This is a genomic window from Enterobacter sp. MGH 16 (assembly GCF_000493175.1).
Lineage (GTDB): Bacteria > Pseudomonadota > Gammaproteobacteria > Enterobacterales > Enterobacteriaceae > Enterobacter > Enterobacter roggenkampii.
Map to the genome: position 1 here is coordinate 3,747,682 of NZ_KI535695.1, position 57,671 is coordinate 3,805,352.

General features: G+C 56.8%; 51 protein-coding genes and 1 riboswitch (1 of these 52 running past the window's edge). Of the genes, 24 read left to right on the forward strand and 27 right to left on the reverse strand.

Going from position 1 to position 57,671, the window contains the following annotated elements; genetic code table 11:
- Positions 1 to 334 precede the first annotated feature (334 nt).
- Positions 335 to 1,186, reverse strand: a complete 852-nt coding sequence (murI, locus tag L362_RS05270; RefSeq protein ID WP_023293583.1) for a glutamate racemase — start codon at positions 1,184 to 1,186, stop codon at positions 335 to 337.
- Complete coding sequence (gene btuB / locus L362_RS05265) at positions 1,131 to 2,978, reverse strand: TonB-dependent vitamin B12 receptor BtuB (RefSeq protein ID WP_023326300.1); 1,848 nt, start codon at positions 2,976 to 2,978, stop codon at positions 1,131 to 1,133. The genes murI and btuB overlap by 56 nt, the downstream gene beginning before the upstream one ends.
- 65 nt (positions 2,979 to 3,043) lie before the next feature.
- Positions 3,044 to 3,220: riboswitch (cobalamin riboswitch) on the reverse strand.
- A 104-nt stretch (positions 3,221 to 3,324) separates the two neighbouring features.
- On the opposite strand from btuB, the gene trmA reads away from it, so the two are divergent.
- Positions 3,325 to 4,425, forward strand: a complete 1,101-nt coding sequence (gene trmA / locus L362_RS05260) for a tRNA (uridine(54)-C5)-methyltransferase TrmA (protein ID WP_023345103.1) — start codon at positions 3,325 to 3,327, stop codon at positions 4,423 to 4,425.
- A gap of 86 nt (positions 4,426 to 4,511) precedes the next feature.
- Here trmA and L362_RS05255 read toward each other — a convergent pair whose 3' ends face one another.
- Together L362_RS05255 and fabR are read right to left on the reverse strand one after the other, a co-directional pair.
- Entirely contained in the window at positions 4,512 to 4,871 is a 360-nt protein-coding gene (locus L362_RS05255; RefSeq protein WP_008501783.1) for a YijD family membrane protein, read from the reverse strand.
- 9 nt (positions 4,872 to 4,880) lie between these two features.
- The gene (fabR, locus tag L362_RS05250; RefSeq protein WP_008501784.1) at positions 4,881 to 5,519 is read right to left on the reverse strand and encodes an HTH-type transcriptional repressor FabR; all 639 of its coding nucleotides are present in this window, start codon (positions 5,517 to 5,519) and stop codon (positions 4,881 to 4,883) included.
- A gap of 196 nt (positions 5,520 to 5,715) precedes the next feature.
- On the opposite strand from fabR, the gene sthA reads away from it, so the two are divergent.
- Positions 5,716 to 7,116: a Si-specific NAD(P)(+) transhydrogenase gene (sthA, locus tag L362_RS05245; protein WP_008501785.1), complete on the forward strand. Its 1,401-nt coding sequence runs from the start codon at positions 5,716 to 5,718 to the stop codon at positions 7,114 to 7,116.
- On the opposite strand, the gene oxyR is transcribed toward sthA, so the two are convergent.
- The 4 genes from oxyR to argC all read right to left on the reverse strand — a co-directional run bounded on the left by oxyR (position 7,099) and on the right by argC (position 11,572).
- Entirely contained in the window at positions 7,099 to 8,016 is a 918-nt protein-coding gene (oxyR, locus tag L362_RS05240) for a DNA-binding transcriptional regulator OxyR (protein WP_008501786.1), read from the reverse strand. The two genes, sthA and oxyR, sit on opposite strands and share 18 nt — an antisense overlap.
- A 289-nt stretch (positions 8,017 to 8,305) precedes the next feature.
- The gene (gene argH, locus L362_RS05235) at positions 8,306 to 9,679 is read right to left on the reverse strand and encodes an argininosuccinate lyase (RefSeq protein ID WP_023345104.1); all 1,374 of its coding nucleotides are present in this window, start codon (positions 9,677 to 9,679) and stop codon (positions 8,306 to 8,308) included.
- A gap of 105 nt (positions 9,680 to 9,784) precedes the next feature.
- Positions 9,785 to 10,561: an acetylglutamate kinase gene (argB, locus tag L362_RS05230; protein ID WP_086538377.1), complete on the reverse strand. Its 777-nt coding sequence runs from the start codon at positions 10,559 to 10,561 to the stop codon at positions 9,785 to 9,787.
- A 6-nt stretch (positions 10,562 to 10,567) separates the two neighbouring features.
- Positions 10,568 to 11,572 carry an N-acetyl-gamma-glutamyl-phosphate reductase gene (argC, locus tag L362_RS05225; protein WP_023345105.1) on the reverse strand — a complete coding sequence of 335 codons (1,005 nt, stop codon included), beginning with the start codon at positions 11,570 to 11,572 and terminating at the stop codon, positions 10,568 to 10,570.
- Positions 11,573 to 11,660: 88 nt separating this feature from the next.
- Here argC and argE point away from each other — a divergent pair, with 88 nt between their 5' ends.
- From argE to L362_RS05200, 5 genes are all read left to right on the forward strand, one after another.
- Positions 11,661 to 12,812: an acetylornithine deacetylase gene (gene argE, locus L362_RS05220; RefSeq protein WP_008501790.1), complete on the forward strand. Its 1,152-nt coding sequence runs from the start codon at positions 11,661 to 11,663 to the stop codon at positions 12,810 to 12,812.
- A 246-nt stretch (positions 12,813 to 13,058) separates the two neighbouring features.
- On the forward strand, positions 13,059 to 15,710 hold the full coding sequence (gene ppc, locus L362_RS05215; protein ID WP_023345106.1) for a phosphoenolpyruvate carboxylase: 2,652 nt from the start codon (positions 13,059 to 13,061) through the stop codon (positions 15,708 to 15,710).
- A 94-nt stretch (positions 15,711 to 15,804) separates the two neighbouring features.
- Complete coding sequence (locus L362_RS05210; protein ID WP_023293590.1) at positions 15,805 to 16,569, forward strand: helix-turn-helix transcriptional regulator; 765 nt, start codon at positions 15,805 to 15,807, stop codon at positions 16,567 to 16,569.
- Between the two features lie 128 nt (positions 16,570 to 16,697).
- Entirely contained in the window at positions 16,698 to 17,360 is a 663-nt protein-coding gene (gene fsa / locus L362_RS05205; protein ID WP_021242818.1) for a fructose-6-phosphate aldolase, read from the forward strand.
- Between the two features lie 12 nt (positions 17,361 to 17,372).
- On the forward strand, positions 17,373 to 18,476 hold the full coding sequence (locus L362_RS05200; protein WP_008501794.1) for a bifunctional L-1,2-propanediol dehydrogenase/glycerol dehydrogenase: 1,104 nt from the start codon (positions 17,373 to 17,375) through the stop codon (positions 18,474 to 18,476).
- A gap of 91 nt (positions 18,477 to 18,567) precedes the next feature.
- On the opposite strand, the gene katG is transcribed toward L362_RS05200, so the two are convergent.
- The 4 genes from katG to metB all read right to left on the reverse strand — a co-directional run bounded on the left by katG (position 18,568) and on the right by metB (position 25,605).
- A complete protein-coding gene (gene katG / locus L362_RS05195; protein WP_023345107.1) occupies positions 18,568 to 20,748 on the reverse strand; it encodes a catalase/peroxidase HPI in 2,181 nt (726 codons plus the stop codon).
- A gap of 147 nt (positions 20,749 to 20,895) precedes the next feature.
- Entirely contained in the window at positions 20,896 to 21,783 is an 888-nt protein-coding gene (gene metF, locus L362_RS05190; protein ID WP_008501796.1) for a methylenetetrahydrofolate reductase, read from the reverse strand.
- Positions 21,784 to 22,009: 226 nt separating this feature from the next.
- Entirely contained in the window at positions 22,010 to 24,442 is a 2,433-nt protein-coding gene (locus L362_RS05185; RefSeq protein ID WP_023293594.1) for a bifunctional aspartate kinase/homoserine dehydrogenase II, read from the reverse strand.
- A gap of 2 nt (positions 24,443 to 24,444) precedes the next feature.
- Positions 24,445 to 25,605, reverse strand: a complete 1,161-nt coding sequence (gene metB, locus L362_RS05180) for a cystathionine gamma-synthase (RefSeq protein ID WP_021242813.1) — start codon at positions 25,603 to 25,605, stop codon at positions 24,445 to 24,447.
- A 276-nt stretch (positions 25,606 to 25,881) separates the two neighbouring features.
- On the opposite strand from metB, the gene metJ reads away from it, so the two are divergent.
- Positions 25,882 to 26,199 carry a met regulon transcriptional regulator MetJ gene (gene metJ / locus L362_RS05175; RefSeq protein ID WP_003862042.1) on the forward strand — a complete coding sequence of 106 codons (318 nt, stop codon included), beginning with the start codon at positions 25,882 to 25,884 and terminating at the stop codon, positions 26,197 to 26,199.
- 48 nt (positions 26,200 to 26,247) lie between these two features.
- On the opposite strand, the gene rpmE is transcribed toward metJ, so the two are convergent.
- Positions 26,248 to 26,460, reverse strand: a complete 213-nt coding sequence (gene rpmE / locus L362_RS05170; RefSeq protein ID WP_003862040.1) for a 50S ribosomal protein L31 — start codon at positions 26,458 to 26,460, stop codon at positions 26,248 to 26,250.
- Positions 26,461 to 26,660: 200 nt separating this feature from the next.
- Here rpmE and priA point away from each other — a divergent pair, with 200 nt between their 5' ends.
- The 7 genes from priA to rraA all read left to right on the forward strand — a co-directional run bounded on the left by priA (position 26,661) and on the right by rraA (position 34,620).
- Positions 26,661 to 28,856 carry a primosomal protein N' gene (gene priA / locus L362_RS05165; protein WP_023345108.1) on the forward strand — a complete coding sequence of 732 codons (2,196 nt, stop codon included), beginning with the start codon at positions 26,661 to 26,663 and terminating at the stop codon, positions 28,854 to 28,856.
- Positions 28,857 to 28,975: 119 nt separating this feature from the next.
- Positions 28,976 to 30,001: a DNA-binding transcriptional regulator CytR gene (gene cytR, locus L362_RS05160; protein WP_023293597.1), complete on the forward strand. Its 1,026-nt coding sequence runs from the start codon at positions 28,976 to 28,978 to the stop codon at positions 29,999 to 30,001.
- A gap of 93 nt (positions 30,002 to 30,094) precedes the next feature.
- Positions 30,095 to 31,084: a cell division protein FtsN gene (ftsN, locus tag L362_RS05155; protein WP_032635441.1), complete on the forward strand. Its 990-nt coding sequence runs from the start codon at positions 30,095 to 30,097 to the stop codon at positions 31,082 to 31,084.
- A gap of 94 nt (positions 31,085 to 31,178) precedes the next feature.
- Positions 31,179 to 31,709, forward strand: a complete 531-nt coding sequence (hslV, locus tag L362_RS05150; RefSeq protein WP_008501802.1) for an ATP-dependent protease subunit HslV — start codon at positions 31,179 to 31,181, stop codon at positions 31,707 to 31,709.
- Positions 31,710 to 31,718: 9 nt separating this feature from the next.
- Positions 31,719 to 33,053 (forward strand): HslU--HslV peptidase ATPase subunit, encoded by a 1,335-nt coding sequence (gene hslU / locus L362_RS05145; RefSeq protein ID WP_008501803.1) that lies wholly within the window; start codon positions 31,719 to 31,721, stop codon positions 33,051 to 33,053.
- Between the two features lie 68 nt (positions 33,054 to 33,121).
- Positions 33,122 to 34,042, forward strand: coding sequence for a 1,4-dihydroxy-2-naphthoate polyprenyltransferase (gene menA, locus L362_RS05140; protein WP_008501804.1), 921 nt, complete (start codon positions 33,122 to 33,124; stop codon positions 34,040 to 34,042).
- Between the two features lie 92 nt (positions 34,043 to 34,134).
- Positions 34,135 to 34,620 (forward strand): ribonuclease E activity regulator RraA, encoded by a 486-nt coding sequence (gene rraA, locus L362_RS05135; RefSeq protein ID WP_008501805.1) that lies wholly within the window; start codon positions 34,135 to 34,137, stop codon positions 34,618 to 34,620.
- 583 nt (positions 34,621 to 35,203) lie between these two features.
- Here the strand turns inward: rraA and zapB are convergent.
- The gene (gene zapB, locus L362_RS05130; protein ID WP_008501806.1) at positions 35,204 to 35,443 is read right to left on the reverse strand and encodes a septal ring assembly protein ZapB; all 240 of its coding nucleotides are present in this window, start codon (positions 35,441 to 35,443) and stop codon (positions 35,204 to 35,206) included.
- Positions 35,444 to 35,852: 409 nt separating this feature from the next.
- On the opposite strand from zapB, the gene L362_RS05125 reads away from it, so the two are divergent.
- From L362_RS05125 to fpr, 4 genes are all read left to right on the forward strand, one after another.
- The gene (locus L362_RS05125) at positions 35,853 to 36,698 is read left to right on the forward strand and encodes an MIP/aquaporin family protein (RefSeq protein WP_023345109.1); all 846 of its coding nucleotides are present in this window, start codon (positions 35,853 to 35,855) and stop codon (positions 36,696 to 36,698) included.
- Positions 36,699 to 36,719: 21 nt separating this feature from the next.
- Positions 36,720 to 38,228: a glycerol kinase GlpK gene (gene glpK, locus L362_RS05120; protein ID WP_008501808.1), complete on the forward strand. Its 1,509-nt coding sequence runs from the start codon at positions 36,720 to 36,722 to the stop codon at positions 38,226 to 38,228.
- A gap of 123 nt (positions 38,229 to 38,351) precedes the next feature.
- Entirely contained in the window at positions 38,352 to 39,362 is a 1,011-nt protein-coding gene (glpX, locus tag L362_RS05115) for a class II fructose-bisphosphatase (protein WP_023345110.1), read from the forward strand.
- A gap of 96 nt (positions 39,363 to 39,458) precedes the next feature.
- Positions 39,459 to 40,205 (forward strand): ferredoxin--NADP(+) reductase, encoded by a 747-nt coding sequence (gene fpr / locus L362_RS05110; protein ID WP_008501810.1) that lies wholly within the window; start codon positions 39,459 to 39,461, stop codon positions 40,203 to 40,205.
- Here the strand turns inward: fpr and L362_RS05105 are convergent, their stop codons facing one another.
- Positions 40,206 to 40,625 carry a DUF805 domain-containing protein gene (locus L362_RS05105; protein ID WP_008501811.1) on the reverse strand — a complete coding sequence of 140 codons (420 nt, stop codon included), beginning with the start codon at positions 40,623 to 40,625 and terminating at the stop codon, positions 40,206 to 40,208.
- 112 nt (positions 40,626 to 40,737) lie between these two features.
- Between L362_RS05105 and L362_RS05100 the strand changes: the two genes are divergently transcribed.
- Both L362_RS05100 and tpiA read left to right on the forward strand, forming a co-directional pair.
- A complete protein-coding gene (locus L362_RS05100; RefSeq protein ID WP_021242806.1) occupies positions 40,738 to 41,334 on the forward strand; it encodes a DUF1454 family protein in 597 nt (198 codons plus the stop codon).
- 111 nt (positions 41,335 to 41,445) lie between these two features.
- Positions 41,446 to 42,213, forward strand: a complete 768-nt coding sequence (tpiA, locus tag L362_RS05095) for a triose-phosphate isomerase (protein ID WP_003862019.1) — start codon at positions 41,446 to 41,448, stop codon at positions 42,211 to 42,213.
- Positions 42,214 to 42,294: 81 nt separating this feature from the next.
- Here tpiA and L362_RS05090 read toward each other — a convergent pair whose 3' ends face one another.
- The 6 genes from L362_RS05090 to cpxP form a co-directional block, all read right to left on the reverse strand.
- On the reverse strand, positions 42,295 to 43,599 hold the full coding sequence (locus L362_RS05090; protein WP_023345111.1) for an SLC13 family permease: 1,305 nt from the start codon (positions 43,597 to 43,599) through the stop codon (positions 42,295 to 42,297).
- Positions 43,600 to 43,672: 73 nt separating this feature from the next.
- Complete coding sequence (locus L362_RS05085) at positions 43,673 to 44,416, reverse strand: CDP-diacylglycerol diphosphatase (RefSeq protein ID WP_023345112.1); 744 nt, start codon at positions 44,414 to 44,416, stop codon at positions 43,673 to 43,675.
- A gap of 107 nt (positions 44,417 to 44,523) precedes the next feature.
- On the reverse strand, positions 44,524 to 45,513 hold the full coding sequence (locus L362_RS05080; RefSeq protein ID WP_021242803.1) for a sulfate ABC transporter substrate-binding protein: 990 nt from the start codon (positions 45,511 to 45,513) through the stop codon (positions 44,524 to 44,526).
- A 218-nt stretch (positions 45,514 to 45,731) separates the two neighbouring features.
- Positions 45,732 to 46,694, reverse strand: coding sequence for a 6-phosphofructokinase (gene pfkA / locus L362_RS05075; RefSeq protein ID WP_008501816.1), 963 nt, complete (start codon positions 46,692 to 46,694; stop codon positions 45,732 to 45,734).
- 174 nt (positions 46,695 to 46,868) lie between these two features.
- Complete coding sequence (gene fieF / locus L362_RS05070; protein WP_023345113.1) at positions 46,869 to 47,762, reverse strand: CDF family cation-efflux transporter FieF; 894 nt, start codon at positions 47,760 to 47,762, stop codon at positions 46,869 to 46,871.
- Positions 47,763 to 47,915: 153 nt separating this feature from the next.
- Positions 47,916 to 48,422, reverse strand: coding sequence for a cell-envelope stress modulator CpxP (cpxP, locus tag L362_RS05065; RefSeq protein ID WP_023345115.1), 507 nt, complete (start codon positions 48,420 to 48,422; stop codon positions 47,916 to 47,918).
- Between the two features lie 150 nt (positions 48,423 to 48,572).
- Here cpxP and cpxR point away from each other — a divergent pair, with 150 nt between their 5' ends.
- A complete protein-coding gene (gene cpxR, locus L362_RS05060; protein WP_006179159.1) occupies positions 48,573 to 49,271 on the forward strand; it encodes an envelope stress response regulator transcription factor CpxR in 699 nt (232 codons plus the stop codon).
- Positions 49,268 to 50,641: an envelope stress sensor histidine kinase CpxA gene (cpxA, locus tag L362_RS05055; protein ID WP_003862003.1), complete on the forward strand. Its 1,374-nt coding sequence runs from the start codon at positions 49,268 to 49,270 to the stop codon at positions 50,639 to 50,641. Before cpxR ends, cpxA begins: the two co-directional genes overlap by 4 nt.
- Positions 50,642 to 50,698: 57 nt before the next feature.
- Here the strand turns inward: cpxA and yiiM are convergent, their stop codons facing one another.
- From yiiM to L362_RS05025, 6 genes are all read right to left on the reverse strand, one after another.
- Entirely contained in the window at positions 50,699 to 51,370 is a 672-nt protein-coding gene (gene yiiM / locus L362_RS05050; RefSeq protein WP_023345116.1) for a 6-hydroxyaminopurine reductase, read from the reverse strand.
- Positions 51,371 to 51,441: 71 nt separating this feature from the next.
- Positions 51,442 to 52,062, reverse strand: a complete 621-nt coding sequence (sodA, locus tag L362_RS05045; protein ID WP_003861999.1) for a superoxide dismutase [Mn] — start codon at positions 52,060 to 52,062, stop codon at positions 51,442 to 51,444.
- Positions 52,063 to 52,224: 162 nt separating this feature from the next.
- Positions 52,225 to 53,490, reverse strand: coding sequence for an MFS transporter (locus L362_RS05040; RefSeq protein ID WP_023326324.1), 1,266 nt, complete (start codon positions 53,488 to 53,490; stop codon positions 52,225 to 52,227).
- 44 nt (positions 53,491 to 53,534) lie between these two features.
- Positions 53,535 to 55,658: an alpha-galactosidase gene (locus L362_RS05035; RefSeq protein ID WP_023345117.1), complete on the reverse strand. Its 2,124-nt coding sequence runs from the start codon at positions 55,656 to 55,658 to the stop codon at positions 53,535 to 53,537.
- Between the two features lie 103 nt (positions 55,659 to 55,761).
- Entirely contained in the window at positions 55,762 to 56,757 is a 996-nt protein-coding gene (locus L362_RS05030; RefSeq protein WP_023345118.1) for a LacI family DNA-binding transcriptional regulator, read from the reverse strand.
- Positions 56,758 to 56,774: 17 nt separating this feature from the next.
- Positions 56,775 to 57,323 (reverse strand): helix-turn-helix domain-containing protein, encoded by a 549-nt coding sequence (locus L362_RS05025; RefSeq protein ID WP_021242797.1) that lies wholly within the window; start codon positions 57,321 to 57,323, stop codon positions 56,775 to 56,777.
- Positions 57,324 to 57,425: 102 nt separating this feature from the next.
- On the opposite strand from L362_RS05025, the gene L362_RS05020 reads away from it, so the two are divergent.
- Positions 57,426 to 57,671: the 5' portion of an AzlC family ABC transporter permease gene (locus L362_RS05020; RefSeq protein WP_023293608.1), read on the forward strand. It continues 414 nt past the right edge of the window; only the first 246 of its 660 coding nucleotides appear in the window; the start codon lies at positions 57,426 to 57,428; its stop codon lies beyond the right edge, outside the window.

Genomic DNA, 57,671 nt, shown 5'->3' on the forward strand with positions numbered 1-57,671 from the left:
ACTCAGAGACTTGGTATTCATTTATTGTCCGAAGACATTAAGAATCCATGTCACTTTGAGTGCCCACACAGATTGTCTGATAAATTGTTAAAGAGCAGTGCAACGCGGCTTTCGCTCACCGTTGCGAGGTCCCGTATATTACGATTTCCTCATTCAGAGTCAAGTGATTATTTTCGCTTTTCTCTGTTAGCGTTCATCTCTGAACCCCGCTAACCCGGCGGCCTGTAAGCCGTTGTTCCGTGTCAGTGGAGGCGCATTATAGGGAGTTCTCAGACGTTGACAACCCCTCTTTTAAAAAAAACTTTCAACCGTCTCTTTTTTGCTCAAAACCGTGCTATAGCGCCAGTTTTTCGAGCGTTTCAAAGCCATAACGGCGTAAAACGGGTAAAAGTTGTTCAGTTTCTTTTGTTAACGCCATACAAAACGCGATATTCGCATCAGTAGATTTCGCATCCGGGGCTTCATGCTCCAGCAACCATGCCGTACGACGGGCAATAGCCGCTCCGGAATCCACCAGGCGTGTCCCCTCCGGCAGCACCTCTAATAGCTCTTCCTGGAGTAGCGGGAAGTGGGTACAGCCCAACACAACGGTATCCGGGGGTTCAGGCATCCGCAGCCACGGACGAAGAATACGACGCAGCTCGTCGAGTGATACCGCCTTGCCATGCAGCTTCGCTTCCGCCATCTCTACCAGCTCAGCCGAACCGAGCATCGCAATCTGGCATTCGTTGGCGAAACGGTCGATCAGCTCGCGGGTATAAGGACGCTTTACCGTACCTCGCGTGGCCAGCAGGCCCACAATGCCGTTCGCCGTCAGACGCGCGGCAGGCTTTATTGCCGGGACGACGCCCACAACCGGGAACTGGAATTTTTCACGCAGGGCGGGAAGAGAAACGGTGCTCGCCGTATTACACGCGATAACGGCCAGCGCAAGGGGATAGCGCTGTTGTACCGCAGTGACGATTTCCACCACGCGCTCGACAATAAAATCTTCGCTCTTTTCCCCATACGGGAAAGCGACGTTATCGAAGGCGTAGATGTAATGGAGATCCGGCAGGAGATGCCGAATCTCATCATAGACCGAAAGCCCACCGACGCCGGAATCAAACACCAGCACGGTAGGGCGCGGATTAGAAGGTGTAGCTGCCAGACAAGGTGTATTCCCGTCCTGCAGTTTGGTAGCCATAAACTGTCTCGTAATCTTTATCGAACAGGTTGGCTATTTTACCACGAACTGTAAGGTGTGAGGTGACAGGATACGAAACTGCGACATCCCACAGGCTTACACCGCCCATTTTTACTTTCTCAGACGGGTAAGTACCAAAGTCAGTGTCGTAACGCGTACCGAGATAGTGATAAGTCAGGCTCCAGTCGAAATCATAGATCTGCGTGTCGAGCTGATATTTCACCTGCTGCTTAGCACGACGATCCAGAAGTTCGTTGGTTGCGGCATTTCGGGCATCCACGTAGTCATAGCCAACAGTATGCGTCAACGGACCCGTATCAAACGATGCTGTCGCTTCCACACCTTTAATGCGCGCTTTACCGACGTTGTAATATTGCTGAAGGTTATTATCGAAGTCGATGAGATTATCAACGTCATTACGGTAGCCGGATACGCGCCAGCTCACGCCCGCCGTCAGGCCTTCAAACGCACCTTCCCACTGCTTGCTCTCTTCTGGATCAAGATGGTCATTGCCATAGAAACCGTAGAGTTGACCCAGATTCGGTGCCTTATAGGCCGTACCATAAGAAGCAACGAAACGGTAACCCTCCACGAACTCCCAGGCCGCACTGCTTTGCCAGGTGCCATGACGACCGAACTGAGAGTTGTCATCGCTGCGAACCGCCCCTTCCAGGGTGAAGTCACCAAACTGCTGCAGCCCGGTCAGGTAGACGCCGGTGTTACGCAGGTCGTAGCCGTTGGTCACGTAGTTTGTACCCGGCTCGGTGCTCTGCTTCTGCCAGTCAACGCCCGCGCCAATGTTCCCATGGCCAACATCAACGGAGTTAAGCCACTGGACGTTGTACTGTTTGATTTCATCCAGCGTGGCTGTCGAATCGTAGCGGCCTAAATTTGGGTCGTAGTTATAGTCCTTGCTGTGGCTATAGCTGGTGAGCAGCTGCGAATGGAAGATGTCATCGTTGAAGCGCAATCCTGCATCCCAGGTCTGGCTATAGAGCTGGCGGGTATCGACCAGTACGTCAGGGGTAAAGGAGCTGTAGTAGCCGTCGTAGGCCGTACGGTTGCTGTAGCCAAAGCCGCGCACAAAACCGCTCCACTGGTCTGAGAATGCGTGATCCAGTGCGCCGTAGAGCGTTTTATTCATAAAGCCGTCGCGATCGGTCTGGGCAAGGCCACCATTGTTGCCGTCCGCAACCACATCAAACCCTTTGGTATAGGTGTAATCACCCGCAAGCGTGACGCGCGTGCTGTCGCCCAGTGTTTGCTGAGTACTGCCGCCATAATTCTGATAGCCGTGTGAGCCTACGCCAGCATTCAGCGTGGTACCGTCCTTCGCACGAGTAGTAATAATGTTTACGACACCACCAATCGCATCTGAGCCGTATACCGCCGAACGCGGTCCACGAACATATTCGATTCGCTGCACCAGGGAGATTGGGAACTGGCTGAGATCGGACGACCCCGTGACGCCCGCCTGGTTAAGGCGGATCCCATCAACAAGGATCAGGACGTGGCTGGAGTTGGTGCCACGGATAAAGAGAGAGGAGAGTTGCCCCATCCCACCACTTTGCGCCGTATCCACGCCGGGCAGGCGACGCATAACGTCCAGCACCGAGGTTGACTGCCAACGGTCAATATCGGCACGCGTCACAACCGAGGTTGCTGCCAGAATAGTTTTTTCAGGTTGTTCAAAACGATTTGCCGTCACCACCAACGAGTCTGCGCTATCCTGCGCCCAGCCCGAAAATGCCGTGACGGACAACGCCGTCAGCAGCGATACTTTTTTAATCATTGTTAAAGCATCCACAATATAAGAAGGATGCCGCAGGCCTCATCGATAGCACGCGATGATGAAACCAAATGCGACGTGATCCCGGCAGGTCTTCGGGCTAGGTGGCTATATAAGGATGAAGACTTCCCATTTTCACAGTGTCTACAACGCTCATCCCGCCAGTCTTTACCGCTGCGCGTCAGCTCCAGATTTACACTGGATTCCCTTTTCACTCTCAGGAGACCGGAAACAGAATGCTACAATTAGACACGTATGGATGTCCAGACAGCTATTGGCCATTAAATCTGGACATCCCCTGAACAATCCCTACAATCGCCGCGTAATTCTTTATCACTCAGGACGCATCATGACCCCAGAACACCTCCCGACAGAACAGTACGACGCGCAGCTGGCAGAGAAAGTTGTCCGCCTGCAAAGTATGATGACGCCTTTCAACGCGCCCGTTCCCGAGGTGTTCCGCTCTCCTGTCAGCCACTACCGCATGCGTGCCGAGTTTCGCATCTGGCACGACGGTGACGACCTGTACCACATCATTTTCGATCAGCAGACGAAGTCCCGTATCCGCGTGGACAGCTTCCCGGCAGCGAGCGAGCTTATCAATCAGCTGATGACGCTGATCGTTGAAGGCGTGCGTAACAACCCGGTGCTGCGCCACAAGCTGTTCCAGATTGACTACCTGACCACGCAAAGTAACCAGGCGATTGTCTCCCTGCTATACCACAAAGCCCTGAACGACGAGTGGCGCGAGCAGGCCGAAGCCCTGCGTGATGCGCTGCGTGCGCAGAACATCAACGTTCACCTGATTGGCCGTGCGACAAAAACCAAAATCATGCTGGATCAGGACTACGTCGACGAGCGCCTGTCGGTGGCGGGTAAAGAGATGGTCTATCGTCAGGTGGAGAACAGTTTTACCCAGCCGAACGCCGCGATGAACGTGCAGATGCTGGAGTGGGCGCTGAAGGCGACGGAAGGGTCTAAGGGCGATCTGCTTGAACTCTACTGCGGTAACGGCAACTTCTCGCTGGCACTGGCGCGTAACTTCGAGCGCGTTCTGGCAACCGAAATCGCCAAACCGTCGGTGGCCGCCGCGCAGTACAACATTGCCGCCAACCATATCGACAACGTGCAGATCATTCGTATGGCCGCAGAAGAGTTCACGCAGGCAATGAACGGCGTACGCCAGTTTAACCGTCTGGAAGGAATCGATCTGAAGAGCTACCAGTGTGAGACGATTTTTGTCGACCCGCCGCGCAGTGGCCTGGACAGCGAAACCGAGAAGATGGTGCAGGCGTACCCACGTATTTTGTACATCTCCTGTAACCCGGAGACGCTGTGCAAAAACCTGGAAACGTTAAGCCAGACGCACAAGATTGAACGTCTGGCGCTGTTCGATCAATTCCCGTATACGCACCATATGGAGTGCGGCGTTTTACTCACGGCGAAGTAATGAAGACCTTGTAGGGCAGGTAAGCGAAGCGCCACCTGCCAAAAAGCCGGATGGCGCTTCGCTTATCCGGCCTACAAAACCCTTATCTACTCCGGTAACTGGCTCTTACGGCTACGCATGCGCGAGCCAATCCAGAACACCAGCGCAACAGACAGTACCGCAGGGAAGAAGTTAGAGCCGATATCCGGATACTCCGCGCGCACCACCGTGCTGTACAGCAATACGCCCAGAATAAAGCAGGCGGCGGCCAGCCCCGGTAACCCCACCGGCATGGTGCGGTTCAGGTAGCGTTGATGCAGGCAGTACACCGTCAGCACCAGCGCAATCAGCGGGAAAATCGAAAACGGCACGATGGAGCTAAAAATAGCGGCGAACGTACCATTAATGGATAAGCCAGCGATCAATGCCAGCAACAGCGTCCCTTTATCCTGACCTGACTGTTTCATTACTCACCTTCACTCTTCGGTTTGATGTGCCAGTTTCTCTTGTTCACGGCGATACCAGTAGTACGCGCCTTTGGAGATCATCCTGAGCTGCAATACCAGTCGCTCTTCAAGCTGCTTGCGTTGTTCAATGCTGACATCCAGCGCTTCGGCACCTGCGCTGAACACAATCGTCACCATCGCCTCGGCCTGTGCTTCGGTAAACGCACGCGGCATATGGTTTTCGAGTTCAAGATAGTCGGCAAGTTCCGCGATGAAGTGCTGAATTTCACGCGCGACGGCGGCACGAAACGCCGCCGACGTGCCCGAACGCTCGCGCAGAAGCAAACGAAACGCGTTGGGGTTGTTGCCGATAAATTCCATAAAGGTCGACACGGAGGTACGGATCACGCTGCCACCTTTGGCGATACGCTGACGCGCCTGGCGCATCAGCTGGCGCAGCATCAAACCGCTCTCGTCGACCATGGTCAGGCCCAGTTCATCCACATCACGGAAGTGACGATAGAAGGACGTTGGCGCAATCCCGGCCTCGCGTGCAACCTCGCGCAGGCTCAAACTGGCAAAACTTCGCTCAGCACTCAGTTGACTGAATGCGGCTTCCACCAGCGAACGCCGGGTTTTCTCTTTTTGTTGTGCTCTTACGCCCATCACGATAGTTGAATCCTTCCAAAGGCCTGATGGCACTATACCAGAGAATAAAATTAATCTGTTTACCTGGCTTTGTGAATGATTGTTTACGTGCGGTTTGTGCTCCACTGCCGGAAAAAAGCACAACGATAATTGGGTTACTCTGGCAATGATGTTATGATTCTGTTGCTTTTATGTATAAGAACAGGTAAGCCTTACCATGCCACATTCCTACGATTACGACGCAATAGTTATTGGTTCCGGCCCCGGCGGCGAAGGCGCTGCTATGGGTCTGGTGAAACAGGGAGCCAGAGTAGCGGTCATTGAGCGCTACCATAATGTCGGCGGCGGTTGCACCCACTGGGGCACCATCCCTTCGAAAGCCCTCCGCCACGCCGTTAGCCGCATTATCGAATTTAACCAGAATCCTCTTTACAGCGACCACTCCCGACTTCTTCGTTCCTCTTTTGCCGACATCCTGAATCACGCGGATACCGTCATTAACCAGCAGACGCGCATGCGTCAGGGGTTTTATGAGCGTAACCACTGTGAAATTTTGCAGGGCAACGCGCATTTTGTGGATGAACACACCCTGGCACTCGAATGCCACGACGGGTCGGTTGAAACCATCACCGCTGAAAAATTTGTGATTGCCTGCGGTTCACGCCCGTACCATCCGGCCGACGTGGACTTCTCGCACCCGCGCGTCTACGACAGCGACTCGATTCTGAGCCTGCACCATGAACCCCGCCACGTCATTATCTATGGCGCAGGGGTCATTGGTTGCGAATATGCGTCGATCTTCCGCGGAATGGACGTTAAAGTTGACCTGATCAATACTCGCGACCGCCTGCTGGCCTTCCTCGATCAGGAGATGTCGGACTCCCTCTCCTACCACTTCTGGAACAGCGGCGTGGTGATTCGCCACAACGAAGAGTACGAGAAGATCGAAGGCTGCGACGACGGGGTGATCATGCACCTCAAGTCAGGCAAGAAGCTGAAAGCGGACTGCCTCCTGTACGCCAACGGCCGTACCGGCAACACCGATTCCCTGCAGCTGGAAAATATCGGGCTTGAAACCGACAGCCGCGGTCAGCTGAAGGTCAACAGCATGTATCAGACCGCCCTGCCGCACGTTTACGCGGTCGGCGACGTGATTGGCTACCCAAGCCTGGCCTCCGCCGCTTACGACCAGGGACGCATTGCGGCTCAGGCGCTGGTGAAGGGCGAAGCGACGGCGCATCTGATCGAAGATATCCCGACGGGTATCTACACCATCCCGGAAATCAGCTCAGTCGGCAAAACCGAGCAGCAGCTGACGTCAATGAAGGTGCCTTACGAGGTGGGTCGTGCGCAGTTTAAACATCTGGCGCGGGCGCAAATCGTGGGGATGAGCGTGGGTACGCTGAAAATTCTGTTCCATCGCGAGACGAAAGAGATCCTTGGGATTCACTGCTTTGGTGAACGCGCCGCGGAAATCATTCATATCGGCCAGGCGATCATGGAGCAGAAAGGTGGTGGTAACACCATTGAGTACTTCGTCAACACCACCTTTAACTACCCGACCATGGCGGAAGCCTATCGGGTAGCCGCGCTGAACGGCTTAAACCGCCTGTTTTAACGCGCTGTCAAAATGGCCATCCATCGCACCGCGGATGGCCTCTGCCAGCTGCTCATAGCGGCTGCGCAGCGGTGAACCCGGGCGATAAACCAGGCCAATCGTACGACGCGGCTCTGGCTTAATGCACGGCAAGTAGACCACGCCATCACGCTTACGCTCGTGCGGCACCGCCAGCGCAGGCAGCAGCGTAATACCGCTTCCCGCCGCGACCATATTTCGCAGGGTTTCCAGGCTGGTTGCGCGGAAGTGGGTATCTTCATCAGCACCCGCTTCGAAACAGAAGCCCATCGCCTGGTCGCGCAGGCAGTGGCCATCTTCCAGCATCAGCAGCTTTTCACCCGCCAGATCGGCCATCGGCACGCGATCGCGGTTCGCCCACGGGTGATCTTCATAGATCGCCAGCATCATCGGCTCATCGAACAACGGCACTTCAATAAAGGCCTCACTCTCTTTTACCAGTGCCAGAATGGCGCAGTCGAGCTTGCCGCTGTCCAACTGCGCCAGCAGCTGATGCGTCTGCGCTTCGTGCAGGTACATTTCGAGTTTCGGGAACGTCTGGTGCAGCATCGGAATGATGTGCGGTAGCAGGTACGGGCCAACGGTTGGGATCAGGCCAATATGCAGCGGGCCGGACATCGCCTCCCCCTGCTGGCTTGCCATTTCCTTGAGCACTTTGACCTCGCGCAGCACGGTGCGCGCCTGATCCACCAGCAGAAGACCTGCCTGTGTGAACAGAACCTTACGACTGGTGCGCTCCAGCAGCATCACGCCCAGCTCGTCTTCAAGCTTGCGGATCTGGCCGCTCAGCGTGGGCTGGCTGACGTGGCATGAATCTGCCGCGCGGCGAAAGTGACGATGCTCGGCTAACGCTACCAGGTATTCAAGATCACGAATATTCATTATTCATCCTCCGTCGCCACGATAGTTCATGGCGATAGATAGCATAGCAACGAACGATTATCCCTATCAAGCATTCTGTTGAATAATACACCACATAGACGAGGCGGCACGTGTTTGACCCTTGACGTCCCCGCACCGTCAGCGAGTTTCTCTCAAAACTCGAACAACTAAAGCCAACGTGAACTTTTGCGGACCCCGTGGTCCGCTTTTTTTTGCGTAAAAAAGCCCAACTCAGGGTTGGGCTGGGGTTTGTCGGGTAAGACGAAGCCGCCACCCGACGTTTCAGGCATCAAATCAGGCGGTTTTTCGCCTCCGCAATGGCCTGCGCCACCTGCTTAGGCGACACGCCGCCTTTCGCCGCACGCTTATCCAGGCAGGACTGCAGCGCCAGAATCGGATACACATCATCCCCGATAACCGCGCTGAATTTTTGCAGATCGGCCAGCGCCAGATCTTCCAGCGGTTTACCCTGACGAATGGCTTCCACTACCGCTTCACCGACAATATGGTGCGCTTCACGGAACGGCACGCCCTTCGCCACCAGGTAATCCGCCAGCTCGGTCGCGTTCGCATAGCCCTGCTGCGCCGCTTCCTGACAGCGCGGACGCTTCACCTGAATGCCGTCCAGCACCAGCGCGCCCATATGCAGACAGTCGAGCCAGGTGTCGAGCGCGTCGAACAGCCCTTCTTTGTCTTCCTGCATATCTTTGTTGTACGCCAGCGGCAGCCCTTTCAGGGTCATCATCATGCCGGTCAGCGCGCCCTGCACGCGGCCACATTTCCCGCGGATCAGCTCCAGCGCGTCCGGGTTTTTCTTCTGCGGCATCAGGGATGAGCCTGACGTCACGCGGTCGGACAGCTCAACGAAGCCCGCTTCGCCGGAGTTAAAGAAGATCAGATCTTCAGCAAAGCGCGACAGGTGCACCATGCCGATAGACGCATTGGAGAGCAGCTCCAGCACGTGGTCACGGTCAGAGACGCTGTCCAGGCTGTTACGGGTGGCGGAGGCAAAGCCCAGCCAGCCTGCCAGCTGTTCACGGTCGATTTCGTAAGCGGTACCCGCCAGCGCGCCGCTGCCCAGCGGGCTGACGTCCAGACGCTTCAGGGTATCCTGCAGACGGCTTTCGTCACGCGCCAGCATCTCAACGTAGGCCAGACACCAGTGCGCAAAGGTCACCGGCTGCGCGCGCTGCAGGTGGGTATAACCCGGCATCACCGCGTCCTGATTGTTCTGTGCGGTCTCCACCAGCGCGGTCTGCAGCTGACGGTTAGCCGCCAGCAGCTCCGCGACGGTATCTTTACACCACAGCTTCAGGTCGGTGGCGACCTGGTCGTTACGGCTACGCCCGGTGTGCAGCTTTTTACCCAACTGGCCGACCTTGTCGATCAGTTTGCCTTCCACCCAGCTGTGAATATCTTCAGCATCGCTCTGCAGAATTTGCTGCGGATCCAGACGCACTTCTTCCAGCAGGTTGTTCAGCGCCTCTTCCAGCTGCTGCTGTTCGTCTGCGGTCAGTACGCCAACGGTCACCAGCGCTTTGGACCAGGCCACAGAGCCGACAATATCCTGTTCGGCCAGGCGGTAGTCGAAGCACAAAGAGTCGTTGAACTGTTTGAACCGCTGATCCGCTGCCTGTGTAAAACGCCCACCCCAAAGTGCCATAACGAATTTCCTTAATGATGATATTTTTGCCCGGTGGCGCTGCGCTTACCGGGCCTACAAAATTCACGTAGGCCGGATAAGCGAAGCGCCATCCGGCACAGAATCTTAAGCCAGAATACGCGTGCCAATCGGCGTGCCGTTAAACAGCGCCGGCAATTGCTCCGCGTGACGCCAGGAGGCGATATCTACCGGACGGCCCAGCGTGCGCGCCGCATCCAGCGCGGCGTTCACTTTGACGATCATGCCGTCGGTGATAATGCCCTGCGCAATCAGCTGCTCGGCTTTTGCCGCAGTCATTTCTGCAATGCGCTGGCCTTTTCCGTCCAGAATGCCGCTCACGTCGGAAAGCAGGATCAGGTCCGCGCCCAGCGTTGCCGCCAGTGCAGTTGCCGCCTGGTCAGCGTTAACGTTCATCAGCTCGCCCTCTTCGGTCACGCCGATAGAGCTCACCACCGGCAGGAAACCGCCTTCCAGCAGCGTGTTAATCAGCTTAGGCGAACCCGGCTGCGCCAGTCCAACGTGACCGAGCGCTTCGTCGAGCTGGGTCACTTTTACGCTGTCGCCATCGCCCAGATAGAGGCCAACGGAGGCAATGTGGTGTTTCTTCGCCCAGGACAGCAGGGTTTTGTTCGCCGTACCCGCCAGCGCACCGGTGATAATGTCAATCTGATCCGCAGGCGTCACGCGCAGGCCGTTCTTCTTGATCACCGGCAGGTTGAGCCCTTTCATCAGTTCATCCACCACGCAGCCGCCGCCGTGCACAATCACCAGCGGACGTTGGTGTGATTCGCGATAGTTCACCAGCGCGGTAAACAGACGCTCCAGCGCTTCTTCGCTGTCCAGCAGTACACCACCGAGTTTGATAATTAATGGGTTCATCATCACACCTTAAATAAGAGCCTGCGTTTCCGGGAAACCGAAACGAATATTTGCACACTGCATTGCCTGAGCGGCAGCGCCTTTCAGTAAGTTATCTTCTGCGGCCACCACGATGAGATGCTCACCCTGCACGGCAAAGCCGATGTCGCAGAACGGCAGGCCGACCACATTTTTCAGCGCCGGCACGCCTTTGTCGTACAGGCGCACCAGCGGTTTGTCCGCATACGCCTGCGTGAAGACCTCATTCACCTGCTCTTTGGTCACGCCCGGCTTCAGGCGGCAGGTAATGGTTTCGAGGATCCCACGCGGGAAGCTGCCCAGGTGCGGAGTGAAAATGACGTCCGCGCCCAGATGCGTCGTGATTTCAGGATGATGACGGTGGTTAAACACGCCATACGGCTGAAGGCTCACTTCGCAGAAGCTGTTGGAAATCGCCGCCTTGCGTCCTGCACCGCTCACGCCGCTGGTGGCGTTGATCACCGGCCACTGGTTCAGATCCAGCAGACCCGCGTCGATCAGCGGCTTCAGGGAAAGCTGCGCCGCCGTCGGGTAGCAGCCCGGAACGGCAATCAGGTCCGCTTCTTTCAGTTTATCTGCGCTCCACTCCGCCAGGCCGTACACCGCTTTTTCAAGCAGATCCGGATGCTGATGGGTGAAACCGTAATATTTTTCGTAGAACGCGCCGTCGTTAACGCGGAACGCGCCGGAGAGGTCGAAGACCACGCAGCCAGCCGCCAGGAACTGCGGCGCCAGGTCGTGGCTGACCTCGTGCGCGGTGGCTAAAAACACCACGTCGACGCCGTCGATAAACTCGCTGATGTCAGACATGGGCTGCAAAGGCAGATCGACCAGCCCCTTAAGCTGCGGATGCAAATCGGAAATTAACTTTCCTGCATCATTGCTTTGCGCTGACACGGTCAAAGCGGTTATGGTCATATGTGGATGGCGATTCACGTAGCTTACAAGCTCTGCGCCCGCATAACCGCTAGCGCCTACAATCAGCGTATTCAACATCGGGTTCCTTTATGCTCAACGTTAATGTATTTTTATTCACATTTATTGCATGAATATTGATACTATCACGACCTAAGGTGTGTCAACAATGAAAATGAACTTACCGCCATTTATCGAGATCTACCGCGCCCTGATTGCCACACCGTCCATCAGCGCAACGGAAGAAGCGCTGGATCAGAGCAATGAGTCTTTAATCAATCTGCTGGCGGGTTGGTTTAGCGATCTTGGGTTTAACGTTGAGGTTCAGCCCGTCCCCGGCACTCGCCACAAATTTAACCTGCTCGCCAGTACCGGAACCGGTGCGGGCGGCCTGCTGCTGGCCGGTCACACCGACACCGTGCCGTTTGACGATGGCCGCTGGACGCGCGATCCGTTCACCCTGACCGAGCACGACAACAAGCTCTACGGTCTGGGCACCGCAGACATGAAAGGCTTCTTCGCCTTTATCCTCGACGCGCTGCGTGACGTGGACGTGACGAAGCTGAAAAAACCGCTCTACATTCTGGCGACCGCTGATGAAGAAACCAGCATGGCGGGCGCGCGCTACTTCTCAGAAAACACGTCGATTCGTCCGGATTGCGCGATCATCGGCGAGCCGACGTCTCTGCAACCGATTCGCGCGCATAAAGGCCATATTTCTACCGCCGTGCGCGTGCTCGGCCAGTCTGGCCACTCCAGCGATCCGGCGCGCGGCGTCAACGCCATTGAGCTGATGCATGACGCCATCGGCCGCATCATGACCCTGCGCGACGATCTGAAAGAGCGTTACCACTATGAGGCGTTCACCGTGCCGTATCCAACGCTCAATCTCGGCAGCCTGCACGGCGGTGATGCCTCGAACCGTATCTGCGCCTGCTGCGAGCTGCACATGGACATCCGACCGCTGCCGGGCATGACCCTGAGCGATCTGGATGGTTTACTGAACGAAGCGCTGGCCCCGGTGAGTGAGCGCTGGCCGGGCCGCCTGACGGTCTCGGAACTGCACCCGCCGATCCCGGGTTACGAATGCCCGCCGGACCATCAGCTGGTCGAAGTGGTGGAAAAGCTGCTCGGTGAAAAAACTGACGTGGTGAATTACTGCACCGAAGCGCCGTTTATTCAGACGCTATGCCCGACGCTGGTTCTTGGCCCTGGCTCCATCAACCAGGCGCACCAGCCGGATGAATATCTTGAAACCCGCTTTATCAAGCCCACCCGCGAACTGATTACCCAGGTTGTACATCATTTCTGCTGGCATTAATGACCTTTCCCCTCTCGGAAGAGAGGGGAAAATCCCGCGATCTCCGTCACATTTCCATAAGCATCTCTTATCTGACGCAATGCGAATTAAATTTCGTAAATTGCCCACATTTATTCGTTTGCTGAACCGTTTTCGCAGCAATTGACGACGGGGGTTTTACGTGGCTTTATAAAGGGAGATGACAAAATAATGTCCAGAAGATTTTCGCCTGGGCATAAACAAAAATGATGGGGTGACTGGGTTTTTATGAACGAACAATATTCCGCGTTGCGTAGTAATGTCAGTATGCTCGGCAAAGTGCTTGGAGATACCATCAAAGATGCGTTGGGGGAGAACATCCTCGACCGCGTTGAAACCATCCGCAAGCTGTCTAAATCCTCCCGTGCCGGTAACGAGGCCAGTCGTCAGGAGCTGCTCACCACCTTGCAGAACCTCTCGAACGACGAGCTGCTGCCCGTTGCACGCGCATTCAGCCAGTTCCTGAACCTGGCCAACACCGCTGAGCAATACCACAGCATTTCGCCAAACGGCGAAGCGGCCAGCAACCCGGAAGTCATTGCCCGCACCCTTCGTAAACTGAAAGACCAGCCAGACCTCAACGAAGCCACTATCAAAAAAGCAGTGGAGTCACTTTCGCTGGAGCTGGTACTGACCGCTCACCCAACCGAGATCACCCGTCGCACCCTGATCCACAAAATGGTGGAAGTGAACAACTGCCTGAAGCAGCTGGATAACAAAGACATTGCCGACTATGAACGCAACCAGCTGATGCGCCGCCTGCGCCAGCTGATTGCTCAGTCCTGGCACACCGATGAAATTCGTAAGCATCGCCCAAGCCCGGTCGACGAAGCTAAATGGGGCTTTGCGGTGGTGGAAAACAGCCTGTGGGAAGGGGTACCGAACTACCTGCGCGAGCTGAACGAACAGCTGGAAGCGAACCTGGGCTACCGTCTGCCGGTCGACTTTGTGCCGGTCCGCTTTACCTCCTGGATGGGCGGCGACCGCGACGGCAACCCGAACGTCACCGCAGAAATCACCCGTCACGTCCTGCTGCTGAGCCGCTGGAAAGCGACCGATCTGTTCCTGAAAGACATTCAGGTACTGATCTCCGAGCTGTCGATGGTAGAAGCGACGCCGGAACTGCGCGCGCTGGCCGGTGAAGAAGGCGCCAGCGAGCCGTACCGTTTCCTGATGAAAAAACTGCGTGGTCAGCTGATGGCTACTCAGGCCTGGCTGGAAGCGCGCCTGAAAGGCCAGCGTCTGCCAAAACCAGAAGGGCTGCTGAGCCAGAACGAACAGCTTTGGGAGCCGCTGTACGCCTGTTATAAATCGCTGCAGGCCTGCGGGATGGGCATCATTGCCAACGGCGAACTGCTCGACACCCTGCGTCGCGTGAAGTGTTTCGGCGTGCCGCTGGTACGTATCGACGTGCGTCAGGAAAGTACCCGTCATACCGAAGCGCTGGGCGAGCTGACCCGCTATCTCGGCATCGGCGACTATGAAAGCTGGTCCGAAGCCGACAAACAGGCGTTCCTGATCCGCGAGCTGAACTCCAAGCGCCCTCTGCTGCCGCGCAACTGGGAGCCAAGCAACGATACCCGCGAAGTGCTCAACACCTGTAAAGCGATCGTGGACGCACCGAAAGGATCGGTCGCCGCCTATGTGATCTCCATGGCGAAAACTCCATCCGACGTGCTGGGCGTTCACCTCCTGCTGAAAGAAGCGGGCATCGACTACGCCCTGCCTGTCGCCCCGCTGTTTGAGACCCTCGATGACCTGAACAACGCCAACGACGTGATGAGCCAACTGCTGAACATCGACTGGTATCGCGGCTTTATTCAGGGCAAACAGATGGTGATGATCGGCTATTCCGACTCCGCAAAAGATGCGGGCGTAATGGCGGCATCCTGGGCGCAGTATCAGGCGCAGGACGCACTGATCAAAACCTGCGAGAAAGCCGGTATCGAGCTGACCCTGTTCCACGGACGCGGTGGCTCAATTGGCCGTGGTGGCGCGCCAGCACACGCGGCACTGCTGTCACAGCCGCCGGGAAGCCTGAAAGGCGGCCTGCGCGTGACCGAGCAGGGCGAGATGATCCGCTTCAAGTACGGCCTGCCGGAAGTGACCATCAGCAGCCTGTCGCTTTATACCAGCGCGATCCTCGAAGCCAACCTGCTGCCGCCGCCGGAGCCAAAAGAATCCTGGTGCCGCATCATGGACGAGCTGTCAGACATCTCCTGCGATCTGTACCGCGGCTATGTGCGTGAAAACAAAGATTTCGTGCCTTACTTCCGTTCAGCCACGCCTGAGCAGGAGCTGGGTAAACTGCCGCTGGGCTCACGTCCTGCCAAGCGTCGTCCGACCGGTGGCGTAGAATCTCTGCGCGCCATTCCGTGGATCTTCGCCTGGACGCAGAACCGCTTAATGCTGCCCGCCTGGCTGGGTGCCGGTGCCGCGCTGCAAAAAGTGGTGGAAGACGGTAAACAGAGCGAACTGGAAACCATGTGCCGCGACTGGCCGTTCTTCTCTACCCGTCTGGGAATGCTGGAGATGGTCTTCTCGAAAGCCGACCTGTGGCTGGCGGAATACTACGATCAGCGCCTGGTGAAGCCAGAGCTGTGGGCGCTGGGCAAAGAGCTGCGCGAACTCCTGGAAGGCGACATCAAAGTGGTGCTGGACATCGCTAACGACTCACACCTGATGGCGGACCTGCCGTGGATCGCCGAGTCTATCCAGCTGCGTAACATCTACACCGACCCGCTGAACGTCCTGCAGGCAGAGCTGCTGCACCGTTCGCGTCTGGCAGAAGAAGAAGGGAAAGAGCCGGATCCACGCGTTGAACAGGCGCTGATGGTGACGATTGCGGGCGTTGCGGCGGGTATGCGTAACACCGGCTAATGCTTTACGCCCGGCGGCGCTGCGCTTGCACGGGCCTACGATAAGTAGGCCGGGTAAGCGTTAGCGCCACCCGGCAAATTTCGGTAGTCTCCTTATGCATTCCGATATCACCCAGATTTTGACAGACCTGGTGAACCGCACGTTACCGCTGGGTCAGATTCATTTCTCAGCGCTGGCTGAACAGCATCCCCGAACCTCTCCCTGCCTCGGCATTACCCTTGACACACCCTGCGAGGCGATTTTTTCTTTTTTTGGACAAATTACGCATCCTGCGCCTCACGCCCTGAGCATACATTTCGGTAAGCAGCAGCTTACAATCGAGTTACAGCATGACAATGTGCTCTTACAACAACTCCAGGTTGCCCGACGTGGTCCGCGAACGGGGGCTTTTCTTCTGCAAACGCTCACCGAATTACAGATGCAGCCAGAAGAGCAGGACACAGCAAGGCTGGTGGTTTTAAGCCTGCTCAGCCACTGCCGGGATCTGCTTGGAAGCGAAATTCACACCGACAGCCGCAGCCGGGCACTGTTCGAAGCCGTTCGGAGCTATATCGAAGAAAATTATGCCTCTTTGTTAACTCGCGAATCCGTGGCACAGGCGTTCTACATCTCACCAAACTACCTTTCCCATCTATTCCAGAAAGTCGGCAGCGTCGGATTCAATGAATATTTAACAAAAACGCGCCTGGAACATGCGCGTCAGCTGCTGAAAGGCTACGATCTCAAAATTAAAGATATCGCCACATGCTGTGGATTTACGGACAGCAACTACTTTTGCCGTCTCTTTCGCAAGCACACCGAACGTTCCCCTTCCGAATATCGACGCCAGTACCACAGCCAGCTGATCGCCAAAAAGTAGCATTGTGATCGCTCTCTCACTTCGCCAAGGACATTACATTTGTCCAGTATTTGGCAAAATTGACCTGTATTCGCCGCGCCTGGGTGCGCCGTATCCTTTATTCAACCTTTCTGACTTAAGGAAAAATAATGGAACTGTACCTGGATACCGCCAACGTGGCGGAAGTTGAACGCCTGGCGCGCATTTTTCCCATAGCGGGCGTCACCACCAACCCGAGCATCATTGCCGCCAGCCGTGAATCCATCTGGGACGTGCTGCCGCGCCTGCAACAAGCCATCGGGCCGGAAGGCACGCTGTTTGCTCAAACCATGAGCCGCGATGCCGAAGGCATGGTGGCGGAAGCCAAACGTCTGAGTAACGCTATTCCGGGCATTGTGGTGAAAATCCCGGTGACGGCTCAGGGACTTATCGCAATTAAAGCCTTGAAAAAAGAGGGGATAACCACGCTGGGCACCGCCGTTTACAGCGCGGCGCAGGGCTTGCTCGCCGCACTCGCAGGGGCGAAATATGTCGCGCCGTACGTCAACCGCGTCGACGCGCAGGGCGGTGACGGCATTCGCATGGTTCAGGAACTGCAGTCCCTGCTGGAGCTGCACGCGCCGGACAGTAAAGTGCTGGCCGCCAGCTTCAAAACGCCGCGTCAGGCGCTCGACTGCCTGTTGGCAGGATGTGAAGCAATCACGCTTCCCTTAGACGTAGCGCAACACATGCTCGGTACGCCGGCGGTAGAGTCAGCCATAGAGAAGTTCGAGCAGGACTGGAAAAACGCGTTTGGTAACCTCAACCTCTAAGGGAGAACTGTTATGGACCGTATCATTCAATCGCCGGGGAAATATATCCAGGGCGCGGATGTGCTGACCCGTCTCGGCGACTATCTGAAACCCCTGGCAAACCGCTGGCTGGTCGTCGGCGATAAGTTTGTGCTGGGTTTTGCCGAAGAGACCCTGCGCCAGAGTTTTAAAAAAGCCGAACTGCATGCCGAAATTGCGCCGTTTGGCGGCGAATGTTCGCAAAATGAAATCGATCGTCTGAAAAAGCTGGCCGACAGCGCCGACTGCCTGGCAGTACTGGGTATTGGTGGCGGTAAAACGCTTGATACCGCGAAAGCGCTGGCTCACTTTATGGACGTGCCGGTCGCCATTGCGCCGACTATCGCGTCCACCGACGCGCCGTGCAGCGCCCTTTCCGTTATTTACACCGACAGCGGCGAGTTCGATCGCTACCTGATGCTGCCGCACAACCCGAACATGGTCATTGTGGATACGAAAGTAGTAGCAGGTGCGCCTGCACGTCTGCTGGCCGCCGGGATTGGCGACGCGCTGGCGACCTGGTTTGAAGCACGCGCCTGCTCGCGCAGCGGCGCGACCACTATGGCCGGGGGTAAATGCACACAGGCGGCATTAGCGCTCGCCGAGCTGTGCTACAACACGCTGGTTGAAGAGGGTGAAAAAGCGATGCTGGCGGCGGAACAGCATGTGGTGACGCCTGCGCTGGAACGCATTATCGAAGCCAACACCTATCTCAGCGGCGTCGGCTTTGAAAGCGGCGGGCTGGCGGCGGCACACGCTATTCATAACGGCATGACGGCGGTGCCGGACGCGCATCACTTCTATCATGGGGAGAAAGTGGCGTTTGGTACGCTGACGCAGCTGGTGCTGGAAAACGCGCCGGTAGAAGAAATTGAGACCGTCGCGGCGCTTTGCCACAGCGTAGGGCTGCCGATCACCCTGGCACAGCTGAACATCAAAGAGGATATTCCGGCCAAAATGCGTCTGATTGCCGAAGCCTCATGTGCGGAAGGAGAAACGATCCACAACATGCCGGGGGGCGTCACGCCGGATCAGGTGTATGCGGCGCTGCTGGTGGCAGACCAGTATGGACAGCGATTCCTGCAGGAGTGGGAGTAATAAAAAAGCCGGGTGGCGCTGCGCTTACCCGGCCTACATGGCACTTTAATTTCCAGGCCGGGTAAGGCGTAGCCGCCACCCGGCACACTGGCTACTTCACGTCAAACCGATCCAGATCCATGACCTTCGCCCAGGCGGCAACGAAGTCGCGGACAAACTTCTCATGCGCATCATCGCTGGCGTAAACCTCGGCCAGCGCGCGCAGGACGGCGTTAGAGCCGAAGACCAGATCGGCGCGGGTGGCGGTATATTTCACTTCACCGCTGGTGCGATCGCTTCCGGCAAACAGCTCATTGGACTCATCGGTCGCCTTCCACTGCGTGTTCATATCCAGCAGGTTCACGAAGAAATCAGTGCTCAGCACGCCCTCACGGTTGGTGAACACGCCGTTCTTGCTGCCATCAAAGTTGGCACCCAGTACGCGCAGGCCGCCGATCAGCACCGTCAGTTCTGGCGCAGTCAGCGTCAGCTGTTGGGCTTTATCAATCAGCAGAGACTCCGTGGTGGACACATCCACCTGCGCACGGTAGTTGCGGAAACCATCGGCAATCGGTTCGAGCAGGTTAAACATCTCGATATCCGTCTGATCCTGACGCGCATCAACGCGGCCCGGCGTGAACGGTACGGTGACATACACACCTGCCGCTTTTGCGGCCTGCTCAACGCCTACCACGCCCGCCAGCACGATGATATCGGCCAGAGAGGCTTTGTTGGTGGTGCGCTGGATAGCTTCCAGGGCTGGCAGCGCGCGAACCGCCGCAGCGTTCACGTCCCAGTCACGCTGAGGCGCCAGCGCCAGACGCGCGCCGTTGCCACCGCCACGCTTATCGCCACCGCGGAAGGTCGAGGCTGACGCCCAGGCAACGGAAACCAGTTCGCTCACGGAGAGACCAGAGGCAGCAATTTCCGCCTTCAGGCTTTCAATGTCTTCTTTCGTCGGATTGAACACCGCCTGCGGCAGCGGGTCCTGCCAAATCAGATCTTCTTTCGGCACTTCCGGGCCAAGGTAACGCGATTTTGGCCCCATATCACGGTGGGTCAGCTTGAACCAGGCACGCGCGAAGGCTTCGTTGAAGGCCTGCGGATCGTTCAAGAAGCGGCGGGAAATCTTTTCGAATTCCGGGTCGAAGCGCAGCGTCAGGTCGGTGACCAGCATGGTAGGCTTGCGTTTTTTCGACGGGTCGAACGGATCGGGCATGATTTCCGGCGCATCCACGGCTTCAAACTGAATCGCCCCTGCCGGGCTGCGGGTCTGTACCCATTCGTATTTGAACAGGTTCTCGAAGAAGTAGTTGCTCCACTGGGTCGGGGTTTGTGACCAGATGACCTCCAGCCCGGAGGTAATGGCATCAGCGCCAACCCCCGTGCCGTGCGTGCTGGCCCAGCCCAGGCCCTGTGCTTCAATCGGTGAGGCTTCGGGGTCGGTACCCACGTGGGTGGCTTCACCCGCGCCGTGAGTCTTGCCGAGGGTGTGGCCGCCTGCAATCAGCGCGACGGTCTCTTCATCGTTCATGCCCATGTTGCCGAAGGTCGCACGAATCGCTGCCGCCGCTGACAGCGGTTCACCGCTGGCGTTCGGCCCTTCCGGGTTCACGTAGATCAGGCCCATTTCGGTGGCTGCCAGAGGACGCTTAGCCAGCGCTTCCGGGTCACGGTGGGTCAGCCAGGCTTTTTCATCACCCCAGTTCACGTCCAGATCCGGTTCCCAGACGTCTTCACGCCCGGCACCAAAACCAAAGGTACGGAAGCCGGAGTTCTCCAGCGCCACGTTACCCGCGAGGATAAACAGGTCGGCCCAGGAGATTTTTTGTCCGTATTTTTTCTTGATAGGCCACAGCAGACGGCGCGCTTTATCCAGGCTTACGTTATCCGGCCAGGAGTTCAGTGGCGCAAAGCGCTGTTGACCGCGTCCTGCCCCACCGCGCCCGTCCACGGAGCGATAGGTACCCGCACCGTGCCACGCCATACGGATAAACAGGCCCGCATAGCTGCCCCAGTCGGCAGGCCACCACGGTTGAGAGTCGGTTAAAAGTGCTTTGAGGTCGCCTTTAAGGGCAGAGTAATCAAGCTTGCTGAATTCTTTGCGGTAGTCGAAGTCTTCACCCAGCGGGTTCGAACGATTGGAATGTTGGTTAAGAAGATCGATGCGGAGTTGTTTTGGCCACCAGTCGCGGCTGCCTGTACCTGCGCCCGCGCTGTGATCGACGCCGCCCTGATGGAACGGGCATTTGCCGACTGATGCCGCTTTATTGGTCTCGTCTGACGTGCTCATCGCTATGCTCCCTTTTACAGTGTTACCGTTACGATATACACCACTAGCAATAAGTTATAGTTGAATTAATCCACAGATTCGATAGCTGATACCTTTTAACTTTTTACCCTGTTAAAAAGCCCTCTATTTAAGAGGGCTTTTGGTGTTTTACGCGGGGCGAACGCCCAGAGTATGGCAGATGGCATAGCTCATCTCCGCGCGGTTTAGCGTGTAGAAGTGGAAGTCTTTCACCCCTTCACGGCTTAAGATTTTCACCATGTCCATGGCGATATTGGCCCCCACCAGCTTGCGGGTTTCCGGGTCATCATCCAGACCTTCGTACATTTTGGACATCCACAGCGGAATGCGCACGTTGGTCATATCGGCGAATTTCTTCGCCTGTTTGAAGTTAGAGACCGGCAGAATGCCCGGGATAATTTCAACGTCGATGCCCGCGGAGACGCAGCGGTCACGGAAGCGCAGGTAGCTTTCGACATCAAAGAAGAACTGGGTAATGGCGCGGTTGGCACCGGCCTCCACTTTACGCTTGAGGTTAAGCAGATCCGCCTGGGCGCTTTTCGCTTCCGGGTGAACTTCAGGGTAAGCAGCCACGGAGATATCGAAATCTGCCACCTCTTTCAGCAGCCCAACCAGGTCGGCCGCATACATCTCTGGCTTGCCGCTGCCGGGCGGGAGGTCGCCGCGCAGTGCGACAATATGACGGATGCCGTTATTCCAGTAGTCCTGGGCGATGGCACGCAGCTCGTCGCGGGTAGCGTCGATACAGGTGAGGTGCGGCGCCGCTTCCAGACCGGTACGATCTTTGATGCCTTTAATGATGCTGTGTGTACGGTCACGCTCGCCAGAGTTCGCACCGTAGGTCACGGAGACAAACTTTGGTTTCAGGCTGCTGAGACGATCGATAGAGCTCCACAGGGTTTGCTCCATTTCACTGGTGCGCGGCGGGAAAAATTCAAAAGAGACGTTAATCTGGCCGTTTACTTCGGCCAGGCTCTGGTTCAGTGCTTCCCGCTGGTTGGCGTGAAAAAAGCTCATACCCTACCCCTATCAATCGCGTGTCATTGTCTGTTGTGTTGTGAACTTCTATACGTTTAGACGTCCAGATGTAAAAATGACGGAAAAGCGGAGGGACGTCAATAGAAATAATCAACAATAACGGTGAGGTTTGCTCAGGGAATGTGAGGGAAATTCATGATGGGGGTGAGTGCATCAGACTGCACTCACCCTAACCCTCTCCCACAGGGAGAGGGAAATTGAGTTTTTACAGCAGCTTAGCCAGACGGTTGATGTCGGACTGGATCGCCCCTGCGGTGACGTCGCGCCCGGCGCCCGGGCCGCGGATCACCAGCGGGTTATCGCGGTACCAGCGGCTTTCGATGGCGAAGACGTTATCGCACGGCAGCAGCGCCGCCAGCGGATGTTCAGGACGCACCGCCTCGACACCGACGCGCGCTTTTCCGTTGGCCTCAAAACGTGCCACGTAGCGCAGCACCAGCCCCATCTCGTTCGCCGCTTCCAGACGCTGCACCATCTGCTCGTTAAGCTCTTCACCATTTTCAAAGAAATGATCCACAGAACCCTCTTCACAGCCGGCAGGCACCAGCGACTCGACGCGGACGGAATCCGGCTCGATGTCATAACCGGCTTCGCGCGCCAGGATCACCAGCTTACGCATCACGTCTTTACCGGAGAGGTCAACGCGCGGATCGGGTTCCGTTAAGCCCTGCTGCCACGCCTGATCCACCAGGTCAGTGAACGGCACGGTGCCGTCAAACTGCAGGAACAGCCAGGAGAGCGTACCGGAGAAGATACCGCTCAGCGCCAGAATGCTGTCACCGCTTTCAATCAGGTCGCGCACGGTGTGGTTTACCGGCAGGCCCGCGCCCACGGTGGCGTTATACAGCCAGTGACGGCCGGTTTTTTCAAACGCGTCGTGGATCTGGCGGTATTTATCGGTGCTGCTTGCCCCCGCCAGTTTGTTCGCACTGATGACGTGGAAACCGTGGCTGGCGAAATCAAGATACTGATCGGCAAGCTGTTCGCTGGCGGTCACGTCCAGCACCACCAGATCGTCGTACGGGTGCGCGCGCATCCACAGGAACAGCGACTCTTCATCCTGCTCAACGGCTTCATCATTAAAGAAGGCAAGCGCGCGGCTGGCATCCAGCCCTTCGTAGTTCAGCAGGCTGCGGCGACTGTCCACCACGCCTGCGAGAATAAATTCAAACCCGGTACGCGCCGAGAGCGTGACCTGTTCGCGGGCGAACAGCTCCAGCCAGCGGGAACCGATGTTGCCTTTACCAAACAGCACCAGGCCGATGCGTTTTTCCGCGCGGAACAGAGAGGTATGCAGACCCTGAATCAGGCTTTCGGTTGGCCCTTTGCGCAGAACGGCAACCAGGCTGATGCCCTCTTCCGACTGCCAGGTGAACTCTACCGGCTGGCCTTTCAGCTGCTGCCAGAAGCGGTGGCAGTGCAGCGGGTTACGGGTGACGCCCGCGCCCACCATCGCCACCAGCGCCAGCCCCTGACGCAGGCGAAGTTCGCCCGGCAGGCCTGCTTCATCCAGAATTTTCAGCGCGCTGTCCGCCACTTCTGCGGTATAGCAGAACTGCAGCAGCTGGCGGTCATTATGAACACCCACGGCCAGCGGACGCACCTGGGCGCGTTTCAGGATCGTGTCGATCTCTTTATATGCCAGCCTGAAGTCCTGGCCCGCAGGAACCTGGAACTCAATCAGGCAGATGTCGTCGTGGCTCGTAACAATACGCGCCCCGGTACCAGAGGCCAGCACGCGCTCAATGCGCGTGGAGCCTTGATCCGGGGTGTAGCTGCAGCGCAGCTGCAGGTCAATATCGCTACCGGAAACCGGCTGCAGCGTACGGGCGTGCAGCACCGGTGCCGCCAGACGCGCCAGCTCGCTGGCTTCATCCAGGCGCAGCAGCGGCAGCAGGCAGGCATCTTTTACTTTGCGCGGGTCCGCGCTATAAACACCGGCCACGTCGCTCCAGATGGTGACGCGGGACACGCCCGCCAGAGCACCGATTTGCGTCGCCGAGTAGTCGGAGCCGTTACGGCCCAGCAGCACGGTTTCACCCGCGTTGCTGCGGCTGATAAAGCCGGTAACCACAATGCGTTTGCCCGGGTGCTGCACCAGCAGCTGTTGCAGCAGCGGGTAGGATAACCCTTCATCCACCTGCGGCTGCGCGGCGCGTTCGGCACGCAGGAAATCACGCGCGTCAAGCCAGGCGGCGTCCACACCCAGGTGTTGCAGAACCGCAGCCATCAGGCGCGCGGACCATACTTCACCGTGGCCCACCACTTCGGCATACACCGCATCGGTAATGCCGCTGTCCAGCAGGGCAGCCAGACGCTCAAGATCGTGCGTGAAGGCGCTGATCAGCCCGTCCGCCACGTCCGCAGGCAGCAGGCCGGCAATCAATTCGCTCTGATAGCGACGTAATGACTGTTGCACCTGATGCGCAGAAAGGCGATCGGTCTGGCTCAGTTTCAGCCAGCTAATCAACTGGTTGGTGGTGCTGCCCGCCGCCGAGACAACCATCATGTCACCCGGCTGTGAATATTCCGTCATGATCCCTGCGACACGCAGGTAACATTTCACATCAGCAAGACTACTACCACCAAACTTGTGCAGCTGACGACCCTTCGCCCCTGCCTGCGCTATCACACTCATGATTACCCCTTGGCTGCGACCCGGAAGCCATTTTCCAGATCGGCAATTAAATCTTCAGAATCTTCGATACCGGTTGAGATCCGCAGCAACGTCTCAGAAATCCCGGCGGCGGCACGTGCTTCGGGTGCCATACCTGCGTGCGTCATGGTCGCGGCGTGGGAGATCAAGCTTTCAACCCCACCTAAGGATTCCGCCAGCGTAAACAATGACAGCCCGCTCAGGAAGCGACGCAGCGTTTGCTCGTCACCGTCCAGTTCAAAACTTAACATCGCGCCAAACCCTTTCTGCTGGCGCGCGGCAATCTCGTGCCCCTGGTTTTCCGGCAGCGACGGGTGATACAGCTTCTTCACCAGCGGCTGTGTTTTCAGGAAGTCGACAATCGCCTGAGCATTACGCTGCGCCACGTCCATACGCGGCGACAGCGTACGGATGCCGCGCAACAGCAGGTAGCTGTCGAAGGCGCCTGCGGTGACGCCAATATTATTGGCCCACCATGCCAGTTCGGTGACAACGTCAGGATCTTTGGCAATCACCACGCCTGCTACCACGTCAGAATGGCCGTTCAGATATTTAGTGCATGAATGCAATACCAGATCGGCACCCAGTGCGAGTGGGTTCTGAAGGGCCGGACTGAGGAACGTATTATCCACTACACTTATCGCTCCCGCATCCCTTGCGAGCTGACAAATTTTCGCAATATCGACAACGCGCAACAATGGATTGCTTGGACTTTCTACCAGAACCAGCTTCGGTTTCTCTGCCAGCGCCTGTTTCAGCGCCTGTTCATCGTTTTGATCGACAAACAGCACGCGATAGCAGCCGCGTTTTGCCAGGCTATCAAACAGGCGATAGCTGCCGCCGTAGCAATCGTGCGGCGCAACCAGCAGGTCGCCGGGTTTAAGGAACACCGTGGTCACCAGGTGAATGGCGGACATCCCCGTGTTGGTTAATACGGCGCCTGCGCCCCCTTCCAGCTCGGCCAGCGCGCGCTGGGTTACATCACGCGTAGGGTTGCCACGACGCGAGTAGTCATGCGCACGGGGTTCATTAAATCCGGTGAAATTGTAGGTACTGGAAAGATGAATGGGCGGGACAACGCAGCCGTACTGCTCGTCATCATTTAATCCGCTACGCACTGCGATAGTGGCCTGTTTACGCGTCATGGTGAGGGCTTCCTGGCGAATGAGGTGAAAAGTCAGGCACCAGAGTAAACATTGAAAGTATGGACGTCAATACATCTGGACATCTAAACTTCTTTGCGTATAGATTGAGCAATGCGCAAATAGCCGTTAAAATTATATGCTTTAGTGCACGCTGCAGCGGCAATATCCGTGCCACGGTATCGTCTCTACGGTAAACTAGGCAAGATTGCGGTTCAAAACGGGTGGTTACTGGTTTTGCACCTTTAGATAAATGACTGAGAGGATTAAAGGTATCTCATGGCTGAATGGAGCGGCGAATATATCAGCCCATACGCTGAGCACGGTAAGAAGAGTGAGCAAGTAAAGAAAATTACGGTTTCCATTCCTCTGAAGGTGTTGAAGATCCTCACCGATGAACGTACGCGTCGTCAGGTGAACAACCTGCGCCACGCAACCAACAGCGAACTGCTGTGCGAAGCGTTTCTGCATGCGTTTACCGGTCAACCGTTGCCGAACGATGACGATCTGCGCAAAGAGCGTAGTGATGAAATCCCGGAAGAGGCGAAGGTGATCATGCGTGAACTGGGGATTGACCCGGAGACGTGGGAATACTGAGAAGCGGATACAAAAAAGGCACCTTGCGGTGCCTTTTTTTCGGGAAACTTATTTAGCGCCCGGGATGCTGAAACGCTTGTTGAAGCGGTCAACACGGCCACCGGTTGCAACATCACGCTGCTTACCAGTGTAGAACGGGTGGCATTTGCCGCACACGTCCAGGTTCAGATCGTGACCCACGGTAGAGCGGATCTGGATAGAGTTACCGCAAGAACAGTTTGCAGTAATCATTTCGTATTTCGGATGAATATCTTTTTTCATGGGAGAACCTCAGTTAAGGCCGCGTCGCTCTTCCAGCCCTAACGCCAGACACCACGCGATGTTGATTGTAAGTTCTTTGGCGTAAAGTACACCAAAGGCGGCGAATCATACAGAATTTGACCAACGTATGCAAACTGATCCGCACGCCGCTTTTACTAATGTGTATACTAACGCGCCACTTTTCAAGTCAGGAAGATTCGATGCCCGTCGCTCACGTTGCCCTGCCCGTTCCGCTTCCCCGCACCTTTGACTATCTGCTGCCCGACAGCATGAGCGCCAAAGCGGGCTGTCGCGTGACCGTGCCGTTTGGCAAACAGCAGCGCGTGGGGATCGTCGTCTCCGTCAGCGATAAGAGCGAACTGCCGCTTAACGAACTGAAATCGGTCGTTGAGGTGCTGGACAGCGAGCCCGTCTACTCCACCAGCACCTGGCGACTGCTGCTGTGGGCGGCGGATTATTATCATCACCCCATCGGCGACGTCCTGTTCCACGCCCTGCCAATTATGCTGCGTCAGGGCAAGAGCGCCAGCCATGCGCCGATGTGGTACTGGTTTGCCACGGAGGAAGGCCAGGCCGTCGACATCAACAGCCTGAAGCGCTCGCAGAAACAGCAGCAGGCGCTGGCGGCGCTGCGTCAGGGAAAAATCTGGCGGCATCAGGTCGACGAGCTTGAGGTCAGCGAAACGGCGCTACAGGCATTAAGAAAGAAAGGGCTGAGCGACCTGGCAAGCGAGGCGCCTGCCCTTTACGACTGGCGGGAAAATTTCTCCGTTTCAGGGGATCGCCTGCGTCTGAATACTGAGCAGGCCACCGCGGTAGGCGCGATTCATAGCGCCTCCGATCGTTTCTCTGCCTGGCTGCTGGCTGGGGTCACCGGTTCCGGCAAGACCGAAGTTTACCTGAGCGTGCTGGAAAACGTGCTCGCGCAGGGCAAACAGGCGCTGGTGATGGTGCCGGAAATTGGCCTGACGCCGCAAACCATCGCCCGATTCCGCGAGCGCTTTAACGCGCCGGTTGAGGTTCTGCACTCCGGCCTGAACGACAGCGAGCGCCTCAGCGCCTGGCTGAAAGCGAAAAACGGCGAAGCGGCGATTGTAATTGGCACCCGCTCGTCGCTGTTCACGCCGTTTAAAAATCTTGGCGTAATCGTGATCGACGAAGAGCACGACAGCTCCTATAAACAGCAGGAAGGCTGGCGCTATCACGCCCGCGATCTGGCCGTCTACCGCGCGCACAGCGAGCAAATTCCCATTGTTCTGGGATCCGCCACGCCTGCGCTCGAAACGCTGCACAACGTGCGCCAGCGTAAATACCACATGCTGCGCCTGACGCGTCGCGCGGGGAATGCCCGTCCGGCCATTCAGCACGTGCTGGATTTGAAAGGTCAGCAGGTCCAGGCGGGGCTAGCGCCCGCGCTTATCACCCGCATGCGCCAGCATTTGCAGGCGGGGAATCAGGTCATTCTGTTCCTCAACCGTCGCGGATTTGCACCTGCCCTGCTGTGCCACGACTGCGGATGGATTGCCGAGTGCCCGCGCTGCGATCACTACTACACCTTCCATCAGGCCCAGCGTCATCTGCGCTGCCACCACTGCGACAGCCAGCGTCCGGTGCCGCGCCAGTGCCCGTCGTGTGGCTCAACGCATATTGTGCCGGTCGGTCTGGGGACGGAACAGCTGGAGCAGGCGCTTGGGCCCTTTTTCCCGGACGTGCCGATTTCGCGTATCGACCGGGACACCACCAGCCGCAAAGGCGCACTCGAACAGCAGCTGGCGGAAGTGCATCGCGGTGGCGCGCGCATCCTGATTGGCACCCAGATGCTGGCCAAAGGCCACCACTTCCCGGACGTGACGCTGGTCGCCCTGCTGGACGTGGACGGCGCGCTGTTCTCGGCAGATTTTCGTTCAGCCGAGCGCTTCGCCCAGCTTTACACCCAGGTTGCAGGGCGTGCAGGACGCGCCGGTAAACAGGGCGAAGTGGTGCTGCAAACGCACCACCCGGAGCACCCGCTGCTGCAAACCCTGCTGCACAAAGGCTATGACGCCTTTGCCGAGCAGGCGCTGGCCGAACGCCAGACCATGCAGCTACCCCCGTGGACCAGCCACGTCATCATCCGCGCGGAAGATCATAACAACCAGCAGGCGCCACTTTTCCTGCAGCAGCTGAGAAACCTCCTGCAGGCCAGCCCGCTGGTGGATAGTCAGCTGTGGATTTTGGGCCCGGTGCCTGCCCTCGCGCCAAAACGCGGCGGCCGTTTCCGCTGGCAGATCTTGCTCCAGCACCCCTCGCGCATTCGTCTTCAGCAGATTGTTAGCGGCGCGCTGGTGCTGATTAACACCCTGCCCGAAGCGCGAAAAGTGAAGTGGGTGCTGGACGTCGACCCTATCGAAGGCTGAAGCTGGATCGAAAAATTTAACGCTCCTCACACTTTTTATGAAAATTCTGTAACCGATTCCATTAACTATCTGTAAAAATGGTGATGTCAGAAGTTCGGTGTTCAGGCGAGGAGAAGACGTTGAAGTCCAGGAAAGAGGTTGCGGCTGCGACCATGAAAGACGTTGCCCAGAAAGCACAGGTCTCTACGGCAACAGTATCCCGCGCATTAATGAACCCGGACAAAGTCTCCCAGGCGACCCGTAACCGGGTGGAGCAGGCTGCGCTTGAAGTGGGCTATTTTCCGCAGGCAATGGGACGTAACGTCAAACGCAACGAATCGCGCACCATCCTGGTGATTGTGCCGGACATCTGTGACCCTTTCTTTAGCGAGATTATCCGCGGTATTGAAGTCACCGCGGCGGAACAGGGGTACCTGGTGCTGATTGGCGACTGCGCCCATCAGAACCAGCAGGAAAAAACCTTCATCGACCTCATTATCACCAAGCAGATCGACGGCATGCTGCTGCTTGGCTCTCGCCTGCCGTTTGATGCCAGCATCGAAGAGCAGCGTAATTTACCGCCGATGGTCATGGCCAACGAGTTTGCGCCAGAGCTGGAGCTGCCGACGGTCCATATCGATAACCTTACCGCCGCGTTCAACGCCGTAAACTATCTCCAGGAGCTGGGGCATAAGCGTATTGGCTGCATCGCCGGACCGGAAGAGATGCCGCTGTGTCACTACCGTTTGCAGGGTTACGTTCAGGCGCTGCGACGTACCGGCGTGACCGTCGATCCGCACTACATTGCGCGCGGTGATTTTACCTTCGCAGCCGGTGGACAGGCGCTGGAGAAACTTCTGGACCTGCCTGAGCCGCCAACCGCCGTATTTTGCCACAGCGACGTGATGGCGCTGGGCGCATTATCGTATGCCAAACGCCGCGGCCTTCGCATACCGAAAGATTTATCCATCATCGGTTTTGATAATATTTCGCTTTCGGAATTTTGCGATCCGCCGCTCTCAACGGTCGCTCAGCCGCGCTACCAAATCGGCCGCGAAGCGATGCTGCTTCTGCTGGATCAGCTTCACGGTCAAACAGTTAGCAGCGGTTCACGGTTGCTGGACTGCGAACTGATCGTCCGCGGCACGACCCAGGCATTGACTTAAAGTAAACGTCTTTCGGATACCCTTATCTGGTCAAAGCCCCGCCGCTTAAGTAACATGGCGGACTGACGAACGAATAAATACAGCGAAACGATAGTGGCACAACGAGATTATGTACGTCGCGGCCAGCCGGCACCTTCGCGACGCAAAAAGAGTAGCTCAAGAAAAAAGCAACGTAACCTGCCTGCTGTCTCGCCAGCAATGGTCGCTATTGCTGCGGCTGTAGTCGTCGCCTTTATTGGTGGCCTGTACTTTATCACGCACCATAAAAAAGAAGAGTCCGAGGCGCTTCAGGCCAGTAAAGTCGCCGGAAATGGCCTCCCTCCGAAGCCTGAAGAGCGCTGGCGCTATATCAAAGAGCTGGAAAGCCGTCAGCCTGGGGTACGTGCGCCAACGGAACCTTCTGCGGGTGGTGAAGTGCAGAATGCGAATCAGCTGACGGATGAACAGCGTCAGCTGCTGGCACAAATGCAGGCCGATATGCGCCAGCAGCCTACGCAGCTGAACGAAGTGCCGTGGAATGAGCAGACGCCGGAACAGCGTCAGCAAACGCTGCAGCGTCGCCAGGCACAACAGCAGATTCAGCAGCAACAGCAGTGGGCGCAAACTCAGCCGGTACAGCAGCCTAAGGCACAGCCGCGGGTCACGGAACAGCCGTATCAGCAGCCGACGCGTACGGTGCAGTCTCAGCCTGTCCAGCAGCAGCCTAAAACGCAGCCGCAGAAGCAGGCGGCTCAGCCGTATCAGGATCTGCTCCAGACGCCAGCGCATACCACCGCCCAGCAGCCGAAAACGCAGCAGGCCGCGCCGGTAACGAAAGAGACCGAAGCGCCGAAGCAGACGGCGGAGAAAAAAGACGAACGTCGCTGGATGGTACAGTGCGGTTCGTTCAAAGGTGCGGAGCAGGCGGAAACGGTGCGCGCGCAGCTGGCCTTTGAAGGGTTTGATTCGCGTATTACCACCAATAACGGCTGGAATCGCGTGGTGATTGGTCCGGTCAAAGGCAAAGAAAATGCCGATGGCACCCTTTCTCGTTTGAAAATCGCCGGTCACACAAACTGCATTCGACTCGCCTCCGGGGGTTGAAACCCCCAAAATCCCCCCCATCTATCATTTAATTCAGCCCTGGGCACAGGCTCAGGGCTTCTGTTTCCCGATTCTGTAACCAGGGGGTCTGCTCGTGACAACAATAGTAAGTGTACGCCGTAACGGCCATGTGGTAATCGCCGGTGATGGCCAGGCCACGCTGGGTAATACCGTCATGAAAGGCAACGTGAAGAAAGTGCGTCGTCTCTACAACGACAAAGTGATCGCCGGCTTTGCAGGCGGCACGGCGGATGCCTTCACGCTGTTTGAACTGTTTGAACGTAAACTGGAAATGCACCAGGGTCATCTGGTGAAAGCCGCCGTTGAGCTGGCGAAAGACTGGCGTACCGACCGCATGCTGCGCAAGCTCGAAGCGCTGCTGGCGGTCGCCGATGAGACCGCATCGCTGATCATCACCGGTAACGGTGACGTGATTCAGCCGGAAAATGACCTGATTGCCATCGGCTCTGGCGGCCCTTATGCCCAGGCTGCTGCCCGCGCACTGTTGGAAAATACCGACATGAACGCGCGTGATATCGCGGTGAAGGCGTTGGATATTGCAGGTGATATCTGCATCTATACCAACCACAACCACACCATCGAAGAATTGACCTCCAAAGCGTAAGGATCTCCCATGTCTGAAATGACCCCACGCGAAATTGTCAGCGAACTGAACAAACACATCATCGGCCAGGATAACGCCAAGCGCTCCGTGGCTATCGCCCTGCGTAACCGCTGGCGTCGTATGCAGCTTGACGAAGAGCTGCGCCACGAAGTTACGCCGAAAAACATTCTGATGATCGGCCCGACCGGCGTCGGTAAAACCGAAATCGCCCGTCGTCTGGCGAAGCTGGCCAACGCACCGTTCATCAAAGTTGAAGCCACCAAGTTCACCGAAGTGGGCTATGTGGGTAAAGAAGTGGACTCCATCATCCGCGATCTGACCGACTCGGCGATCAAAATGGTGCGCGTCCAGGCCATTGAGAAAAACCGCTACCGTGCGGAAGAGATGGCCGAAGAGCGCATTCTCGACGTGCTGATCCCACCGGCAAAAAACAACTGGGGTCAGGCTGAACAGCAGGCGGAACCGTCCGCTGCGCGTCAGGCGTTCCGCAAAAAGCTGCGTGAAGGCCAGCTGGATGATAAAGAGATTGAGATCGATCTCGCTGCCGCGCCAATGGGTGTGGAAATCATGGCACCTCCGGGCATGGAAGAGATGACCAGCCAGCTGCAGTCCATGTTCCAGAACCTGGGCGGTCAGAAGCAAAAAACGCGTAAGCTGAAAATCAAAGACGCGATGAAGCTGCTGATTGAAGAAGAAGCGGCGAAGCTGGTGAATCCGGAAGAGCTGAAGCAGGACGCTATCGACGCGGTTGAGCAGCACGGTATCGTGTTTATCGACGAAATCGACAAAATTTGTAAGCGCGGCGGCAACAGCTCCGGCCCGGATGTATCCCGCGAAGGCGTTCAGCGCGACCTGCTGCCGCTGGTAGAAGGCTGCACCGTCTCAACCAAGCACGGCATGGTGAAAACGGACCACATCCTGTTTATCGCATCAGGTGCCTTCCAGGTTGCCAGCCCGTCGGATCTGATCCCGGAACTGCAGGGCCGTCTGCCTATCCGCGTTGAGCTGCAGGCGCTGACTACCGAAGACTTCGAACGTATCCTGACCGAGCCAAACGCCTCTGCAACCGTTCAGTACAAAGCGCTGATGGCAACCGAAGGCGTGAACCTCGAGTTCACCGAAGACGGTATCAAACGTATTGCCCAGGCTGCATGGCAGGTGAACGAAACCACCGAAAACATCGGTGCGCGTCGTCTGCATACCGTGCTGGAACGCCTGGTGGAAGATATCTCTTACGACGCGAGCGATCTGAACGGTCAAACCGTTACCATTGACGCAGAATATGTGAGTAAACATCTGGATGCGTTAGTGGCAGATGAAGATCTGAGCCGTTTTATCCTATAATCGCGGTTACTGGATTCTCATCACGATTAATGGGGGCTAATGCCCCCATTTTTATTGGCTAAATACTTATGACTGACATCAGCCGTACTCAGGCGTGGCTCGAAAGTCTGCGCCCTAAAACACTCCCTCTGGCCTTTGCCGCGATTATCGTCGGTACGGCGCTTGCCTGGTGGCAGGGTTATTTCGATCCGCTGGTTGCCGCGCTGGCATTGATTACCGCCGGCCTGCTGCAAATTCTCTCCAACCTCGCCAACGACTATGGCGACGCGGTGAAAGGCAGCGACAAACCTGACCGTATCGGGCCGCTGCGTGGGATGCAAAAAGGGGTGATTACCCAGGCGCAGATGAAGCGCGCGCTGATTATCACCGTGGTGCTGATCTGTTTATCGGGTCTGGCGCTGGTGACAGTGGCGTCTAAGACCCCCAGCGATTTTATTGGCTTCCTGGTGCTGGGTTTATTGGCCATTATCGCAGCCATCACCTACACCGTCGGCACGCGTCCTTACGGCTACATTGGGCTCGGGGATATCTCCGTACTGGTGTTCTTCGGCTGGCTGAGCGTGATGGGAAGCTGGTACTTACAGGCGCATACGGTGATCCCTGCGCTGTTCCTGCCTGCGACCGCCTGCGGTCTGCTGGCGACCGCGGTGCTCAACATCAACAACCTGCGCGACATCGACAGCGACCGGGAGAACGGCAAAAACACCCTGGCGGTCCGTCTGGGGCCGGTGAATGCGCGTCGCTACCATGCCTGCCTGCTGATGGGTGCTCTGGTCTGCCTGGCGCTGTTTAACCTGATTTCCCTGCACAGTCTGTGGGGCTGGCTGTTTGTGCTTGCCGCGCCGCTGCTGATTAAGCAGGCCCGTTTTGTGATGCGTGAACGCAGCCCGGCCGCCATGCCGCCGATGCTGGAGCGCACGGTAAAAGGCGCGCTGCTGACTAACCTGTTGTTCGTCATCGGGATTGTCTTAAGCCAGACGCTCAGTTAGCTGACAAATATCAATTAACAATTGATGATTTTGCCAACAACGCATTTCGCACGATATACTGAACACATTCGCAGCAACTGAGCGTTAAACCTATGAAATACGATACCTCCGAGCTTTGTGACATCTACCAGGAAGATGTCAACGTCGTTGAACCGCTGTTCTCCAACTTTGGTGGGCGGTCGTCGTTTGGCGGACAGATCGTCACGGTGAAATGTTTCGAGGATAACGGGTTGTTGTACGATCTGCTCGAACAGAACGGCCGTGGCCGCGTACTGGTGGTCGATGGCGGTGGTTCCGTACGCCGCGCATTGATTGATGCTGAGCTGGCCGGTATTGCCGCACAAAACGAGTGGGAAGGCATTGTGGTGTACGGTTCCGTGCGTCAGGTGGACGATCTGGAAGACCTGGATATCGGGATTCAGGCCATCGCGGCCATACCGGTAGGGGCGGCAGGTGACGGCATCGGCGAAAGCGACGTGCGCGTTAACTTCGGCGGCGTGACCTTCTTCTCCGGCGACCATCTCTACGCCGATAATACCGGCATTATCCTTTCCGAAGATCCCCTGGATATCGAGTAATAAAACCGTAAGCGTGGACCATAAAAAAACCGCCAACAGCAATGTGGCGGTTTTTTTGTCCCTCGGGATTCGCGGTCCGTTGGGAAGGCTTGCAACCTTTGACCAGGGTTTTTATCTTACCCTGATTCAAATCTCAGGTAATCCCCTCGACCCTTTATAAATTCCTAATTATCTATACAGACCTTAACTACGCTACTGTTGCTGACTATGATGCTGCGTCCCTTTCCGCCATCTCGCACATGGGCATCGGTCCAGGGAAAGGTGTCTTCACAACCGTAAAGCAACCCTTGATCAGGCTTGTGTCCACCGACTTATCACCGGTGGTGAACGGTGGAGCGGTTAGCTGCAGGGACCGCATAATGAAACGCTATTTATGTATCGCGTTCATTGTCGCCAGCGTACTCGTTGTAAAGAGTGATGAACCGAATGTGTTCGTTGCTTTTACTATGATAGCGCAGGACAAGTAGCGTTAAGGCCGCCTCTGGCGGCCTTTTTTATGGTGATCGCCGACTGACATCAAACCATAAAAAAAGCCGGGTGGCGGCTTCGCCTTACCCGGCCTACTCATTAATCCCAATGGGAATTAAACCTCTTCCATACGTCCCAGCAGCGCCTGCAGGCGATCCTGCCAGCCGTTCTGCTGTTCGCGCAGCTGGTTGTTTTCGCGCTCCAGTTCTTCGCGGCTGTGCTGCGCGTTCTGTACTTCCTGCGCCAGGCTGTTGTTCTTCTCTTTCAGCTCTTCAATTTCCATCTGCAGCAGGGTGATGGTGTCAATCGCCTGCTGTACTTTCGATTCCAGTTTCTCAAACACTTCTAAAGACATGATGCTACCTCTCCTGAATTGCAAGGCGACGCTTTAACTAAACGCGCACGACATATACCGTCGATTGTATGGAGCGCGGCGCTCTGTGTCCAGCGACACTCCGCGCAGATCGCGGTTTGCAACACTTTTAGGTCTGGTCCTGGTGCGTTCGCGTCATATACCCCTAAATTGTTAACTGATTCGTTAATGAAATGATTCAGCTCACATTCCTGTACTGATCCTGTACTGCTGCAAAAATGTGCTTTATGGCGCGAAAACGCTCATTTTATTGACACAGACCACACATTTCGATTTCGATATTTCTCGTTTTTGCTCGTTAACGATAAATTAACACTATGTCTACAGGGCATCGTGGCTGTCACGGGCGGCCATGCTAACAATAAACATCAATTTCTTCAGGATTCCGATTATGAGTCAGACATCAACCTTAAAAGGCCAGTGCATTGCCGAGTTCCTTGGTACCGGGTTGTTGATATTCTTCGGAGTGGGCTGTGTCGCTGCACTGAAAGTGGCGGGTGCCAGTTTTGGTCAGTGGGAAATCAGTATCATCTGGGGTCTGGGCGTGGCGATGGCCATCTACGTGACTGCAGGGGTGTCTGGTGCACATCTTAACCCGGCGGTGACTATCGCACTGTGGCTGTTCGCGTGCTTCGACGGACGCAAAGTAGTTCCTTTCATTCTTTCTCAGTTTGCCGGCGCGTTTTGCGCAGCGGCGTTAGTTTACGGGCTTTATTACAATCTTTTCATCGACTTCGAACAGACGCATCATATGGTGCGCGGCAGCGTCGAAAGTCTGGATCTGGCAGGCATCTTCTCAACCTATCCAAACCCGCATATCAATTTTGTGCAGGCGTTCGCAGTTGAAATGGTGATTACCGCTATTCTGATGGGCGTTATCCTGGCGCTGACCGACGACGGAAACGGCATTCCGCGCGGCCCGCTGGCCCCACTGCTGATTGGCCTGCTGATTGCGGTGATTGGTGCCTCCATGGGCCCGCTGACCGGCTTCGCGATGAACCCGGCGCGTGATATCGGACCTAAAGCGTTCGCCTTTATCGCAGGCTGGGGCGACGTCGCCTTCACCGGTGGCAAAGACATTCCTTACTTCCTGGTACCGCTGTTTGCGCCAGTTGTCGGGGCTGCGCTGGGTGCGTTCAGCTACCGCAAATTAATTGGTCGCCATTTACCGTGCGACACCTGTGTGGAAGAGGAGAAGGAAACGACTTCTACCGCACAACAAAAAGCTTCGCTGTAATCTGACTACGGGACACATACCATGACCGAAAAAAAATATATCGTTGCGCTCGACCAGGGCACTACCAGCTCCCGCGCTGTCGTAATGGATCATGACGCGAACATCGTCAGCGTGTCACAGCGCGAATTTGAGCAAATTTATCCTCGTCCAGGCTGGGTCGAACACGACCCAATGGAGATCTGGGCGTCACAAAGCTCCACGCTGGTCGAAGTGCTGGCAAAAGCCGATATCAGTTCCGACGAGATTGCCGCGATTGGTATCACTAACCAGCGTGAAACGACGATTGTCTGGGAACGTGAAACCGGTAAGCCTATTTACAACGCCATCGTCTGGCAGTGCCGCCGTACCTCTGAGATCTGCGAGCAGCTGAAGCGCGACGGCATGGAAGAGTACGTGCGCAGCGCCACCGGTCTGGTGGTTGACCCGTATTTCTCTGGCACCAAAGTGAAGTGGATCCTCGACCACGTGGAAGGTTCACGCGAACGTGCAAAACGCGGCGAGCTGCTGTTCGGCACCGTCGACACCTGGCTTATCTGGAAGATGACCCAGGGACGCGTCCACGTCACCGACTACACCAACGCCTCGCGTACCATGCTGTTCAACATCAACACCCTGGAGTGGGATGACAAGATGCTGGACGCGCTGGATATCCCACGCGCGATGCTGCCTGACGTGCGCAAGTCTTCTGAGGTTTACGGCCAGACCAACATCGGCGGTAAAGGCGGCACCCGTATTCCTATCGCCGGTATTGCCGGTGACCAGCAGGCGGCGCTGTTCGGCCAGCTGTGCGTCAAAGAAGGGATGGCGAAGAACACCTACGGCACCGGCTGCTTTATGCTGATGAACACCGGCGAGAAAGCGGTGAAATCAGAAAACGGCCTGCTGACCACCATCGCCTGCGGCCCGCGCGGCGAAGTGAACTATGCCCTGGAAGGTGCAGTGTTCATGGCCGGTGCGTCTATCCAGTGGCTGCGCGACGAGATGAAGCTGATCAGCGATGCGTTCGACTCCGAGTACTTCGCGACCAAAGTGAAAGACACCAACGGCGTGTACGTGGTGCCTGCATTCACCGGTCTGGGCGCGCCGTACTGGGATCCGTATGCACGCGGCGCAATTTTTGGCCTGACGCGTGGCGTTAACTCTAACCACATTATTCGCGCCACCCTGGAATCCATCGCCTACCAGACGCGCGACGTGCTGGAAGCGATGCAGGCGGACTCCGGCATTCGTCTGCACGCCCTGCGCGTGGACGGCGGTGCGGTCGCGAATAACTTCCTGATGCAGTTCCAGTCCGACATTCTGGGCACCCGCGTTGAGCGTCCTGAAGTGCGTGAAGTCACGGCGCTGGGCGCGGCATACCTTGCCGGTCTGGCGGTAGGCTTCTGGCAGAACCTGGACGAGCTGCAGGAAAAAGCGGTGATCGAACGCGAATTCCGCCCGGGCATCGAAACCACCGAGCGTAACTTCCGCTACAGCGGCTGGAAGAAAGCGGTGAAACGCGCCCTGGCGTGGGAAGAGCACGAAGAGTAATCATATATTCCCTCTCCCCCGGGGAGAGGGTCAGGGTGAGGGGCCCGGACCGCACCGGTCCCCTCGCCCCTCCCCACTCTGTGATAAACTTCGTGCAATTCCTTTTGATTGTACGAGTACCTCATGAAACGTGAACTTGCTATCGAGTTTTCCCGCGTCACCGAAGCGGCTGCCCTTGCAGGCTATAAGTGGCTGGGTCGTGGTGACAAAAATACCGCAGACGGCGCAGCCGTCCATGCCATGCGCATTGTGCTTAACCAGGTCAACATCGACGGCACCATCGTGATCGGCGAAGGTGAGATCGACGAAGCGCCAATGCTCTACATCGGTGAAAAAGTCGGTACCGGCAAAGGTGATGCCGTGGATATCGCCGTCGACCCGATCGAAGGCACGCGCATGACCGCAATGGGTCAGGCCAACGCCCTGGCGGTGCTGGCCGTGGGCGATAAGGGCTGCTTCCTTAACGCGCCGGATATGTACATGGAAAAGCTGATTGTCGGTCCTGGTGCGAAAGGCGCAATCGACCTCAGCCTGCCGCTGGAAGAGAACCTGCGTAACGTCGCCAGCGCGCTGAACAAACCGCTGAGCGAACTCACCGTCACCATTCTGGCCAAACCGCGCCACGACGCCACCATCGCGCAGATGCAAAAGCTCGGCGTGCGCGTGTTTGCCATTCCGGATGGTGACGTTGCCGCCTCGATCCTGACCTGCATGCCGGACAGCGAAGTAGACGTGCTGTACGGCATCGGCGGCGCGCCGGAAGGCGTAGTCTCTGCGGCAGTGATCCGCGCGCTGGACGGCGATATGCAGGCTCGTCTGCTGCCCCGCCACGAGGTGAAAGGCGACAGCGAAGAGAACCGCCGTATCGGGGAAAACGAGCTGGCACGCTGCGAAGCGATGGGCATCGAGGCCAACAAAGTGCTGGCGCTGCATGATATGACGCGCAGCGATAACGTGGTCTTCTCGGCGACAGGTATCACCAAAGGCGATCTGCTGGACGGCATCAGCCGCAAGGGCAATATGGCCACCACTGAAACGCTGCTGATCCGCGGAAAATCACGCACCATTCGCCGCATCCAGTCTATCCACTATCTCGACCGCAAAGACCCGGACGTACAGACGCACATTATGTAAAACCGTTTGATCGATAGAGCTTTCCGGCCCAAATGGGCTGGAAATCTCCCCGTTAAGTACGGAAGATAGAACAGAGAAACAGCACAGGAGAAGATCATGGCGGACTGGGTAACAGGTAAAGTCACAAAGATACAGTTCTGGACCGATGCGCTATTTAGTCTCACCCTGCATGCTCCCGTCCACCCGTTTAAAGCCGGGCAATTTGCGAAGCTGGGGCTGGATGTCGACGGCGAGCGCGTGCAGCGCGCCTACTCTTACGTTAACGCGCCTGATAACCCGGATCTCGAGTTCTATCTGGTCACCGTTCCTGACGGTAAACTCAGCCCGCGCCTTGCCGCCCTCAAGCCCGGCGACGAGGTGCAAATCGTGAGTGAAGCAGCAGGCTTCTTTGTGCTCGAAGAGATCCCGGATTGTGACACGCTCTGGATGCTGGCAACCGGTACGGCCATCGGCCCTTATCTCTCTATTTTGCAGTACGGCAAAGACCTGGAGCGATTTAAAAACATCGTGCTGGTTCACGCTGCGCGCTACGCCGCAGACCTGAGCTACCTGCCGCAGATGCAGGCGCTGGAACAGCAGTACGGCGGAAAGTTAAAGATTCAGACGGTGGTCAGCCGCGAAACCGTAGCAGGAACGCTGACCGGTCGCGTGCCGGCGTTAATTGAGAATGGTGCCCTGGAAGAGGCGGTGGGTTTACCGATGACGGCTGAAACCAGCCACGTCATGCTGTGTGGCAACCCGCAGATGGTACGCGACACGCAGCAGCTTCTGAAGGATACCCGGCAGATGACGAAACATCTTCGCCGCCGACCGGGCCATATGACCGCCGAACACTACTGGTGATCAGCGGTATTTCACCTCAACGGTGTCTTTACCGTATTTGTTTTCGCTCTGGGTGCCAATAAACGCGCCCAGATCGACAACCATCATCACGAAGATGACCGACGGCAGCAGCCTGCCCACCACCCACGGCAGGATGGACGGAAGCATCGCCCAGTTTCCCGCCACCAGCATCCACGCCAGAATAATCAGAAATGCCCACGCGCCGGAGCGGCCGCGATCGTGCAGGCGTTTCACCACGACAGCCGCCGTTGGCCAGAGCAGGCAGACCAGCGCGAAGGCCGCCGTTTGCGTGCTCAGCCACGCGTTATAGGCGACGAAAAACAGAAGCAGCATGGCGACAACCCACGTCACCATCCAGATCCAGAAATCACGGCGTCCAATACGCCCTTTGAATGAAAACAGCCACTGCTGTATGGTCATGTAAGGTTCCTTATTATCGTTTAGCCCGCATTTTACCCTGGAGTTGTGACCTTTTGACAAGCCGACCAGATATCGTTTTAATCATGAGCACTTACGGCCAGGGGCAATGTTGATGAAAAGTTCGGCACATTCTCTATTCCTGTGTTTAGCGCTGCTCAGCGCGGGTTTTACCCTGCACGCCGCCGAAACCACAGCCCCGACCACAGCACCGTACCTGCTGGCGGGCGCACCGTCGTTCGATCAGTCCATCAGCCAGTTTCGTGAAGCCTTCAATCAGGCCAACCCCACGCTGCCGCTGGATGAGTTTCGTGCCATTGATGGCCCCCGCGACACGCCTACCCTGACCCGTGCGGCAAGCAAGATTAACGAGAATTTGTATGCCTCCACGGCGCTGGAGCGCGGGACGTTAAAAATCAAAAGCATGCAAATCACCTGGCTGCCGATACAGGGCCCAGAGCAGAAAGCCGCGAAGGCGAAAGCACTGGAGTACATGAGCGCGGTATTGCAGGCGTTTACCCCTGCGCTGACGAAAAAGCAAAGCCAGCAAAAGCTGCAAAAACTCCTCACCGCCGGTAAAAATAAGCGTTACTACGCCGATACCGAAGGCGCGATCCGCTATGTTGTGGCGGACAACGGCGAAAAAGGACTGACCTTCGCTGTTGAACCGATTAAGCTGGCACTATCTGACACCCTCGGCGGGGCGAATTAATGACAAAAAGCAAAGCCTTTCGAGGGAAAATCTCTATACTGATTCACAGACCATGCTGCCCGACAGGGTGGCCATATTCCTTAATTCGCTTATTGAGCGTGGAGAATTGAAATGCGACATCCTTTAGTGATGGGTAACTGGAAACTGAACGGCAGCCGCCACATGGTAAACGAACTGGTTGCGAACCTGCGTAAAGAGCTGGCTGGCGTGACCGGCTGCGCGGTTGCTATCGCTCCGCCGGATATGTACCTGGATCTGGCTAAACGTGCCGCTGACGGCAGCCACATCATTCTGGGCGCGCAGAACGTTGACGTTAACCTGTCTGGCGCGTTCACCGGTGAAACGTCCGCTGAAATGCTGAAAGATATCGGCGCGAAATACATCATCATCGGCCACTCCGAGCGTCGCACCTATCACAAAGAATCCGACGAGTTCATCGCGAAGAAATTCGCCGTGCTGAAAGAGCAGGGTCTGATCCCGGTTCTGTGCATCGGTGAAACCGAAGCAGAAAACGAAGCGGGCAAAACTGAAGAAGTGTGCGCACGTCAGATCGACGCAGTGCTGAAAACGCAGGGCGCAGCAGCGTTCGAAGGCGCGGTTATCGCTTACGAGCCAGTCTGGGCGATCGGTACCGGCAAATCAGCCACCCCTGCGCAGGCTCAGGCGGTTCACAAATTCATCCGTGACCACATTGCGAAAGCTGACGCCAAAGTGGCTGAGCAAGTGATCATCCAGTACGGTGGTTCCGTTAACGCGTCTAACGCTGCTGAGCTGTTCACCCAGCCAGACATCGATGGCGCGCTGGTTGGCGGTGCATCCCTGAAAGCGGACGCTTTCGCGGTGATCGTTAAAGCGGCAGAAGCGGCTAAACAGGCGTAATTGCCTTTGTGGCGGGTGGCGCTTCGCTAACCCGCCCTACGGTTCTGTAGGCCCGGTAAGCGTCAGCGCCACCGGGCTTTTTTACAGCCGTCCCAGCAGGCTAAACCACAGATAATCCAGCGGCAGCAGCACCAGATACGTTGCCACCGCCAGCGCCAGACAGAGCACCATCCCCGCCCTGGCAGGCACTTTTCCTAACCCCATCGCCACCACGATCGGCGACGCCTGATACGGCAGCAGCGGCGTAGAATAGCCCAGCACCTGAATCATGATCACCGACAGCAGCGGGAAGCCGGTCGCATCCGAGAAGCTCTGCGCCAGGGTGGTATACAGCGCCGGAACGCCGTTGGCGGTCATGATGAAGTTGAGTGCGGTGGTAATACCGGTCAGCGCCAGGAAGCTGGTGAACGGTCGGTCTGCATCGAGCGGCATAATACGGAGCAACGCCTCGCCCACCGCCGTGCCGATACCGGTTTGCGTCACGACGATCGCCAGCCCCAGAATACCGGCAACGTAGATACAGGTGCGCATATTCACACCGGCAGAAAACTCCTCCCCGGTGATAAAACCGATGCGCGGCAGCATAACGATGACCGACGCCGCCAGCCCGGTCCAGGCGGGCCCCACGCCGTGCCAGCTCTCCGTCACCCACATCCCCAGCACTATCGCCAGCAGCCAGGCAAGACGCTTTTCATCCCGGCCCATGGGTTCAGACGGCACCTGTTTCTGAGGGGGTTTGGGATGACCCGGAAAAAGCCAGCAGATCAGGCCAATCAGGATCAGGCCTTTGAGAATGCCCAGCACCGGCGTGTGCAGCAGCAGATACGGGACATAGTTCAGGTGGATGCCGTACGAACCTTCTGCCGCACCGCTCATCACCAGGTTAGGCACGTTAGCGGGCAGAATCGTCGCCGAAAGCTGGAACGTCCCGAACCCTACCGCCAGCGCCAAACCAAACCAGGCGCGGGAGCCGTCGGCGATACCGGCGCGTTTCGCCATTGCGGCGACAATCGGCATCAGCAGCGCAATACGTCCCATATTCGATGGCATCACAAACGCCAGCGCATAGCTCAGCAGCACCACGCTCGCTACCATTAATACCCAGGAGTCGGTGAGCTTTGCCGACAGCGCCCGGGCGGCACGGTCCGCCAGCCCGGTTTTACGTATCGCCACGCCGAGCACGAAGCCGCTGAAGACCAGCCAGAAAGCCGACGAGGCAAAACCACCGAAGATCGTCTCCGGCGGGGCGATCTTCGCGGTCATTGCCGCCGTGAAGAACAGCAGCGCGGTAATGAACTCAGGCAATAGCGACGTCGCCCATAGTATGATGGTGACGCCCACAATCAGTGAAGGCAGCAACAGAGGATACGTTGACCAGAGCGACATACCTGTCTCCTGTAGAATTTTTCAGCAAGTCTACGGCGACAGGCAGGGCGAGTAAACGCTATTTATGGTGGGGTCAATTCAGGATAGTGCATTGATGATCCTGCAGTTCCTCAGCCGACGCGCGGTTAAGCATCAGCAGGTTGCGCTCGGTGGCCAGCAACACAAACGAACCATCTGACTGCTGCGCCATTGCCAGCGCGAAGCGCCCCATATGGTCGCGCGCTTCCGGCAGCTCTTCCGCCAGCATCATGAACGGACTGCGCTGCACCAGTTCATTCTCCGTCACCCGACGAGCAAGATACTCATGCCCTTCGAGGCCGCCAGGAAGGGGCAGCCACTGGGTGCTGATTTCTCCCTGTGCGGCGTTGAGCTTCTCGCGCACGTCCGGGCGCAGGCAGGAGATATGAATGTGAAAATGGTTCTGCGTGCGCCCTGTCGGCGAGTTAATCGTCAGTGAAATGGCGCTGTCGGGCACCTCGCTTCCACGCTTCAGGGTCATAAAGCTACGCGACTGCCAGGCCAGCCAGAAAAAGTTCGGCGTATGCGCTTCGGTCAACAGCGGGCTTTCGGTGCCGTTGATGCGATATGTCGGCATCAGCAGGTATTGCAGCGGCCCGTTGCGGTCTTTAAAGACTACATAGCCTGCGTCAGGCTTCACCTGCGCACACGGTGCCGGGTTACGGTGTTGCAGTTGATTCGGCAGGCACTGGTCGAGAACGATATGTCGCAACGCATTCGGATTACCCGCTTTCATCCAGTACCAGCCGCCAGCGGCAAGGGCGATGACAATGAGGATCAATAAGATAATTTTTTTCACAACGCGTTCCCTGTTTTCAATAGAGGCAAAAGAGTAACGCAAAATGATGACCAAATAAAAAACCCGGCGGATTTCTCACGCCGGGTCACCGTGTCGTTTATTTATGTTCAGCGCTGGCTAATCTGGTCAAAGGTGCCGCCGTTAGAGAAGTGCTCTTTCTGCGCTTTCGTCCAGCCACCGAAAACATCATCAATGGTGAAGAGCTTCAGTTTCGGGAATTCGCCGTCGTATTTCTTCGCCACAGCCGCATCGCGTGGACGGTAGAAGTTCTTCGCTGCAATCTCCTGACCTTCCGGCGAGTAGAGGTACTTCAGGTAGGCTTCCGCCACCGCTTTGGTGTCTTTCTTTTCCACCACTTTATCGACCACGGAAACGGTCGGCTCAGCCAGAATAGATTCGCTTGGGGTCACGATCTCAAACTTATCTTTACCCAGTTCGTTGGTCGCCAGCAGGGCTTCGTTTTCCCACGCAATCAGCACGTCACCAATGCCGCGCTCCACGAAGGTGTTGGTTGCACCGCGCGCGCCGGAGTCCAGCACTTCGACGTTTTTGTACAGCGCTTTCACGAACTCCTGGGCTTTAGCCTGGTCACCGTTGTTGTGGTGCAATGCATAGCCCCAGGCGGCCAGATAGTTCCAGCGTGCGCCGCCGGAGCTTTTCGGGTTAGGGGTAATAACTGACACGCCCGGCTTAATCAGGTCATTCCAGTCATGGATCTGTTTCGGGTTGCCTTTACGTACTAGGAAAACGATGGTCGAGGTGTAGGGCGCGGAGTTATCCGGCAGGCGTTTGATCCAGTTTTTGTCGATACGGCCACGCTCGGCGATCGCGTCAACATCGTAGGCCAGCGCCAGGGTTACCACGTCGGCTTCAATACCGTTGATGACGGAGGTCGCCTGCTTGCCAGAACCACCGTGAGACTGGCGAACCACGACATTGTCGCCGGTTTCCTGCTTCCAGTGTGCCGCAAACGCTTTGTTGTATTGTTCATACAGTTCACGCGTCGGGTCGTATGACACGTTCAGTAACTGGATATCCTTAGCCAGAACGCTGGTCGATGCCAGCAATAATGTTAAACCCACGCCCCATTTATTCATCGCCCAGCTCTCTTGTGTAGTGTTTTGATGAATGCAGCGTGCCAGAAAGCGAATCGAGGATTAAAGAATAAAAAAAGATTGGCTATAACGTAGTGGAATAAAAAGGCAAATGGTGCGGACAAAAAAAGCCCGGTGGCGCTTCGCTTACCGGGCCTACGAACCATGCTTTTGTAGGCCGGGTAAGGCGAAGCCGCCACCCGGCACAAACCAAACGCCGATCAGTACAGTTTTTTCGCGCAGTCCAGCCAGTCACCTTTGAACGGACGCTTCATGTTTTCAATCGCGTCGATGATGTCATGGTGAACCAGTTTCTCGTTCTGAATACCGACGCAGCGGCCGCCGTGGCCCTGCAGCAGCAGTTCGATTGCGTACGCGCCCATACGGGACGCCAGAATACGGTCATACGGGCCAGGGGAACCGCCACGCTGGATGTGCCCCAGTACGGTCGCACGGGTTTCACGCTTGGTTTCGGTTTCGATGTACTTCGCCAGCTCGTCTACGTCACAGATGTGCTCGGTGATAGCCACGATCGCATGTTTTTTGCCTTTCGCGATGCCGGCTTTGATTTCAGCTACCAGATCTTCACGGCTGAATTCCACTTCCGGAACCACGACAAACTCACAGCCACCCGCAATTGCCGCAGCCAGGGTCAGGTCACCGCAGTAACGCCCCATCACTTCAACGATAGAGATACGCTGGTGGGAAGAAGAGGTGTCACGCAGGCGGTCAATCGCTTCCACAACGGTGCCCAGCGCGGTGAAGTAACCGATGGTGTAGTCGGTGCCTTTGATGTCGTTGTCGATAGTGCCCGGCAGACCGATGCACGGGAAGCCCATTTCAGTCAGACGTTTTGCACCCATGTACGAGCCGTCACCGCCGATAACCACCAGGGCGTCCAGTCCACGTTTTTTCATGTTCTCGATAGCCACTTCACGAACGTGTTCGTCACGGAATTCCGGGAAGCGCGCAGACCCAAGGAAGGTACCGCCACGGTTGATCATGTCAGACACGCTGTAACGGTCGAGCTGAACCATACGGTCTTCATACAGACCCAGGTAACCATCATAGATACCAAAAACTTCCAGACCTTCCGTCAGCGCCGCGCGGACAACCCCACGAATTGCCGCGTTCATGCCCGGCGCATCACCGCCGCTTGTCAACACACCGATTTTCTTAATCATGACTACCTCTGAACTTAGGAATGCAAAATTGAAATCTGTTGCCGGAAGAAACTTATCGACCAACGAATACTGCAAATAGTATATCAATCCCTTCCAGCTGAATTGATTCAGGTCAGACCAAATGGCGGTAATTTATACACAAAATGCTGGCCTGGCTCACTTTTTTACAACGAATTACGAAAGCCCAACATGTCCGGGTACAACCGAGCAGGGATCCTGGTGAATGATGACGTCTGAACCAGGAAAACGCTGCAAAATCGCCTGCTCGACCTGCTCAGCAATCACGTGAGCCTGAACCAGTGGCAGGTTGTCTTCCATTTCAATATGAATCTGAATAAAGCGGGTCGGCCCTGACTGCCGCGTTCGAAGATCGTGTGCACCGCTGACGCCGGGCCAGGCGGTCACGATAGAAAAAATTTCATTACGTTCTGAGTCCGGGAGGGCGCGGTCAAGCAGCGATTGCACTGCTTCATACCCCATCCGCAGGGCGCTATATAAAATATAGATACCAATCCCTAACGCAAACAACGCATCGGCCCGATGCCAGCCATACCAGGCCAGACCGAGCGCAATAAGAATAGCCCCATTCATCATAACATCAGATTGATAATGAAGCATATCCGCCCGTACGGCCTGACTTTGCGTTTTGCGTACCACCCAGCGCTGGAACGTTACCAGAACAAGTGTGCAAATAAGTGCAACGACCGTCACAACGACGCCGACGCTAGGATCGTTCATCGGCGTCGGCGAGACGAGATGCTGAATGCCGGTGAGAAACAGGAACAGCGCAGAACCGGATATGAACATGCTTTGCGCCAGCGCGGCCAGCGACTCCGCTTTACCGTGCCCAAAGGTGTGCTCTTCATCCGCTGGCTGCAGCGAGTAACGTACGACCAGCAGGTTGGTCAATGAGGCGGCAATGTCCATCAGCGAATCCACCAGCGCCGCCAGAATACTGACCGAGCCGGTATACCACCAGGCAAAGATTTTAATCAGTAACAGGCTGGATGCCATGACGGTCGCCGCGATGGCGGCCCGGCTGACCAGTCTTCCATAGGATTGATTCATAAACGCTCCTGTCATGTCATGCCGCTAGTATAACGGAAGCATGTGGAGTCGAAGGATGAATAAACGGTTAACAAACCAGAATGCGGGGCAAAAAAAACCCCCACATCATGTGGGGGAAGACAGGGATGGTGTCTATGGCAAGGAAAACAGGGTTTACTGGTTACTACGGGTACTGCTATTGCTACTGAAAAACGAGGTTTCTGAGCTTCGCTGCATCCGTGCAACCTCACGCAACTGATCCATACGCTGCTGATGTTTGGTGTTCAAAACCGCTTGCTGCTCCGGCGTTAGCAGGTGGAACATCTGGTTGCGGACCTTCGCCATCTCTACCTGGCGAGCAACCTGTTCCTGTGCCATTTTTTCGGCCTGAGCGCGCACAGCGCCTTCGTCAAAATTTTCTGCGGTGACAAGGCGATGCATTGTCTCCATTTCGCTAACATTAACAGGGGGCTGGTCGTGTCTCGCCCTCTGCATCAGATCTCGCATCTGTTGACGCTGATGTTCGGTTAAACTTATGCCGTCAAACATATGGCTTTGGCTACTGTGCTGCGTTGTGTCCTCTTGTGAGGAACTGTTATCGCTGATGATAGCTACAGCAGCCTGGCTAAACGCACTGAACGCCAGCGTTGAGGCCATGACGGCAGCGGTAACTTTGCGCATCACTTGCTCCCAAAATCTTTCGTGTCGCGATTCAACGAGAGACAGTCTACGATTCAGGCTGCAAACATGCGTCAGGGGGTGTAAAACAACGTAAAGTCATGGATTAGACAGCCTTGATGTCGTAATTTCTGCCTCGGAGGTATTTAAACAATGAATAAAATCCTGTTAGTTGATGATGACCGAGAGCTCACATCCCTTTTAAAGGAGTTGCTCGACATGGAAGGTTTCAACGTCCTGGTTGCCCATGATGGCGAGCAGGCGCTGAGTCTCCTTGACGACAGCATCGATTTACTTTTGCTCGACGTGATGATGCCGAAGAAAAACGGCATTGATACGCTGAAAGAGCTTCGCCAGACACACCAGACTCCCGTTATCATGCTGACCGCGCGCGGCAGCGAACTCGACCGCGTACTCGGCCTTGAGCTGGGCGCGGATGACTATTTACCGAAGCCGTTTAACGACCGCGAACTGGTCGCCCGTATTCGCGCGATCCTGCGTCGTTCCCACTGGAGCGAGCAGCAGCAAAATACGGACAACAGTTCACCGACTCTTGAAGTCGACTCCCTGAGCCTGAATCCGGGCCGCCAGGAAGCGAGCTTTGATGGCCAGACGCTCGAACTCACCGGCACCGAGTTCACCCTGCTGTATCTGCTGGCACAGCACCTCGGCCAGGTGGTATCGCGTGAACATTTAAGTCAGGAAGTGCTGGGCAAGCGTCTTACCCCGTTTGACCGCGCCATCGACATGCACATCTCTAACCTGCGCCGTAAGCTGCCGGAGCGTAAAGACGGTCACCCATGGTTTAAAACCCTGCGTGGTCGCGGTTATCTGATGGTTTCCGCTTCATGATAGGAAGCTTAACCGCCCGCATCTTCGCCATCTTCTGGTTGACGCTGGCACTGGTTTTAATGCTCGTACTGATGTTGCCAAAACTCGACTCACGCCAGATGACGGAGCTGCTCGACAGCGAGCAACGTCAGGGCGTGATGATCGAGCAGCACGTGGAAGCCGAGCTGGCAAACGATCCGCCAAACGATTTGATGTGGTGGCGCAGGCTATTTCGCGCTATCGACAAGTGGGCGCCGCCCGGACAACGCCTGCTGCTGGTGACCAGCGAAGGCCGCGTGATTGGCGCCGATCGCAATGAAATGCAGATCATCCGCAACTTCATTGGCCAGGCAGATAATGCCGATCACCCCCAGAAGAAAAAATATGGCCGCGTAGAGATGGTGGGGCCGTTCTCCGTCAGAGATGGCGAGGATAACTATCAGCTCTACCTGATTCGCCCCGCGAGCAGCTCCCAGTCCGATTTTATCAACCTGCTGTTTGACCGCCCTCTCCTGCTGCTGATTGTCACGATGCTGGTCAGCTCGCCGCTGCTGTTATGGCTGGCGTGGAGCCTGGCAAAACCCGCACGTAAGCTGAAAAACGCCGCCGACGAAGTGGCGCAGGGCAACCTGAGGCAGCACCCGGAACTGGAGTCCGGACCGCAGGAGTTCCTGGCCGCCGGGACCAGTTTTAACCAGATGGTGAGCGCGCTCGATCGCATGATGACGGCCCAGCAGCGCCTGCTGTCGGATATCTCGCACGAGCTGCGTACCCCGCTCACGCGCTTACAGCTTGGCACCGCCCTGCTGCGCCGCCGCAGCGGAGAAAGCAAAGAGCTGGAGCGCATCGAAACCGAAGCGCATCGTCTGGACAGCATGATCAACGATCTGCTGGTCATGTCGCGCAATCAGCAGAAAAACGCGCTGGTGAGCGAAACGGTGAAAGCCAATCATCTGTGGCATGAAGTGCTGGATAACGCGGCGTTCGAAGCGGAGCAGATGGGCAAATCCTTCACCGTTAACTTCCCGCCGGGTCCATGGCCGCTGTACGGTAACCCCAACGCGCTGGAAAGCGCGCTGGAAAATATCGTGCGTAACGCCCTGCGCTACTCGCACACGAAGATTGAGGTGGCGTTCTCGGTGGATAAAGACGGGATCACCGTCATTGTCGACGACGACGGTCCTGGCGTCAGCCCGGAAGACCGCGAGCAGATCTTCCGTCCGTTCTACCGCACCGACGAGGCGCGCGACCGGGAATCGGGCGGTACGGGACTGGGGCTGGCGATTGTGGAAACCGCCATGCAGCAGCACCGCGGCTGGGTGAAAGCCGACGACAGCCCGCTGGGTGGTCTGCGGTTAACGCTGTGGCTACCGTTGTATAAGCGTTCGTAGCTGTTAGTGCCGGGTGGCGGCTTCGCCTTACCCGGCCTACTTTTTACGGAGGTCTATTTACCCCCACAACCTCCGCGAATTATCCTCGATCTTGCTGCTTAAACGCCGTTTCTGCATCGTTCTTGTCCAGCTGGTCGACAGCCCCGCCGCCGACAGCAGGCGATGATACTGCTCGTCATCAAACGGCATATGCCACGCAATGGCGCAGGCGTCGTAAACAGACACCTCACTCAGGCGTGATACCAGCTCAAGCGGCGCATCCGCTGAAACCTGCCCAGCCAGCACCACCCGGTACAGCCAGCCGGTTTTACCCGCGCTTTGCATCTGAGCCGACATGTCATGAATGCCGAAATGGTAGTTGAGCTTGAAGCACGGCGAGCGCGGCTGCGTCACCTGAATCAGGGCATCGCCCCAGCGGTAGATATCACCAATAAACACGTTCTTTTCGGTGAGCCCTTCAGTGGAGAGATTTTCACCAAACGCGGGAGCAACGAAGAGATCCGCCTGCTCGGGGAACTCCGCCTTCCAGTGCTGATAGTGCTCGCGCGGATAGTGGCACAGCGCGCGCTCCGGCCCGCCGTGGATCTTCTTTTCGGCCTGCTCGTCGCCCGCAAGCCCGAGGTCGGTTAACGTCAGCTCACCGTCGACCTGAATTTTGGCGATGGCGCTCGGGCGGCTGCCGTCGTACTCCCTTACCTTGCCTGTAAATACATTCACCGGATAATGCATCGCTGCCTCCATTACGCAGATACAAAAAAAGCGAGCCATCAGACTCGCTTCTCACAGGCGTCAATGCAACCTTATTTTTTAGCGGCGAAACGCGCTGCTGCTTCGTCCCAGTTCACCACGTCCCAGAACGCTTTAATGTAGTCCGGGCGACGGTTCTGGAATTTCAGGTAGTAAGCGTGTTCCCACACGTCCAGACCCAGGATTGGGAAGCCGGATGCGCCAGAGATCGCTTCACCCATCAGCGGGGAGTCCTGGTTCGCGGTAGAAACCACGGCCAGTTTGTCACCTTTCAGTACCAGCCACGCCCAGCCAGAGCCGAAGCGGGTTGCAGCGGCTTTCTCGAACTCCGCTTTGAAGTTGTCAACGGAACCGAAGTCGCGCTCGATAGCCGCTTTCAGGTCGCCCTGCAGGGTAGTACCGGTTTTCAGGCCTTTCCAGAACAGGCTGTGGTTAGCGTGACCGCCCGCGTTGTTGCGCAGCACGGTTTTCTTGTCCGCTGGCAGCTGGTCCAGCTTGGTGATCAGCTCTTCAACAGGCAGGTTAGCGAACTCAGGCAGGCTTTCCAGCGCGGCGTTCGCGTTGTTCACGTAGGTCTGGTGGTGTTTAGTATGATGGATTTCCATCGTCTGCTTGTCGAAATGCGGTTCCAGTGCGTCGTAGGCATACGGCAGGGATGGCAGTGTATAACTCATAATCCTCTCCATTATTGTCGGGCGGCACAGCTGTTAATGCCGCGTAAGCAGTTGGTTCATTATAGTTAATTAAATGATATTGAAAATGATTATCAATGCCGTAGTTTTTATAAGGTTATTCATTTTTTGACCAACGCCGGAATAGTGAGTGGGTTCAGGGCGTTAATGGACTTCTAGCGCCTTATTGCCCGCCGCTATCTCCTCCCTGCTGCTGAGCGTAAACGCCGACACCACCGTAATCGCCAGCACGAAACAGCCCAGCATCAGGTATGTCTCCTGAAAACCGATCCGGTCATACATATTCCCGGCAAACGCGGAGAGGAAGATTGCCGCCGACTGTTTGGCAAACTGGAAGCCAATCAGATAGATAGTCGCCGAAAGACGCGTATCAAACACCCCGGTGATGTACTTGAAGGCCCCCACCAGCAGGAACGGCACCTCCAGCGCGTGCAGCATCTTCAGGGCAATCACTTCTACAGCGGTGGTGGCAAACGACGAGCCGATAATGCGCGTCGCCATAATCACCCCGGCGATGAGCAGCGTGTTTTTCGCGCCGATGCGGTTAATGATCCACGGTGAACAAAACATGATGATCGCGTTGCAGATTTCCCCGGCAGTGGTCGCAAAACCAAAGGCGCGAGTGCCCTCCTGCGGCGTGGCGAAGAACGTTTTGAAGAAGGTAGCAAACTGCTGGTCGAAGACGTCATAGACGCAGGCCACGCCAATCACGTACAGAATAAACATCCACATTCTGCGCTGACGGAACAGGCTAAAGACCGTTTTCGCGGTGATCTGCGGCTGGTTGGCACCCAGCGCATTCATCACCTGCGCCGTCTGGTTGGGTCTAGGCTTTGCGACCACCAGCAGCAGCATCAACAGCAGCGCCGCCGCCGAACCCATCCAGAAAACATACGACGGATCGATGCCGAACAGGATCCCGCCCGTGGAGGCGCACAGCCCCCAGCCGAGGCAGCCAAACATGCGCGCCTTGCCGTACTCAAAGAAACTGTTACGGCTCACGCGTTCAATGTAGGCCTCAATGGCCCCTGAGCCCGCCGAAAAGACAAAGCCGATATAAATGCCGCCGCTCAGCGCGCCCAGCCAGATGTTAGCTTTCAGTAACGGCGCAAAGACGTAGAGGAAGAAAGGGGCAAACAGGAACAGCAGCACGGAGATGATCCACAGCAGGTGTTTTTTCAGCCCCAGTTTATCCGAGATCACCCCAAGCACCGGCTGGAAGGCAATGGCCGAGAGTGAGATGCAGGAGAAGACGATGCCGGTATGGGTTTTATTGAGGCCGATGATATCCGACAGCCAGATCGGCAGGAACGGAAAGCAGGTGGCCATGATGAAAAAGTAGAGAAAGAAGAACAGCCCGAATATCCAGAAATTAGGGTTGTCTTTGTGGGTACAGGTTGTTGTGTTCATTATTTTTATCCTCAACGGAGGGCCAGTTTCCCGGCCCGTCACCTTTACACGCGTTCCACGCCAATCAGGATGGCGCTTTCCGGATCGAGAATCGGCAGCGCAATGCCCGCCTGCATCAGCCACTCACCGCTCGCCGTTTGCGGGGTCTCCATCCATGCCGGCAGCTTGCGCATGGTATGGCCTCCCTCACCGGTGATGCGAATATCAGGGTGATCGAGCAGCGAAATACGATACTGCGCGCTGGCCTCAAGCCCCGGCATGCGCAGCGGCATCATCAACGTGTAGTCCGGCATGGCGAGCTGGCTGACGATAAACAGTCCCTGCGTTTTATCTTCGCTCACAATACCCTGTGCCAGCGTAGTGGCATCCGGCATATCCACGCGCCAGTGGGTGCCCTGATGGATAACCTCGCGCCACTGCTTATACAGCGCGGCGTAACGGCGATAACCTTCGCGCTCCTGCTCATCAACGGTGAGGGGATCCAGTTCCAGCCCCATATGGCCAAACAGGGCCGTCAGACCGCGGAATTCAATGCTGTGCTGGCGGAAGGTGGCGTGACATTTATGATGACCGATATGCGCCCCCATCACCTCCGGCGGGAAGAAGTAGCTCATGCCGCGCTGGATAGCGTTGCGCTCCAGCGCATCGTTGTTGTCCGAGGCCCAGAAGCGGTGGCAGCGCGTCAGCACTTCATAATCAATTCGCCCCCCGCCGGAGGAACAGGATTCAAATTCGACGTGCGGGAAACGCTTGCCCAGCACGTCCAGCAGGCGATAAAACTGGCGGGTTTGCGCGTCGGCGGCGGCCTTTCCGTCGTGACCCGGCTGCACCAGCTCACGGTTCATGTCCCACTTCACGTAATCGACCTCATGTTCACCCAGAAGCCAGCTCATGCGCTCCACCAGGTAATCAAACGCCTGCGGAATGTTCAGGTTAAGCACCAGCTGGTGCCGCCCGGTATGTAGCCTGTAGCCGGGCAACGCCAGCACCCAGTCGGGATGCGCACGATAAAGATCGGAATCCGGGTTAATCATCTCCGGCTCAACCCAGATGCCAAACGCCATGCCGAGCTGTTTCACATGGCTGATGACCGGCGTGAGGCCGTTCGGGTACTTCTTCTCGTCCAGATACCAGTCACCCAGCGCGGCGTAGTCGTCGTTGCGACCTTTGAACCAACCGTCGTCGATGATAAAGCGCTCCACGCCCAGCGCGGCCGCCTCGTCGGCCATGCGCATGATGTAGTCCGGATCGTGGTTAAAGTAGATGCCTTCCCAGGTATTGAGGTGAACCGGGCGCGGTTTGTTTTCGGGGAAGCGGATAACGTTGTCGCGAAGGTACTGGTGAAACTGCTGGCTCATGCCGTTCAGGCCCTGCGCGGAGTAGCTTGCATACAGGCGCGGCGTCCAGAGCGTGCCGCCCTCCTCAATCGCCATTTCGCCCGGCAGGTAGAGGGCTTCAGCCTGCAGATAGCGGCGGCCGTCGGTTTTGGCTTCCGCACGCAGGCGGTGGTTGCCGCTCCAGCCCAGATGCACGCCCCAGACGTCGCCGTGCATTTCGCTGAATGACGGCGTACCGGCAATCAGCGCCGGGAAGTGCTCGTGGGAGGTTTTACCCCGGCGGTTTTCAATCACAAAGCTGTCGTGCTCAAGCGTCACGCGGTGCGGCTGAAATTCCCGGATCCAGCGTCCGTGGAAGGCCATCACCTCCCGCGCGCGTTCGGCCACGGGTAGCGTTATGGCAAAACGGTCCACCTGCCACGCCTGCGCTTTCAGGTTGGTTAAGCCGTGACGCACCGCCAGCACGCCGCTGGCGTTCAGCGTCAGCTCGCTGGTCAGCCGCAGGCCCGCATGTTCATCTTCTGCAGTAATCGTCAGGGTTTGGCCCTGCTGCTGGACGTCTGTGGTGCTAAAGACAGGCGAACCGTCCCGGCCCAGACGATGCCCTTCAATACCGGGCGACCCAAACAGGCCGTGCCCCAGCTCGGCCATCAGCGTGACCGGAGAATCCACATCCAGCCTGCCGTTGGCAACTGGCCGGGAAAGGGTTTCAGCATTCTGCGGCGAAAAGTACTGAAGATGCGGCCCCCAGTAGATAATTTCGGCGAACGGGTGCGTTTTTATCACCACATCCACCGTCGCGCTTTCGAGTCGTAAAATGGAATCTTGCATCAGACATCTCCTGTCATGGGATGCCTTGAGTTTTGATCCGAAACGTTTCGGATACAAACCAAAACGTTTCGGATTTGTGATCGGGTTTAGAAAATGGAGAGATTCAGGCCGTCTGGCCGGGAGAGAATTCGGGCTGCCAGAGCACCTGGAGCTGCTCAATCGCCTCGCCGTTGATCAGCTGGCGAACCATATCGGCAATCTGTTTCCCGACGCCCTGACGGGTGGACTGGATCACTGCCGCCACGTCAGCGTCGACGATGCTGTCCTGCGGAAGCCCGTCATAAACCACCAGCGCAACGGCGTTCTCGCCGGTCAGGCGGCCCAGCTCCGCCAGCGCCATCGCCGCGCCGTCGCCATGAGTGTTGCAGTCGGTAATGATGGCCGTGGGCGGCTGCGACAGCGAGAGAAGCTCTTTAGTGGTGGCATACCCCACCCGGCGTGAAGGGGGCATGGCGCGCAGCCATTCGCTGGAAAGCCCGGCTTCCCGCAACGCGTCCAGATAGCCCTGACGGCGCTGGGTGATGAATGCCTGATTGTTGCTTTCGCCCAGTAGGGCAATGCGCTGATGGCCTTTTCCGATCAGCCAGCGGGTCGCATTGTACGTACCGGCATAGTTGTCGAAGTCGAACCACGCGTACGGCTGAGGCAGTTGGCTGCGACCAAGCGCCAGAAAGGGGAATCCGGCGGCCTGCAGCTGCTCAAGTCGCGGATCGCGATCCAGCGTGTGTGCCACGATCAGCGCATCCACGCGGCGGCTTTGCACCATCCGCATGTAGCTGTGCTTATCCGCCAGATCGTCGTCTGCGATGAGCAGCAGGTCGATTTCATGTCGCGCCAGCTCGTGGCTAATCTCACCCACCATGTCCATAAATACGCTGTTATTGAGCGGAACAGGATGGACCGGGAACACCAGCCCAACGGCGTCGATTTTGCCCATCTTCAGACGACGGGCGAAGGTGTTAGGCCGATAGCCGCGTCGCTGGGCCTCCGCTTCTACGCGAGCGCGCGTCTCGTCAGAAACGTCGTCATATCCGTTAAGGGCGCGGCTGACGGTGGTGACTGACAGCCCCAGTTCTTTGGCAATGGCTTTAAGCGACATGAGTTTCCGTATCTCTGTTAGTTTTGTTCCGCCACCAGCAGCGCGTAAGTGTCTGGCTCCAGGGCCTTGAAGATGTGCGGCTGGTCGGCGGGATAACAAATGTAATCCCCTGCGCCGAGCTCTTCCGCCGCGTCGAGCAGGCCGACCAGCGCCCGCCCCTGCGTCACAATAATATGTTCCACCGAGCCCGGCGGATGCGGCTGAGAAAGACGGTCTGCGCCCGGTTGGGTCATCAGAAGATAGACATCGCGGCGCGCGCCGGGAGGGCATGCTGCCAGCAAAATGGCTTCATAATTAGCCTCTCCGGCGACCACTTTCGTCCCTTCACCACGGCGTATCACCTGCGTGGTCGGTAGCTGCGGCTCAAGCAAACGGGCGAAAGGAATATCCAGCGCCACGCAGAGCGACCACAGCGTTTCCAGGCTAGGGTTACCGTTGCCGGACTCCAGCTGGGAAAGCGTAGATTTTGCGATCCCGGCACGGCGGGCAATTTCCGCCAGTGAAAGCCCGGTTCGCAGGCGTTCTCGCACCAGACTTTTGGCGATCAGGCTGATCGGCTGCGTCATATAACGGCCTCTTGTTCTATAAAACGAACGAATCGTTCGTCTTGAAAATCAGTTTCGTTGCGTTCATTATAATGGATACACGTTCGATATGGCTAAAATTGTATGAAGCATCATCTCTCTTGTCTGAAAGGCGACACCATAAAAGCAATCATTCTGGTCTGCCTGGCGGTGGGCGTGGTCGGGATGTCCTACGGCTCGCTGGCGATGGCCTACGGTTTCCCGGTCTGGGTGCCGTTTGTGCTCTCCATTACCGTGCTGGCGGGCGCGTCTGAGTTCATGTTTATCGGCATCGTGGCGAGCGGCGGCAATCCGCTGGCGGCCGCGGCGGCAGGTTTGCTGGTCAACGCG

Coding starts and splice junctions, on each gene's coding strand:
- sthA (WP_008501785.1), top strand. CDS start 5,716: ATGCCACATTCCTACGATTACGACGCAATAGTTATTGGTTCCGGCCCC.
- tpiA (WP_003862019.1), top strand. CDS start 41,446: ATGCGACATCCTTTAGTGATGGGTAACTGGAAACTGAACGGCAGCCGC.
- hslU (WP_008501803.1), top strand. CDS start 31,719: ATGTCTGAAATGACCCCACGCGAAATTGTCAGCGAACTGAACAAACAC.
- cpxR (WP_006179159.1), top strand. CDS start 48,573: ATGAATAAAATCCTGTTAGTTGATGATGACCGAGAGCTCACATCCCTT.
- argE (WP_008501790.1), top strand. CDS start 11,661: ATGAAAATGAACTTACCGCCATTTATCGAGATCTACCGCGCCCTGATT.
- L362_RS05210 (WP_023293590.1), top strand. CDS start 15,805: ATGCATTCCGATATCACCCAGATTTTGACAGACCTGGTGAACCGCACG.
- fieF (WP_023345113.1), bottom strand. CDS start 47,762: ATGAATCAATCCTATGGAAGACTGGTCAGCCGGGCCGCCATCGCGGCG.
- fpr (WP_008501810.1), top strand. CDS start 39,459: ATGGCGGACTGGGTAACAGGTAAAGTCACAAAGATACAGTTCTGGACC.
- katG (WP_023345107.1), bottom strand. CDS start 20,748: ATGAGCACGTCAGACGAGACCAATAAAGCGGCATCAGTCGGCAAATGC.
- oxyR (WP_008501786.1), bottom strand. CDS start 8,016: ATGAATATTCGTGATCTTGAATACCTGGTAGCGTTAGCCGAGCATCGT.
- cpxA (WP_003862003.1), top strand. CDS start 49,268: ATGATAGGAAGCTTAACCGCCCGCATCTTCGCCATCTTCTGGTTGACG.
- argB (WP_086538377.1), bottom strand. CDS start 10,561: ATGATGAACCCATTAATTATCAAACTCGGTGGTGTACTGCTGGACAGC.
- metB (WP_021242813.1), bottom strand. CDS start 25,605: ATGACGCGTAAACAGGCCACTATCGCAGTGCGTAGCGGATTAAATGAT.
- L362_RS05125 (WP_023345109.1), top strand. CDS start 35,853: ATGAGTCAGACATCAACCTTAAAAGGCCAGTGCATTGCCGAGTTCCTT.
- rpmE (WP_003862040.1), bottom strand. CDS start 26,460: ATGAAAAAAGATATTCATCCGAAATACGAAATGATTACTGCAAACTGT.
- btuB (WP_023326300.1), bottom strand. CDS start 2,978: ATGATTAAAAAAGTATCGCTGCTGACGGCGTTGTCCGTCACGGCATTT.
- glpK (WP_008501808.1), top strand. CDS start 36,720: ATGACCGAAAAAAAATATATCGTTGCGCTCGACCAGGGCACTACCAGC.
- ppc (WP_023345106.1), top strand. CDS start 13,059: ATGAACGAACAATATTCCGCGTTGCGTAGTAATGTCAGTATGCTCGGC.
- menA (WP_008501804.1), top strand. CDS start 33,122: ATGACTGACATCAGCCGTACTCAGGCGTGGCTCGAAAGTCTGCGCCCT.
- murI (WP_023293583.1), bottom strand. CDS start 1,186: ATGGCTACCAAACTGCAGGACGGGAATACACCTTGTCTGGCAGCTACA.
- L362_RS05185 (WP_023293594.1), bottom strand. CDS start 24,442: ATGAGTGTGATAGCGCAGGCAGGGGCGAAGGGTCGTCAGCTGCACAAG.
- L362_RS05200 (WP_008501794.1), top strand. CDS start 17,373: ATGGACCGTATCATTCAATCGCCGGGGAAATATATCCAGGGCGCGGAT.
- L362_RS05105 (WP_008501811.1), bottom strand. CDS start 40,625: ATGACCATACAGCAGTGGCTGTTTTCATTCAAAGGGCGTATTGGACGC.
- metJ (WP_003862042.1), top strand. CDS start 25,882: ATGGCTGAATGGAGCGGCGAATATATCAGCCCATACGCTGAGCACGGT.
- yiiM (WP_023345116.1), bottom strand. CDS start 51,370: ATGCATTATCCGGTGAATGTATTTACAGGCAAGGTAAGGGAGTACGAC.
- metF (WP_008501796.1), bottom strand. CDS start 21,783: ATGAGCTTTTTTCACGCCAACCAGCGGGAAGCACTGAACCAGAGCCTG.
- argH (WP_023345104.1), bottom strand. CDS start 9,679: ATGGCACTTTGGGGTGGGCGTTTTACACAGGCAGCGGATCAGCGGTTC.
- trmA (WP_023345103.1), top strand. CDS start 3,325: ATGACCCCAGAACACCTCCCGACAGAACAGTACGACGCGCAGCTGGCA.
- glpX (WP_023345110.1), top strand. CDS start 38,352: ATGAAACGTGAACTTGCTATCGAGTTTTCCCGCGTCACCGAAGCGGCT.
- argC (WP_023345105.1), bottom strand. CDS start 11,572: ATGTTGAATACGCTGATTGTAGGCGCTAGCGGTTATGCGGGCGCAGAG.
- cpxP (WP_023345115.1), bottom strand. CDS start 48,422: ATGCGCAAAGTTACCGCTGCCGTCATGGCCTCAACGCTGGCGTTCAGT.
- L362_RS05100 (WP_021242806.1), top strand. CDS start 40,738: ATGAAAAGTTCGGCACATTCTCTATTCCTGTGTTTAGCGCTGCTCAGC.
- L362_RS05035 (WP_023345117.1), bottom strand. CDS start 55,658: ATGCAAGATTCCATTTTACGACTCGAAAGCGCGACGGTGGATGTGGTG.
- fsa (WP_021242818.1), top strand. CDS start 16,698: ATGGAACTGTACCTGGATACCGCCAACGTGGCGGAAGTTGAACGCCTG.
- L362_RS05030 (WP_023345118.1), bottom strand. CDS start 56,757: ATGTCGCTTAAAGCCATTGCCAAAGAACTGGGGCTGTCAGTCACCACC.
- zapB (WP_008501806.1), bottom strand. CDS start 35,443: ATGTCTTTAGAAGTGTTTGAGAAACTGGAATCGAAAGTACAGCAGGCG.
- pfkA (WP_008501816.1), bottom strand. CDS start 46,694: ATGATTAAGAAAATCGGTGTGTTGACAAGCGGCGGTGATGCGCCGGGC.
- L362_RS05080 (WP_021242803.1), bottom strand. CDS start 45,513: ATGAATAAATGGGGCGTGGGTTTAACATTATTGCTGGCATCGACCAGC.
- L362_RS05040 (WP_023326324.1), bottom strand. CDS start 53,490: ATGAACACAACAACCTGTACCCACAAAGACAACCCTAATTTCTGGATA.
- L362_RS05025 (WP_021242797.1), bottom strand. CDS start 57,323: ATGACGCAGCCGATCAGCCTGATCGCCAAAAGTCTGGTGCGAGAACGC.
- priA (WP_023345108.1), top strand. CDS start 26,661: ATGCCCGTCGCTCACGTTGCCCTGCCCGTTCCGCTTCCCCGCACCTTT.
- sodA (WP_003861999.1), bottom strand. CDS start 52,062: ATGAGTTATACACTGCCATCCCTGCCGTATGCCTACGACGCACTGGAA.
- L362_RS05255 (WP_008501783.1), bottom strand. CDS start 4,871: ATGAAACAGTCAGGTCAGGATAAAGGGACGCTGTTGCTGGCATTGATC.
- rraA (WP_008501805.1), top strand. CDS start 34,135: ATGAAATACGATACCTCCGAGCTTTGTGACATCTACCAGGAAGATGTC.
- L362_RS05090 (WP_023345111.1), bottom strand. CDS start 43,599: ATGTCGCTCTGGTCAACGTATCCTCTGTTGCTGCCTTCACTGATTGTG.